We start from the raw sequence: 52,568 nt of genomic DNA on the forward strand, positions 1-52,568 counted from the left end.
ATGTCTCTGGACAGCTCGATGGTGAAACTGGCCGACCAAGCCCGGATCAACCGTCGGGAGTTCATTGACGCCTATCGCGGGCGTGAACTGGACCCGAACTGGCTGACCGATATGGCTGAAAAGCCAGGCCGGGGCTGGCAGATGTTCATTGAACGCTCGACCGACAAGGTTGAGGAACTGCGCAGTGATATGGCTCAGGTCGGTCAATATGTCGGTCTGGATATCAGCGAATTCCGTCGCATCGTGCAACAGGTTCAGAAGGGCGAGAAAGAAGCCCGTCAGGCCAAAAAGGAAATGGTCGAAGCCAACTTGCGTCTGGTAATCTCGATCGCCAAAAAGTACACGAACCGTGGCCTTCAATTCCTTGATCTTATTCAAGAAGGAAACATCGGTCTGATGAAGGCGGTGGACAAGTTCGAATACCGCCGCGGCTATAAGTTCTCGACCTATGCGACATGGTGGATCCGTCAGGCGATCACACGCTCGATCGCGGATCAGGCGCGGACGATCCGTATTCCGGTCCACATGATCGAAACGATCAACAAGCTTGTCCGGACCGGTCGTCAGATGCTGCACGAAATCGGTCGTGAACCGACGCCGGAAGAACTGGCCGAAAAACTGCAGATGCCGCTTGAGAAAGTGCGCAAGGTGATGAAGATCGCCAAGGAGCCGATCAGCCTTGAGACGCCAATCGGCGACGAGGAAGACAGCCAGCTGGGTGATTTCATTGAGGACAAGAATGCAGTGCTGCCGCTGGACAGCGCCATTCAGGAAAACCTCAAGGAAACTACGACCCGGGTTCTGGCCTCTCTTACCCCGCGTGAGGAGCGGGTTCTGCGGATGCGTTTCGGCATCGGCATGAACACCGACCACACTCTGGAAGAGGTTGGTCAGCAGTTCAGCGTGACCCGCGAACGTATCCGTCAGATCGAGGCGAAAGCCCTGCGGAAGCTGAAGCATCCAAGCAGATCGCGGAAACTGCGGTCCTTCCTGGATCAGTAAGATCAAAGGCGCCCCGAACAGAGGCGCCTTTTTTCGTTTCACCGTTCACATTGGCAGATTTGTCAAACACATTGGCGCGACTTCACATGTGTTGTGGCGTGTCCGTTTCTATATCCGTATGGTCCACTCATGGGGCGGGCCGGGGCGAGGCGGCTAAGCTGATGACCCCCGGCTTCCAAGCGTCAGTGGATGTTTGACCCGCGTTTTGAAGGCGCTCGGCGGTTGACCTGTCCAACGCTTGAACGCTGTGGAAAACGCGGATTGATCGGCGTATCCCAGAGAATAAGCGATCTCGGACAAGTTCATTCCATTTGTGATGAAGGTCTGGGCCAGATCGCAGCGCAAATCCTCGGTGATGTCGCGGTAGCTGGTGCCTTCGCTTTGCAACCGGCGGGCAAAGGTACGGGCGCTCATGCCGAGTTTTGCTGCGACTTCATCCGCGCCTAGGATTCTCCCAGGCAGTGAGCGGGTGATCAACCCTTCGACCTTGGCGCGGGTCAATTGCTTCGGCACGCGACGCTCGGCCAGAACGCGTTCCCCGTATTCTAGTAGATGGGCGCGCAGGCTGGGGTCGTAGGTCGGGACGGGCAGGTTCAGCGAGGACGGGGACAGGACGATCTCAAGGCTTTCAGACCCGAAGACAACCGGAAAACCCGCCAGTTGCTGGAAGGCATGGGTATGATCCCCAACCTCATGCTGAAAACGGATTTCAATAGGGTGGAAATCGGTTTGTGTCAGGTTGCGCATTCGGGCGACGGCGGCAAACATCAAGAACTCAGTTCGGCGGTGATAGCGAGCAAAGCTGGCGTCTTTCCAACGGGCCTCTAACGCGGCGAAATTCCCCGAAACCCGCAGGCTGAAGGCGATAGCAGGGTCGATCATGTCGTGAAAATGAGACGTGTTTTCAATCACCTGCTCCAGGTCTCGTGAGTATTTGCTGATGTAGGCCGTCAAGGTCGATGAGGACGTGACGCCAAGCCCGACACTTGCCGCAAAAGTGATATCGTTCAGAGCATCGCAGGCATAGCGGACAAACAGCGCTTCTTTGTGAGCGCAAAAAGAGGTCGCATCCTCCGGCAGATCCCGCGGGCCAAGTCCGCTACGATCCAGCACCTCCAAGGTGTTCCGTTTTTCCAATCGCGCGTCGAGCGCCTCGCGCAGAAAGTGAAGGCGGTCAATATCCACATTCATCGCAGCGAAGCCTTCCTTTCTCCGGACCGGGGCCGTTCCAGCATACTGCTTTTCTGTCAGAAATTCGAATGGATTTGGCAGCTGGCCACAAGCCTGGTCAATCTTTCCTGCCTATATCCTTTTCGTTGCCGGGTCAGTACCTTGTTGGGGATGAGGTCAGAGCCACCGCCGGTCCTACCAACCGGTCACCGGGTTCCCCGGCACACTTCTCCTTCTTGTCGCATTGTCCACCTGGTGGCCCTATGCCACGCTGTTTGTGCAAGCTTGGGTAGGTATCAGCGCCATGGCAGAGACTGACACAACCGATCTTTTCGACGGACTCAACCTGATCGTCTTTGACGGAGAATGCGTTCTGTGCTCAGGCTTTTTCCGGTTCATGCTGAAGCGCGACAAAACCCGCCGCTTTGAATTTGCAACAGCGCAGTCTCCGCTCGGTCAAAGGATGTACAAGGCGCTGAGTCTGCCCGTTACGGATTTTGAAACCAACCTCGTGATCGTAGATGGTAAGGTTTTTCAAAGGCTTGATGCCTTTGCGGCGGCTGTTCGCGCGCTGCCGGGAGTGTGGCCTTTTCTATCGCTGGTGCGGTTTCTGCCGAGCGGTGTGAAAGACCTGCTGTATTTCTCGATCGCTCGAAATCGGTATGCTCTGTTCGGTCGGTACGATACCTGTATGATGCCGGATGCTGCTCTCCTTGAGCGTTTTGCCGAGCAAGGGTTTGACGCGTGACGGATCCGTTTCTTCAGGCTTTGGCGGACCCAAGTGTTCTGCCCCAATCCGTGCGAGACCTGCATCACAGCCCGGGTGAATATGTCGGCGAATGCGATATCGAACGTGGTCGGGGCATTCTCGTTCAACTCGCGCTTAAATTGGGGCGGTTTCCACCTGCGGGCCGACATGTGCCCGTTCGGCTGGTGACCCAAAAAAAGGATGAAGACCACAATTGGCTGCGAGACTTTGGGGGGCACAAAACGACGTCAGAGCTGAGGTTTGACGCAAATACGGGCGATGTTCTTGAGCGTTTCGGGCCTCTTTCGGTCTGGCTAAGGCCGGTTGCGTCGAAACGAGGGCTGGTGGTTCATATCCATCGCCTGACGGTTTTCGGCGTGCCGCTCCCTCAGTTTTTGCTGCCGCAATCGTCAACGAGTGAATGGCAGGATGATTTGGGGCGCTTTCGATTTGACGTAGCGGCTTCGATGCCGGGATTGGGCCTGCTGATCCGCTACCACGGCTGGCTCACGCCGCTTCACGTTAAGGCGCAAGTTGGTTGAAATGATTGTGAGACCTGCTTTCCGCGGGCGCGATGACCTCTAAACTAAGGGGAGCAGCAAGTGAGGAAAGAGTATTATGAAACAGTTACAACATTGCGCCGCTTTAGCGGTGTTTGCCCTGAGTGTTCCGGTAACGGCGGAAGCGGCGCGTTTGGGTTTTCAAGCCAATGCAATCAATAGCACTGACTTCGAAGTCATTCCCCGCACAAGGGATGACACAGACGGGTATTGGTGCGAGGCGGCAGATTTCGCGCGCCGCAGTCTCGGGGCAGGTTGGCAGGACCCCATCTATGTGTTGCGCGGCTATGGACCTAGTGTAACAACTGGGCGTGTAACAGCGGTTCAGTTTTCGCTGAAACCGCCTCCGGCTGATGCTCCGGCACAAACCGGTGGCGTACAGGGCCCCTTCGTTGTCGGCTCCAGCATATCCGTGCAGGGCGCAAATGCGCGGTGTGGTCGCCGGCAGATTTTCTAACAACTAAAGCAAAGGCCAAAACGCAATGCAGACGGAATTCGCGCTCCAGACCATTGGACCCGGCTTGTACGAATTCACGTCCCAGATTGCAGAATGGCTTAGTTCCCTTGAACGGGATGGTGTCCTGACGTTGTTCGTCAGGCACACCTCCTGTTCTTTACTGGTGCAAGAGAACGCAGACCCCGAGGTGCAGACGGATTTGCATGCGTTTTTTGAGCGTCTTGTGCCTCCGTCTGATCATCCCTCGATGTCTTACCTGCGCCATACCTATGAAGGGCCGGATGACATGCCTGCCCATATCAAGGCGGCGATGATGCCGGTTTCCCTGTCCATTCCTGTCCGTCAGGGTCAGATGGTTTTGGGAACTTGGCAGGGGATTTACCTGTTTGAACACCGCCGCGTCCCGCATCGTCGGCTGGTCGTGGCACATCTGTCGTGACCCTTTATTTTGGGGTACAAAATTCCGACTACCCAAATCCTAGCGGCTGCCCTATAGTTGTGGATAAGTAAGCCAAAGTGCTTACAAAAGAGGCCAGCTAGGGACGAGGAGACGGCGGATGCGCTGCCCGTTTTGCGGAAATATCGACACTCAGGTGAAAGATTCACGCCCGGCAGAGGATCACGTTGCGATACGCCGACGTCGCTTTTGCCCGGCCTGCGGAGGGCGTTTTACGACCTATGAACGGGTCCAGCTGCGCGATCTGGTGGTGATCAAAACCAACGGAAAACGCGAAGATTTTGACCGCGACAAGCTGGAACGTTCGATCCGTATCTCGATGCAGAAACGCCCGGTTGATCCTGAACGGATTGATCAGATGATCTCGGGCATTGTGCGGCGTCTGGAAAGCATGGGCGACACCGATATTCCGTCCAACAGAATTGGTGAGATCGTCATGGAAGCTCTGGCGCGGATCGATACCGTCGCCTATGTTCGCTTTGCGAGTGTGTACAAGAATTTCCAGGCGGCCGATGATTTCGAGGAGTTTGTCCACGAACTGCGCCCGCCGCAGCCTTCGACGGACGAGTGAGCGAAACAGATAAGCGATTTATGGCGCTGGCTTTGTCTTTGGGTCGGCGCGGTCAAGGGGCGTGCTGGCCCAACCCGGCCGTTGGGTGCGTGATCGTGCGCGACGGCAGGATAGTTGGGCGAGGGTGGACTCAACCCGGCGGACGTCCCCACGCGGAGCCTGAGGCTTTGGCGCAAGCGGGTGCGCAGGCGAAAGGGGCCACGGCCTATGTTTCGCTGGAACCCTGCGCCCACTACGGCAAGACACCGCCCTGTGCCGAGGCGTTGATCTCGGCTGGTGTGGCCCGCGTTGTTGCAGCGATTGAAGATAGCGATCCTCGCGTTTCCGGGCAGGGCTTTGCCATGCTGCGCGAGGCCGGGATCGAGGTTGAAACTGGTGTGCTGGCGCAAGAGGCCGAGCGTGATCTGGCCGGGTTCTTTCTGAAAACCGAACAGGGCCGTCCGTTTGTGACATTGAAACTGGCCAATAGCTTTGACGGGCGGATTGCCACGTCCACCGGACATAGCCAGTGGATCACCGGACCAACCGCGCGACGCGAGGTGCACGCGATGCGCGCCCGTCACGATGCTGTCATGGTTGGCGCTGGCACGGCGCGCGCGGATGACCCCTCGCTTACGGTTCGAGATCTGGGGATCGAGCGTCAGCCCGTACGCGTTGTCGTCTCGCGTCATTTGGATTTACCCTTAATGGGTCAACTGGCGCGCACGGCCTCAAAAACGCCCGTCTGGCTCTGTCATGGCCCGCATCCCGACGCCGAGCGCGCCCGCACGTGGGAGGGGTTGGGCGCGCGGTTGTTGCCCTGTGCGTTGCACGACCATCAGGTTGATGCGCGCGACCTGCTGCAGCAGCTGGGCCAGGAAGGTCTGACAAGTGTCTTCTGCGAAGGCGGTTCGGCTTTGGCGGCGTCGTTGCTGGCGCAAGATCTGGTCGATGAGCTTGTGGGTTTCACTGCTGGTTTGACCATCGGCGCCGAGGGCCTTTCAGCGATTGGCGCACTAGGGTTGGAAAAACTGGACAGCGCCCCTCGGTTCGAGTTGATCGAGGCGCGCCCGGTCGGTGGTGACGTATTACACCGTTGGGCCCGAACGACGCACTAGCGTCGCCAGAGATGGGCGTGGGTTGAAAAAGCGCCCTGTAGCTTTGACAAGGCGCGGTTCAGCGCCCCGCGTTTGGGGGGCTCACCGTGGGCCAGCCGTTCAATGGCGACCTCGACAGGACAGGGCGCGCCGGTCACCGGGTCCAGATAGCGGGGATAGTCAATCAGGCTGGCATACACCAAACCCAGCAGGGATGGGCGTGCGCCGCGACGGGCCGGAACACTTCCAAGATCCGTGGTCAGGCCCCAACCGGCATAGAAGGGCGCGCCAAAACTGGTCACCGGAATGCCGCGCAATAGCGCCTCGAACCCCAGAAGCGAGGTCATGGTCCAGACCTCTTGCACCTCGGACAGCAAGGTTGACGGGTCGGTCTCAGTCGCGATCACATCCGCCAGCCCTTCAGAGTCGATCTGGCCCGAGCGCAGGCCAGCCTCGACATCCGGATGGGGTTTGTAGATCACAACGGCATCGGGATTAGCGGCCCGAACTTCGCGCAGAAGGTCCAGATTGGTGCGGATGGTGCTGGTGCCCAACAGGATAGACGCGTCATCCTCGACCTGCCCCGGCACCAGAATACGGTGACCTTTGGGTAGAGCTGGCGCAGCGCCGCCGGTGTTGTATTTGCTCAACCCCTCGGACACAAGGGCCGAGATCACCCGCTCGGCCCGGTATTCTTGATCCGGACGCAGGATCTCGCGCTTGGATATCCACTCTTCCAATCGGCTGGTTTGGGTCGGGTCATAGTAGATCCCCAGATCATCCGTGACCAGCGAAAGGGGCGGCACAAGATCGGCCCCCAATCCGCGTGATCGGAGAAAGCCGTCCTCGATACGGATGACACCCTCCGCCTCGCGGGATTGATTGGCCCAGACCATATGGGGGCGGTTGGATGGGGCTGGTGGCGACGGCAAAAACCGTATCTTCTGGTGCTGGCCAAACATGGCTTGCAGGTGCTTGCGCTTCCACATCCGCATTCCCGACGCTGTCCATCCCAAACGATCTTGCCGCCACGCACGGGTCTGTGCCTCAAGCGTATCCAGCACGACCTCTAGCTCACACAATTGGTCCCGATAGGGATCATACCAAACGGGGTAGAGCATCATGGCTGCAGCAAAGAGCTGCGCGCGCGTCAGATTGCGTTGTCTGCGTTGAACGGGGTTTTCATCCTGCGTCAAACCCCATCCGGCATAGAATGGCTGCCCGAAGACGCGGGGTTTGTGACCGGCGAGAATGGCCTCGAACCCCATTTGTGACGAGAGCGTATAGACACTGACCGCGCCGTCCAACAGCGGCCAAGGGCTGATGTTATCCGCAACGAAGGAAACGCGTTCCGAGAGGTTCTGTTCCGTGTAGTGCCCGGTGCGGTGACCAGCCAGTGTTTCGGGATGGGTCTTGATCAGAACCGGCATCCCGGGATTTTCTTCTTGTGCGATCACCAGCATCTCAAGAAACCGGGCACGGTCCCCTCGGCTGGCCGTGACCGAGGCATCGCCGACCGTCTGATCAATCACCAGCACGTAACCGGGGTCGGGGATCGGCGCGTCGGGGTCGAAGGCGGAATATTTGCTGAGGTTTAATTCCTTCAAGCGCTCAATCGCGCCACGCGCCCGGTTCAGAAGCACTGTGTCGTCCAGCGGATGTGTCGCCAGAAGCGTTTCCAGATCTGACGGTTGTGCCGGGTCAAAGTGCAGGCCCGAGCGATCCAGAAGCAGACCCAAAGGCGGCTCGCCCTCGCGGCCGGGCTTGAGGGATCGTAGAAAGGCATCCTCGACCCGCAGCAAAGGGGTACCCCGGTCCTGAGCGACGCGCCGCCCGCGATGGGCCGTGGGACTGTTGCCCCAGATGGCAACAGTGTCCTCGGGTCGGGGCAGACCCAGCCGGATGTCATATCCCGAAAGGGAGAGAATGCACCGGACGCGCCTGTTAGTCAGAAATCCGCCATTGTAGACAAATGCCCGGGACCGCGCCGCGCCAATTGCGGTGGGGTCTCCATGGGTCATGGTTTAGTTGCCGGTCAGGGTGGCTACGTTCGCGACCGGCGTCAGGCCCCCGGCGATCAGAGAAATCGACTTGGTCCACTGCGCGTACGGTGCCTCAGTCACGTAGATTGTGTCATCGTCGCGGATCACGAAATCACGCGCGATGAACAAGCCATTGGGCGCGGTCAGGTTCAGCAGATAGATCATTCGCTGATCGCCCTGCAGATCGGAACGGCGCATCACCTGACGCGCGATGTCCTGACGTTCCCGGCGCAGGATAAAAATACCAGTCGGATCGGATGAGATGGATACCAGGCCGCCAACCTGTGCCAGTGCCTCAAGCGCGGACAGGTCCTGACTGTCGAAGGCGACGCGCGATTGTCCTCCGGTTGCGCCGAGCGCAATATAGGAACGGCTGTCTCCCTCGACCAGAATGCGGTCACCGCCGCGCAGCGCGACATCCAGTTTGGGATTGCGGAACAGGTCATTGTACCAGACTGTCCCACGTTGGTCTCCACGGATCAGCGTGACCAGCGCAATATCGGACTCAACCGAAACCCCCCCGGCCTGCGACAGCATGCCGAGCAGGGTACGGGTGGGGCGTTCTATCGGGTAAATTCCCGGGGCGCCGATAGTACCGCTTAGCGAAACAGTAGAGCCGTCACCGGCCAAGCGTCGTACTTCGACCTGAGGGTCGGGGGTTTGTTCCTTCAACTCGTCCGTGATCAACCCGCGGAGCTCTTCCGGAGTGTTGCCAGCGGCGCGTAAACGACCTGCGTAGGGGACGAAAATGAAGCCCTCGCTGTCGACTTGAACCTCGTTCAACGCGGTCGAAGAACCTGCATCGCCCGCGAGCAGCCCATCATCGACGTTCTCCCAGATTGTTAGGCCCAAAACATCCCCTGGGCGCACGGTGTCTGCGGTTAGTGACGGGGCTGAGGTAAAGGCGGAAGAGAACCCAAACTGCGGCACGGATGACGTGGCCCGCGAAACGCGGTCATCGACTTCTACCACAAACGCATTGCCGCCGTTGTTGACGGAGCCTGCCAGAATCTCGTTCTTGTTTGGGCCCGCCTTGGGCAACTGGCATGCACTCAGCACGACGAGCGAGGTCACAAGGGCGACCCCCCGTACCCAACGGATTGGAAAGCGATGCACTGCCGATAACCTCAGTTCTACTTGTTTTTCGGCAAACTACTCTTTTACCGCTACAACTTCCAGAGAAGGATGGCCGGGTCTACTCAACGATTTTCAACTGTGGCTCTGGGGTCGCGTCGTCGGACAGCGTGACCTGATAGGGATCATCAGCCCTCAGCATCATGTCGACAGCGCGGCGCAGCAATTGCCGACGTCCGCGTCTGGAGTAGTAGCCGCCCGGAACCTGACTGGTTTCCAGCAGAAAGCGCCGATAGAGTTGGTAAGCTTCGATATCGCGTTTTTCTGGGTTGGCGAAGAAACGACTAACCTCCTGTTGCGACACAAGTTCCGGCTTGTCATAGACCGCACGACCAAAAATCCGCAGGGGGATGCCACGCCACAACACCTGCTGCCCGGCGGTCGAGTTAATGGTCACGGCCGAGTTGGCGTCGTCCAGCAGTTTCGCCAATTTGCCGCCGGGGACGTAATGCACCCGGCCCTTGATCCCGAAACTGATCGCAAGAGTCCGAACACGTCGGCGGAGGGGTTCACGGTGGTTCTCAAGCGGATGCTCCTTGATGACCAGATGATGATGTGCAGGGGCGCCTTTGGCGAAGCCCTCCATCATTTGTTCTAAAAAAGCGCACATTCCCGAATAGTCTGAATGGGATTGGACCGAGCTGTCATGACCCAATTGCAACAGCACAAGGTGATACGGAAAGGCCCCGCTACGTACCCGCGCCGTTGCCAGACTTCGTTGCAGCCGGTGGAAAGGCATTAGCATAAGGCGTTTGAAATACAGGCGAAACTCTTTCGAGACCGTCAGTGCGCGGTGCGGTCTGAAATTGCGATAGCGCCCGTTCAGAAACAGCACGAACCAGTGATAAAGCGCGCCGTAGAAAATGTGTTGACGCATGTCACCCCAGTGAGACGGCGGCGGTGGTGATTGCGCGCCCGAATGCGACAGTGCCTGCGCCATCTGGTCCAGATCCAGAGACATCAGCCGCGAGTTGCCGTTTGAGCCGCCCCGCTCATAGGTGACCCACCATGGGCGCAGGTAGCCTTCCTCGAACACGTGCACAGTTATGCCTCGTGACTTGGCGATCCTGACGGCGTTGGCGTGAATCGGGCGGGTGTCACCGTATAGAACGATGTCTGTCACCTGTTTCTCGGCAATCAGCGCCAGCAGCACCTCGGGCCAGTGTTCTGGCGCGCCGCGATAGGGGATGTAGCTTTTCCTGTCGAACCAGAACGCCTGATCGCCCGCGTTGAAGCCAACGCGCCATGTTTGCGCCCCCGAGGCCCGTAGCATCCGGCCCAACGCGTTGAAAAACGGGCCATGCGGGCCTTGCAGGAACAGAAAGACCCGAGGGTCAGCGTGTTGTTCTGGGTGGTGCATCTGCGCGATTTAGCCAATATTCTTGTCGAAACTATGCCCGCCTTAGGATTTCTCGGCAAGGTTGGGCTTGCCGGGCGGCGCGGATCAGCTTACCTCGGCTCTGATAGTCTGAGACAGGGTAGAACGCGAGGGTTGACGGAATGTTTACAGGGATCGTGACCGATATCGGAACAGTGACCGAGCTGGACCAGCAAGGCGACCTGCGTGCGCGTATCCAGACGAGCTATGACACGGCCTCGATTGACATTGGCGCATCGATTGCAAGCGATGGCGTTTGTCTGACCGTGATTGCGCTGGGCGATGATTGGTATGACGTTCAGATCAGCGCCGAGACCGTCTCGAAAACCAACCTGAACAGCTGGGCGTTGGGCAAGCGTGTCAACCTTGAGCGGGCGTTGAAAGTTGGTGACGAACTGGGCGGTCACATCGTATCGGGACATGTGGATGGCGTCGCCGAAGTTGTCGATGTGCGCGACGAAGGCGACAGCACCCGCGTGACCTTGCGCGCGCCCAAGGATTTGGCGCGTTTCATTGCGCCCAAGGGCTCGGTTGCTTTGAATGGGACGTCTCTGACGGTGAATGATGTAGAGGGCTGCGATTTCGGCATCAACTTCATCCCTCACACCAAAGAGGTCACCACATGGGGAGATGTCGCCGTCGGGGATCGGGTGAATCTGGAAATCGACACTCTGGCCCGTTACGTCGCCCGCCTGGCCGAGACCGTCTGAGCGTTAGAATACGTCGCGTCTGAGCCAGCTCAGGCCGTTTGTGCTCTGGCTTTTGGATGCGGGGTGGTCTATCCCGCCTTGCAGAAATGCTCTTGTGAAAGGCTGCCCCATGAGCTTTGAAACCCCCGGCCCGGTCGAGGCCCAGCTGCGCGATGCGATCAGCCCGATCGAGGACATCATCGAAGAGGCCCGCGCAGGCCGGATGTATATCCTCGTTGATCACGAGGATCGCGAAAACGAAGGCGATCTGGTCATTGCCGCAGAATTTGCCGATGCCGAGGCGATCAATTTCATGGCTACCCATGGGCGCGGCTTGATCTGCCTGCCGATGACGGCTGAACGGGTCGAAGCACTGGCCCTGCCGATGATGGCGGTGAACAACTCTTCCCGCCATGAGACGGCGTTCACGGTTTCGATCGAAGCGCGTGAGGGCGTGTCGACCGGTATTTCCGCCGCAGATCGCGCGCTGACCGTTGCAACTGCGATCAATGAACAGAACACGATGGCCCATATTGCAACACCGGGTCACATCTTCCCCTTGCGCGCCAAGCGGGGTGGGGTGCTGGTCCGCGCAGGCCACACTGAGGCTGCCGTGGATATCTCACGCCTGGCCGGGTTGAACCCCTCGGGCGTGATCTGTGAGATCATGAAGCCCGACGGCACCATGGCCCGTCTGCCCGATCTGGTCGAGTTCGCCAAAACCCATGACATGAAGATCGGTACGATCAGCGACCTGATCACCTATCGCTCGCGCAATGACAACCTCGTGGTCGAAACCTCGCGCGAGATGGTTTCGTCGGAATACGGCGGCGAATGGGAAATGCGCCTGTTCACCGATCAGCTTCACGGCATCGAACATGTCGTCATGATCAAAGGCGACATCACCACGCCCGAGCCTGTCCTGACCCGCACCCACGCGCTGCACGAAGCGCCGGATATCTTGGGCCTCGGTCCGAAGTCCTCTCGTGAATTGCCACGCGCAATGGAGAAGATCGCGGAAGAGGGCCGGGGGGTCGTCTGTCTGTTCCGCCAGCCGCGCAACTCTCTCTATGCAGCCGAAGATGAAGGCCCGCGGACCATCAAGCAAACCGGTCTGGGATCTCAGATCCTGTCCAAACTGGGCATTCAAGAGCTGGTCCTGCTGACCGACTCGCCCGAAACCGTATATCTGGGGTTGGACGCGTTTGGGCTTTCCATCGTTGGCACCCGTCCGATCCTGAAGGAAGACTAATCATGGCTGAGCAAGACAAACATGGCATTTTGCCGACACCCAGCTTCGACAAGCCGGTGAAGTTGCTGATCGTCGCGGCGCCTTTCTACCGCGCGATTGCCGACAACCTGATTGCAGGTGCGAAGGCCGAGATCGAAGCAGCTGGCGGCAACTGCGAAGTCGTCGAAGTTCCCGGCGCGTTGGAGATTCCGACCGCCATCGCTATGGCCGACCGTCAGTGCGACTTCGACGGCTATGTTGCGCTGGGCTGTGTCATTCGCGGCGAGACCACGCACTATGAAACCGTCTGCAACGACTCCAGCCGTGCGATCCAATTGATGGGGCTGCAGGGGCTTTGCATCGGCAACGGCATCCTGACCGTCGAGAATGACGATCAGGCCGAAGTCCGTGCCAACCCGGAAAAGATGAATAAAGGTGGCGGAGCAGCTGCTGCGGCCTTGCATCTGATCGCGCTCAGCCGTAAGTGGGGCTCTTCCAAAAAGGGCGTGGGCTTTAAGCCGCCGTCCGAGTCCATCCTTGTGGCGGGCGACAGCAACGGATCCACGACAGCATGACCCAGACAGACGCGCCGAAACCGGCCAACCAGAAACGCCTGATGAAATCCGCCGCTCGGCTTTATGCCGTTCAGGCGCTGTTCCAGATGGAGCAATCAGGGCAGACGACCGAATCGGTCGTGAATGAGTTTCTGGATCACCGGTTCGGCGCCGTCTATGAGGGCGAAGAAATGTTGGACGGCGACATCAGCGTCTTTCGGTCGCTGGTCGACAATGCGGTGAACTATCAGGCACCGATCGACCAGATGACCGACCGTGCTCTGGTCGCCAAATGGCCGATCTCACGCATCGACCCAACCCTGCGAGCGCTGTTCCGTGCCGCCGGGGCCGAGCTGACCCAAAGCGACACGCCGCCCAAAGTGGTCATCACCGAGTTCGTTGACGTTGCACGCGCCTTCTTCCCTGAAGGCAAAGAGCCGAAATTCGTCAACGCCGTGCTGGATCACATGGCCCGTGAGGCACAGCCCGAGGCATTCTGACGCCTTTACTCGAACCAAACATGCGCTAACCTGAATGTCATAGCGCAATGAGGTTCGCCATGCCCAAACTGATCCGCCTGTATATCACGCAAGTCGCCTGGGGTTTCGTTATCTCGGCCGTGTTTGTAGGGGTGCTTCTAGCATTTAACGTGGCAAACCTCCGTCATTTGATCACCAGTTCGGAAATCGGTCTGGTCGCGCTTGTGATGATCTGGTTCATGAACGGGATCGTATTTGCCGGTGTTCAGTTCGGCTACAAGATCATGAGCATGGCAGAAAAACCTGGCGGCCCACGTCGCGGCTCGCCTGTGGTCGACAGCTTCAAGCCGGCATTGGCCAAGCAGGAAGCGCGCGCAGAGCGCTGAATTTCATGGAAAATGTGGCGGGACCACCAGTCAACCGTGCGGTGTGATTCCCGAGGACCTGTATGTACAGGTGGGCGCCAGGTAATCAGGCCAGGACCTGAACAGAGCCAGCCCCCTCGGAATTGCTTAAGGCCACCAGAATGCTACCAGTCACAAGAAGGGCAGAACCCGCCAAGCGCCTACGTAGGGCGTCCGGCGGGTTTACACAAGGGGTCAGGCGTCAACAGTTTCGTGCAGCGCCGTGCGCATCTTGCCGAAATGCTCATCCCAGCCGTTGTCGAGCGCAAGGATCAGGCCGAACGCATCCGCACCCTGAGGCAAACCTTCATGTTGAAGGCTAAGCTTTGTACCGCCTGCGACAGGGGTCAGAGTCCATTTGACTAGACTGACCGCGTCTCCCATTGGCTTCACAGTGAATGTGTATTCAAGATATTCAGGTGCACGTGCTTCCCGTACCTCGCCCCAGATCAGCAGGTCGCTGCTGGTGGTCCCGAACATTTGCAGTTTGCTTCCTTTGGTCAACGTGCGATCCGGTTTGTGAAACCACTCTGCCAGCCGTTCGGGCTCAGTCAGATAGGCCCAGACGATATCTGGATCGGCCCGTAGAAAAATCGTCTTTTGCAATACGGCATTCGTCATTCTTTATTCCTTTCAATAGCTTCCTTAAGAGAGTTGAGGCGGTCGTCCCAGAACTGGTCAAAGTAGCTGAGCCAATCCAAGACAGGGGCCATGCCCTGTGGTTCAATTCGGTTGATGCGTTCTCTGCCGCGGGCTTCCACCGTAATCAGCCCACCATCAGACAAGACCGTCAGGTGCTTTTTGACGGCAGCCCTCGTCATGTCGAACCGGTTCGTCAACTGCCCGATCGTCATGTCCTGAGAGGCAAGCAGTTTGATGATGTCCCGACGGGTTGGGTCTGCCAGCGCACGAAACGCGTTTTGGGTAAGAGTTTGCATTTGTCGCCTCGGTAAAGATACCACTTGGTATCATATTAATGAGATACCATATGGTATCATGTCAAGTGTTGAGCGAAGACTTTACTTTTGTTCACTAATTGTTCACATTCTCAGCATGACACTGGATTTACAGCCTGGACAGAAACTTGCGCGCGGCGTCGCGCGCCATCTCACCGCCCACGGTTTTGTTTCCGTTGAAGAATTTGTGCCGACGCGCGGGCTGCGTGTTGATGTCATGGGGTTGGGTCCAAAGGGCGAGCTTTGGGTGATCGAGTGCAAATCCAGCCGTGCCGACTATCAGTCAGATGCGAAGTGGCAAGGCTATCTGGAGTGGTGCGATCGATTCTTTTGGGCCGTCGATACCGAGTTCCCAACGGACCTTTTACCTCAGGAAACCGGTCTGATTATCGCAGACGCCTACGATGCCGAGATCATTCGCATGGCACCCGAGGACAAGCTGCCTCCGGCCCGGCGTAAAAAGATGATCCAGAAATTCGCCACAGATGCTGCACGTCGATTGCAGGCGCTGCGCGACCCGCGGCTGTAACGCAGATCAGCCTTTGACGGCTAGGGCAGCTTGTGCGGCGGCACGCAGCTCATCTGCGATCTCTTCGGCTTCCTCGGGATCGAAATCCATCGGAATCTCGAGGCCGTCGGCCTCGATAAACAGACGCACCATACCCTGATCGGTAGGGCCGATCTGAAGGTTGGCCTGAATGTCGCGTTCGGTGTTGATACCCATACTCGCCTCCGGGATCTGAGCGTTCCTGCTAGCGCGCACGGGGTTGAGAATCAAGCCGCCTTTGCGCTCTGATAAGGTATGGAGACTGTAAGCGTTAGACCCTTTCAGCCCCAGGATGCGACTTGGTTGGTTGAGCGTCATGGAACCCTCTATGCCCGCGATGAGGGGTTTGATGACAGCTTCGCCCCGCTGGTCGCGCGCATTCTGGATGGATTTATTGCCGATCATGACCCCTCGTGCGAGAGGGGTTGGATCGCCGAGGCAGAGGGCCAAAGACTGGGGAGCATCTTCTGTGTCAAACTCGACGTGCAGACCGCAAAACTGCGCCTGTTCCTTCTGGTGCCTGAGGCGCGCGGTCTGGGGCTGGGAAAGCGGCTTCTTGGCACTTGTATGGGATTTGCCAAGGCAGCGGGATACCAGCAAATGCAGCTCTGGACCCATGAAAGCCACAAGGCCGCCTGCGCCTTGTACCGGTCCACGGGATGGCAGCTGGTGGAAAGCAAGCCGGTGTATTCTTTCGGCGTCGATCTCGTCGAACAAAGCTGGAAAATTCGGCTTTAATCCTCTTGCATTCCCGTGGCGTGTTCGGTACATCGCCCCTCACAAGTGCCGCCTTAGCTCAGTTGGTTAGAGCGCTGGATTGTGGATCCAGAGGTCCCCTGTTCAAGCCAGGGAGGCGGTACCATTTCCCAAATTTTCGAACAAAAAACCGCGCTGTAAGCGCGGCGTAGAGTGCTTGATTTTGATGCTCAGGCGCGCTGGAGATCAGCGCGCCAGGTTAACGCGCAACTTCATTTTGCTTTTCCGGGCGGCGGGCAGGTGCCTGTTCAGTCGCTTGTTGACCAGTCCAAAGCCCCAGATGATGACCAGCGTCAGCAGGATGAAATAGAAGGCCAGAATCGGATAGGGGATGAACGGGTTGAAGGTCTTGTCCGCGAAATAGCTGGCGTAATACAGGGCGTCTCCGCGCTGCTGCCAGGCCGGGAAAGCCGAGAAAAAGACCAGCGTTGTCGCGTGGAACAGAAAGATCGCCTCGTTAGTGTAGGCGGGCCAAGCCAGTCGCAGCATGGTCGGCCAGACAATCCGGCGGAAGCGGGCCCAGCCGGTCATGCCATAGGCATCTGCGGCCTCGATATCACCCTTGGGGATTGAGCGAAGGGCGCCATAGAAGATCTCACCCGTATACGCGGCTGTGTTGAGGAACAGTACGATCAGCGCCCCCAACCAGGCTGACGTCAGGGCGTCGAACATCGGATAGGGCTTCTTCAGCGACAGGAAGAAGAAATAGGCAAAGAAGAACTGGATGAACAGCGGAGAACCTCGGAACAGAAAGATGAACCATTCCGAAGGTTTGCGCAGCCATTTGTTCGGAGAGGCTTTGCCGACGGCCAGCGCAGTGGCCAGAAAGAAGCCAGTCGCAAGGGCCATGATGCCGAAATAGACATTCCAGATCATACCCGAGCCGATCAGCGTGAACTGTTCGCACAGGGTAAAGTCTGATTTGGGTAGCAGGCGTTCGCCAAGGCCGACAGAGCGCAGGGCGTAGTCCTGGATCGTCTGGATGCAGCTCATGCCGTCGTCTCCTTGCGCAGCAGCTCTCCGCCGGATGTGGCCTGACCGTGGGACAGGCGGCGCATCAGCTTTTCAAGCACAATTTCCGAGACGCGGGTCATGCCGAGGTAGAAGATCAGCAGGAACAGGAAATACCACATGCGCCAGTCGCCATGGGGGTAATCGGTGAAGCGCGAAGTTTTGGTGCCACCCAACTCACGCGCCCAATAGACAATGTCTTCGATGCCCAGCAGGAACAGAAGCGGGGTGGCCTTGATCAGCACCATCCACAGGTTGGACAGGCCGGGCAGAGCGTAGACCCACATTTGCGGTACAAGAATGCGCCAGAACGTTTGGCGGCGGGTCATGCCATAGGCCTCGGCCGTTTCAAGCTGAGCATGTGGCACGGCGCGCATACCGCCGAACAGAACGTTGGCCGCGAATGCGCCAAAGACGATGGAAAAGGTGACAACGGCCAGAAAGAACCCATAGGTCTCGTGAACCCATTCCGGGGCGCTGCCCAAAGGCAGTTTGGCGGCCTGACAGACGATGAAGTCATTGCCTTGACGGACCGGATCCGTCCATTCGGGACACATGACCTGGTGGCGCGTCCACTCAAAGGCCTGATCCAGAGCGATCACAAAAAACAGGAAAAATGCGATGTCCGGAACGCCGCGCACGATGGCGATGTAACCTTTGCCCAGCCAGCTGAGCGGCGCGACATGTGACCTGGCTGCCATCGCGCCCGCAAAGCCAAAGCTCAGCGCGACCGGAGCGGTCACGGCCAGCAGGCCAAGTACCTTGAGGAAGGACAGGTAGAACGACCAATGCACGCCGTTGGTCAAATAGCAGGAAAACCAGCGGAATGTGCCCAGCGTGTCGGGATCAGCGCAATAGGAAAACATGTGGCGTCTTTCGAACGTCAACTCCGGCGCGAGGCCGGGGCAGGTTCGGCACCTTCAAGACGCCGAACCTTTTAGTGCAGATCAGTTGGAAACGACAGAACCGTCGGCGTTGTAGGTCGGAACGCCTTCGCCGAACCATTTGACGATCAGTTCGTTCAGCGAACCATCCGCTTTCATCGAAGTGATCGCTTCGTCGAACTTGCCGCGCAGTTCGCCGTCGGATTCACGGATACCCAGGCCGATACCGCCGCCCAACGGAACGTCATCGCCTACGAAGACCAGCTCACCAGCCGATTCTTCGACGATCGGCACAAGGAAGTCCTTGTCGGCAAACACGGCGTCTGCTTCACCGTTGCGCACGGCTGCGATGGTTTCTTCGGGGGTCGCGAACTCGACCAGAGTCGCGCCGGACTCAGCTACGTGACCCGCTTGAATGGTTGCAGTCTGAGCCGCAACGATGCCGCCGCCTACGTCAACTCCGTCCGATGCGCCAACATAGGCCGACGCCGCAGGAGGGAAGTAGTTTTGAGTGAAATCAATCACTTCATCGCGCTCATCGGTGATCGACATACCTGCGATGATGGTGTCGTAGTTACCCGAGACCAGGTTCGGAATGATCGAGTCCCAGTCGTTCTTGACCCACTCGCATTCCAGGTTTGCGCGCTTGCACAGCTCGTCGCCCACTTCACGCTCGAACCCGTCGATTTCGCCGGCATCATTGATGAAGTTGTACGGAGGATAGGCGCCCTCGGTGCCCATGCGGACGGTGTCGGCCATGGCGATACCGGTGGTCAGCGCCAGTGCTGCGGTGGACAGAATCAGGTTTTTCATTGGTTACTCCCCAGTTTGGTTCTGTTTCTGAAACTTATGCCGCCTGAGTGGCGGAAAGAAAGCCCCGAAGCCGTTCGGATTCAGGCGCGGTAAAGATATCCTCGGCGCTGCCTTCCTCTTCGATCCGGCCTTGATGCAGGAACACCACGTGGCTTGAGATATCGGCGGCCATCTTCATGTCATGGGTCACGATGATCATCGTCCGGCCTTCGGCGGCGAGATCCTTGATCACCTTGATCACTTCCTGCTCCAGCTCGGGGTCGAGTGCCGAGGTGGGTTCGTCGAACAGCAGCGCTTCGGGTTCCATGCACAGGCCGCGCGCGATGGCCGCGCGCTGTTGCTGACCACCGGACAGTTGCGCAGGGAAGACATCGCATTTGTCGCCGATGCCGACCTTTTCCAGATATTTGCGCGCGCTGTCTTCCACTTCGGCCTTGTCACGGCCCAAAACGGTCACCGGGGCCTCCATGACATTTTGCAAAATGGTCATATGTGCCCACAGATTGAATTGCTGGAACACCATGGAAAGATTGGTACGAATGCGCAGAACCTGTTTGGGATCGGCAGGTCGGCGGGCGCTGCCCGAGCCGCTCCATTTGACAGGTTCACCCTTGAACGTGATCTCCCCCTGCTGGCTGTCTTCCAGAAGGTTGCAGCACCGAAGCAAGGTGGATTTGCCCGAGCCAGAGGACCCGATGAGCGAGACCACATCGCCACGTCTCGCAGTGATATCCACGCCCTTGAGCACCTCGAGATTACCGAAGCTTTTGTGAAGGTCCTTGATCTCGATTACGGCAGAGGCGTCTGTCACGGAAGCTCCAGTCATGAGTGGTGTTGGTGCGGTAATAGGGCGGAAAATCCGGCGCAATGCAATGCGCAAAACACAGATTCGAGCGGGGAATCAATCAAAATGACCAAAGGTCGTGATCAAATTGGTTAGCTGCTGCGCAACTGTGCTTCGGGCGAAGGCGCAGTTGGAATGGCGAGGTACGCGCTTGCGGGAATTTTGATCAACCCACGGATGCGCAGATTGCCTCGATCCTCATCCGTCAGTTCATCAATGGCGGCCTGAACCGCGGCTGCGATCCGAGGCGCATCCTGCGATTTCGACGTGATATAGGGCAGTCCGGGGGTCGGTTCGGTTTTGGCAACGTCGCGCAATGCGTCTCCCAGATCGGTATTCGCCTTCAGAAGCTCCCAGGTCAGCGCATCGAGCGCGGCGAAATCGCTCATGCCCTCGGCCACGGCTTGGGCCGAATTGGCATGCGCTCCGGTTTGCTGCAGGTGTTTCTGTGCAAGCCCCATTCGGGACAAATGGGTGATCGGCGCGGACCAGCCGGATTGAGAGAGGGGTTCGTTATAGGCAAAGACTCCGTCCGTCAGCTCCGCCAGACTGCGCGGATCATCGGCGCGGGCGACAAAGACGGATCTGTAGTAACCTGCGGGGCAGCCGGGCAGACCATAGTCCGGCGTGCCGATCAGTTGCACCGCGTCATGAAGCTGCGTTCGGTAGGGCATGCCGCAGGTTTGGGCAAAGATCAGATCGGGATCGCGCCAAATTGCCCAGAAATCGCGCGACCGCTCCAGACTGGCGGGACCGAACCCCAAATGCGTCCTGATCAGATCCCAGAAGCGATTATTGGAGGCGCGCAGGGCGGGCATGTCATACATGCCCAGCATCGCTGTCACGCTTTGGCTGCCTTCTGACGGGCGAGGGCTGAATCCACATCGCTGACACCCAATAGGCTGACGACAAGGCGCAGCAGCGAATCCTCCTCGCCAGTCCTTTGCCCATCTGCGAGGGCGACCGACCACATGGCCTGCACAACGGCTAGGCGGTCATCGTAGGCGACGGCCTCTTTGATGGCGCGGGTGAAGCGGACGGTGTCGGGGGCCTCGGCCTCAAGGTCTTCGGCGCGGGCGCGCAGGCCAGCGGCCTCAAAAGGCGACAGTCCATAGCGTTCTACCGAGACCTTGTCGATTCGGGCCATTTCCGAGTCGGCGTAGTCATTGTCGGACCGGGCGATGCGTACCAAAAGCGCCGTCAGCGCTAGGCGGGCGTCATCTTCGGCCAGAGGGTCGGGGTCAGGCTGTGTCAGCCGGGACAGAAAATCACGAAACATGAGACAGATATAGAGGCAGGTTAGTGAGCTTCCAAGCGGCTTTGCACGCGTTCACGGGCGGATTTGCTGTCGTTGAAGCTGAGTCCCATCGCCATGCGGGCCTCTTCAACGATCTTGATCTCACCCTCATCCGTGTCACCATCGGCCAACACAACCTCCCACAGCGCGTCCAGCGCGGCGAGGCGTTCGTTCAGGTCGGTGGTTTCGCGGATCAACTTGCCAAACGTGTCGGTTTCCGGTGCAGCTGCGTGCAGTTTCTCGCAGGTGGCGCGGACTTTGGCGGCCTCGATCGCGTTGTGCTGATAGAGGCGGGCCAGAATGCGATCAATCAGGCTGATCTCTTCCAGTTTGTAGTCCCGGTCCGCTTGCGCAACACGCACCATCAACGCACCCAGCGCCAGTTCAGCGTCGGGGTCGGGCAGGTGTTCTGTCTGTGGCGGTCGAAACGCTTGGAAGAATTTTTTCAACATGAGGCCAATCTAATCCATATTTTGTGGCGCGCCAAGTTGAGACTACCCGTCATAGCCCTCAATGATCACAAGATCGCCGAGAGAGACAGGATCGCGCAGTGCTTTGGCCTTTTGGTAGCCTTCGCTTTCGTAACAGGCGAGAGCCTGTTCGTAGCTGGGAAACTCGATCACGACCGTTCGTGCCCGTGCTGCGCCCTCTCTGACCTCGCGTGAGCCGCCGCGCACCAGAAAGCGGGCGCCATAGGTGGAGAAAGGTTCTGCATTCGCTGCGATATAGTTCTTGTATGTCTCCATATCGTCGACATCGACATGGGCCACCCAGTAGCCTTTGCTCATGCAGCTCTCCCGTATCGGTTTAGCGCAAGGTGCGAAGTTTGCGTAAAAATTGCAAGCTGCGCTTATCCGGCGTAGCCGATGGCCCCACGCGCCTGTTCGGTTAGCCATGCGATCATCTGGCGATAGGGCACCGGGCCGTAGCTTATCCGGGCCACGCCGATCTTGGCGAGTGTAGCTGAGTCTGGTGTTCCCGGCAGAGCGATGATGTTGACCGGTAACTCGGTGGCCTGACACAGCTGTCGGATCATGGCCTCGTCCTTCAGGCCGGGGGCAAAGAACCCGCTGGCCCCTGCAGATTGGAAGGCCGAAGCGCGGGCTATGGCATCTTCAAGCATCGCAGAATCATGCGTGTCGGCCGGTGCTTTCAGGAAAATGTCCGTGCGGGCATTGATATAGGCGGGAATACCGGCCGCGTCGCAGGCCTTGCGCATCGCCTCGATTCGCGCGGCTTGATCGGGAATGGTGTGAAGGCCGTCCCCCCCAACGATCTGATCCTCAAAATTGAAGCCAACAACACCGCAATCCAACGCCCGTGCCGTATTGTCGGCGATGCCTGCAGGATCGACGGCATAAGCCCCTTCAAAGTCCAGGGTTACGGGAAGATCAACAGCGCTGACGATGCGCTTTGCGTTGTCCAGCGCGGCTTCCAGCGGGATGTGCTGACCGTCCGCATAGCCTTGCGCCATCGCGACCGGAGCGCTGCCTGTTGCGATCGCCTGCGCGCTTGCATCGCGCACCGCGGCGGCGCTGCCCGCGTCCCAGATGTTGAACAGGATGACCGGGTCGCCTTTGATATGCAGGCGCGTGAAGGTTTCAGCACGTTGGGCTTGGGTCGTCATGGGGTATCTCCTGTCGAAACTCGATCAACAGTTAATCCCATGACGCCAGAATCCTAAGCGCTTAATTGTGTCGGTACATCACGTTGCAGCGACCGGATCAGACCAGTCGAGAACTGTCCTTGGCCGCGCGCACGAAGTCGCGGAACAGGGGATGCGGGTCAAACGGCTTGGATTTCAGCTCGGGGTGATACTGAACGCCGATGAACCACGGGTGATCCGACCATTCGACAATCTCGGGCAAGCGGCCATCGGGGGACATGCCCGAGAAGTTAAGGCCCGCTTTTTCAAGCTGCTCGCGATATTTAATGTCGACCTCATAGCGATGGCGGTGGCGTTCCTCGATCTGAGTGCCGCCATAGACATTCGCAACTTTCGACCCTTCGGCGAGAACCGCGTTGTAGGCGCCAAGGCGCATGGTGCCGCCCTTGTCGTCGCCCACTTTGCGTTCGACCTTGTGGTTGCCCTGCACCCATTCCTTGAGATGATAGACCACCGGTTCAAACCGTTTCTTACCTGCCTCGTGGTCGAACTCTTCCGAGCCCGCCTCGGTGATACCAGCCGCATTGCGCGCGGCTTCGATCACAGCCATCTGCATGCCGAGACAGATGCCCAGATACGGAACCTTGTGCTCGCGCGCGTATTGCGCGGCTTTGATCTTGCCTTCAGTGCCGCGTTCGCCAAAGCCGCCGGGGACGAGGATGGCGTGGTAGCCTTCCAGATAGGGGGCGGCATCTTCGTGGTCGAACACCTCGGCATCGACCCATTCGATCTTGACCCTGACGCGGTTCGCCATGCCGCCATGGGTCAGCGCCTCGGCAATCGACTTATAGGCGTCTTCCAGCTGGGTATATTTCCCCACGATGGCAACCTTCACCTCGCCTTCGGCGTTATGGATGCGGTCGCTGACGTCCTCCCATTTGGCCAGATCGGGCTTGGGGGCAGGGCTGATCTGGAACGCGTCCAGAACCGCCTGATCCAAACCTTCCTTATGATAGGCCAGAGGCGCGTCGTAGATGGTGGACAGGTCCTGCGCAGCGATCACACTATCGGGTCGCACATTGCAGAACAGGGCCAGTTTCTCACGCTCTTTCGTGGGGATCGGCCCCTCGGACCGGCAAACCAGAATATCGGGGGCCAGGCCAATCGAGCGCAGCTCTTTCACCGAGTGCTGGGTCGGTTTGGTTTTCAGCTCACCCGAGGCCTTGATGTAAGGCAGCAGGGTAAGGTGCATAAAGATACACTGACCGCGCGGCTTGTCCTGGCTGAACTGACGGATGGCTTCGAAGAAGGGCAGACCTTCGATATCGCCCACTGTGCCGCCGATCTCACACAGCATGAAATCGACCTCATCCTCGCCAATGGCGATGAAGTCCTTGATCTCATTGGTGACGTGCGGGATCACCTGAATGGTCTTGCCGAGGTAATCTCCGCGGCGCTCTTTCTCCAACACGTTGGAATAGATCCGCCCCGAGCTGACCGAGTCGGTCTTGCGCGCGGCCACACCGGTGAAGCGCTCATAGTGACCAAGGTCCAGGTCGGTTTCAGCGCCATCATCGGTGACGAAAACCTCGCCATGCTCGAAAGGCGACATGGTGCCAGGATCGACGTTCAGATAGGGGTCTAGCTTGCGCAGACGCACCGAGTATCCCCGGGCCTGCAACAGCGATCCCAGGGCCGCCGAGGCCAGTCCTTTACCCAAGGACGAAACCACACCACCAGTGATGAAAATAAAACGCGCCATGTTTTTTCGGCTGCTCCCGTGAGACGTCAATATCAGCTGCCCGACGGTTCCGAAAAACCGCTGCATCACGGGACTTCACGTATAAAGGATTCGCGCCAATAGCGCAAGAGAACCGCAAGATGCTGTTGCAGTTCTCTTTCAGGTTTCTAGGTTTTGTGGCTTAGTCGGCCTGCGGGATCAGCGGAGCGTTGTCGCCCTGTGCCGGAGGCAGCAGGTCATCTGCAGACGGAACTGCAGGTGCGCTTTCTTCAGTCGCGGCCGGAGCCGGAACGCCCAAACGGTCGATGACCGAGCTGCCCGAGGACTTCTGCGCTGCCAGAATCGTTAAGGTGATCGAGGTGACGATAAAGCAGGCAGCCAGGATCCATGTCACTTTGCCCAGGGCCGTTGCAGCTGCGCGGCCTGTCATGGCGCCGCCGCCACCGCCACCCATGCCAAGACCGCCACCCTCGGACCGCTGCATCAGAACGACGGCGATCAGGCCCAAAGCCAGAAGAAGATGGATGATGAGAACGACGTTTTCCATGGTGGTCCTGTACAGCGTGGCGTGTATCGCGTGGTACTTATGCAAGTTTGGTTCTGGGGGCAAGTCACGAGTTGGCATCACAGGTGATGATGTTGCACATCACGCCAAAGGGACTGGACAGATCGGTCAGGCTTGGCGCACCCTGCGGTCATGCCTCATGATCATTCTGACCACCCGCAAGCCTTGCTGCCCCCCGAACCCGCGCTGCGCGTCAAAGCGCTCGAAACGATTCTGACCCGGAAGGGGTTGATCGACCCGGCGGCGCTGGATGAAATCATCGACACCTACCAGAACAAGATTGGCCCGCAAAACGGCGCGCGCGTTGTCGCCAGGGCCTGGAGCGATCCTGCGTTCAAAGCCGCATTGCTTGAAGATGCAACGCCGGTTGTCGCCGAGCTTGGTTACTATGGTCGTCAAGGCGAACATATGGTGGTGGTCGAAAACACACCGGAGCAGCACAACATGGTCGTTTGTACGCTTTGCAGTTGCTATCCGTGGCCGCTGCTTGGTATCCCGCCCGGCTGGTATAAATCCGACGCCTACCGTGCCCGCGCCGTGCGCGAACCGCGCAAGGTTCTGGCTGAGTTTGGTGTGACGCTCGCCGAGGACACAGCGGTACGCGTCTGGGACTCCACGGCCGAGATTCGCTATCTTGTGTTGCCCATGCGTCCCGAGGGGACTGAAGGGTTGGGCGAAGAGGAACTCGCGGCTTTGGTCACGCGCGACAGCATGATCGGCACGGGCCTGCCCAAGGAGGCATCATGACGCGCGTTCACGATATGGGAGGGCGGTTTGGAGACGGCCCGATCAACCCGGAAGCTGAAGACGCTCCCATCTTTGCCGAAGACTGGCACGCGCGGGCCTTGGCCGTAACGCTGGCCTCGGGCTTTTTGGGGCAATGGAACATTGACACATCGCGCCACGCGCGTGAGCAGCTGTCGCCGAAGGACTACACCCGGTTTTCCTACTATGAGAAATGGATCTCTGGGCTGGCTGATCTGCTGGTCGCCAAAGGGGTGCTGACCCTCGAAGACCTGCGTGGAGAAGCCTCGGTCGAGGATCATCCACTGGCGGACCGCATGTTGAAAGCGCAAGCCGTCGCAGCTGCATTGGCCAAAGGCGGCCCTGCGGACCGCAACTCGAACATCGCGACGCAGTTCGAGGTCGGACAGATGGTGAAAACAGTGCGACCCGCCGCGAACCGTTTGGTGGATGGTGGACACACACGTTTGCCGAACTACGCCGCTGGTGCTCAAGGGCGGATCCTTCACATGCACGGCACGCACGTTCTGCCTGATTCTAACGCCCACGGGCTGGGAGAGGCCCCAGAGCCTCTCTATGCCGTATCTTTCCTGGCGTCCGAGCTATGGGCCGATCCGGAACACCCCAAGGACGAAGTGGTGCTGGACCTTTGGCAATCCTATCTGGAGCCTGCATGAGCAGCTGCATCACAGCCTCCGCGCCGGAGCCTGTGTTCTCAGAACCCTGGCATGCGCAGGTCTTTGCGGTCACCGTCGCGCTGAACGAGGCGGGGCGTTTTGACTGGCCCAACTGGGCAGACCGGTTTTCGCACACATTGAAACGGAACGGTCTGAACAAAGAGCTGGATGGCGGGGATGACTACTTCCAAGCATGGCTTGAAACCCTTGAAGCCCTGTTGGCTGAACAAGGGGATGCACGCTCGGATGAGGTCACCTTGCTGCAGGGAGCTTGGGAAGAAGCTTATCTGACCACGCCTCATGGTAAACCGGTCCGTTTGCCGTAAAGCGAGTTGGGGGCGCTGCCCCCGCCGCCTTTGGCGACTCCCCCGAGATATTTTCGGCCAGATGAAGCAGGGGATCCGTACTTCATCTGGCTAAAAATATCCCCGCCGGAGGCATTGCGCGCAGCGCGATTTGCAGATGCGGCGAAATATCGGTTTCCCTACCGTCTGAGCCTCGTTATATCAGCCGAGTTTGATATCTTTTCGCGAAAAGGACCGGATATGGCCAACGTGGTTGTTGTCGGCGCCCAATGGGGTGACGAAGGAAAAGGCAAGATCGTCGACTGGCTCAGCGAGCGGGCAGACGTGATCGCGCGTTTTCAGGGCGGGCACAATGCCGGCCACACTCTGGTTATTGATGGCGAGGTTTACAAACTGCATGCGTTGCCCTCGGGCGTAGTACGCGGCGGTAAGCTCAGCGTGATCGGCAATGGCGTGGTGCTGGACCCGTGGCATCTGGTCAAAGAAATCGCGACTGTCCGCGCTCAGGGCGTTGAGATCACGCCCGAGACGCTGATGATTGCCGAGAACACCCCTCTGATTCTGCCGATCCACGGTGAGTTGGACCGCGCGCGCGAGGAAGCAGCGAGCAAAGGGACAAAGATTGGTACCACGGGGCGCGGGATTGGCCCCGCATACGAAGACAAGGTCGGACGCCGTTCGGTGCGTGTTGCCGATCTTGCCGACGAGGCGACGCTGGAAGCCCGTGTTGATCGTGCGTTGCAGCACCACGATCCTTTGCGCAAAGGTCTTGGGATTGAACCTGTTGACCGCGATGCTCTCCTGGCGCAGCTCAAAGAAATTGCAGCGGAAATTCTGCCTTTTGCGGCGCCGGTTTGGAAGGTTCTCAACGAAAAACGCAAGGCGGGCAAACGTATCCTTTTCGAAGGCGCGCAAGGTGCGCTGCTGGATATCGACTTTGGCACCTATCCTTTTGTGACGTCCTCGAATGTGATCGCTGGTCAAGCGGCGACAGGTGTGGGGATCGGGCCGGGCTCGATCGACTTCGTGCTTGGGATCGTCAAAGCCTACACAACCCGCGTGGGTGAGGGGCCGTTCCCAACCGAGCTTGAGGATGCCGATGGTCAGCGACTGGGCGAGCGTGGGCATGAGTTCGGCACGACTACTGGCCGTCAGCGCCGCTGCGGATGGTTCGATGCCTGTCTGGTGCGTCAGACCTGTGCAACGAGCGGGGTGAACGGGATCTCTCTCACCAAGCTCGATGTGTTGGATGGTTTCGAAACACTCAAGATCTGCACAGGCTATGAGTTGGATGGTGAGCGTCTGGACTATCTGCCGACCGCCGCCGATCAGCAGGCGCGCTGCACGCCCATCTACGAAGAGATGCCCGGATGGAGCGAATCCACCGAAGGCGCGCGCAGTTGGGCGGATCTGCCCGCAAACGCGATCAAATACGTGCGCCGGGTCGAAGAGTTGATCGAATGCCCAGTGGCGCTGCTGTCCACCAGCCCGGAGCGGGACGACACCATTCTGGTGACCGACCCGTTTGCAGACTGATGTCTGACGACAAGACACCCGGGCTCAGCTACAAGGCGCGCAGGCGTTGGTCTCTGTTCATTCTAGTGATCGGCCTGCCTGTCTATATTGTCGCCGTGGTCACGGTGGTGAATTGGTTGGATCGTCCTCCGATCTGGCTTGAGCTGCTGGTTTACGTGGCGTTGGGCATCCTGTGGGCTTTGCCCTTCAAGTTCGTGTTCAAGGGCGTCGGGAAAGAAGACCCGGACCAAAAGTCCGATTGATCAGTATCTCTGCTTGGGTCACAGGCTCGTGTCATTTCCCTGCGCGACACCGAGACAGTGAGATGAGGGCAAGTCCGAAGTTTCAGCTTCGGGCTGTCGGGTTCAAAGAACGCATTTGGTCGTCGAAGGCGCTACGCGTCTTTGTCTGACCCTAGCCGGTTCGCCGATCGTTTCCCGGCCAGCTTAGAATAGCTCGGGCCATGGCATGATACTCGCCCGAGATTTCTTCGGCGACACTGAAGGGGGTGGGCCAGGGCGCTGTCAGGGTCGCCTCAATCTGTCCTGTCGTCAGTTTCAGCTCGGCCTCGTGTTTTGCAGCCAGACGGCGCATTTTTTGATTGGTGGCAAGGCACAACATATGGACTTCGCGAAATCCACGATTGCGGGCAGCAGTGACTATCCGCGACAGCAGAGCATCGCCGATCCCTAGGTCCTGCCAGACGGTTTCAACGGTGAAGGCAAGTTCAGCCACGTGGTTGTGGCTGTCCGGAACAGCCCGCAATTCTCCGACGCCGCGCAGGCAGGAATCGGGGAACGCGCCAAATACCAGCGCAGAATTTTTGAATATGCCTGAGAGATAATTCTCAACAAAGGCCGGGCTGACCGGTACGCCAAATCGAGATGTCAGTGCTTCTGCATCGAGGCTCTTGAAATGGCTTTCTATTTTGGGCTTGTCGAATGCTCTGAGGCGTCGAATTGGTAGTTCATACATGGCGGAGCCTTGATTTGAACACGAACTTAAAGATCTGTTACCTTTACTCAGAAGATATCATTTTTCTGCAATGCAGCATAGCGGCATCATGTCCGCATCGGGATTTCATAGCGAAAGTGCAAGAAAAATGGGTCGAAGAAATCTCCGACCCACTCTCGATAGCGGCAAAAAGGATATCAGCCTACGGCGCGTTCACCTTCCGGGCGAAATCCGATGTCACTTGAGGCCGCAAAGCGCCCTCCGCCGGCTTTTTCGATTTTGCCGTCGCGTAGAAGCTGTCCGAAAGACTTCAGGCTTTCTTCGCGATTGAACTCATCCTGTTTCAGCGAGCGGACCTTGTTCATCAATTGCGGGCGCGAGAACTGTTCCTGCCCTTCGATGAAGGACAAGTACGCCGCAGCCGCTTCGAGAAGGTCGGACAGAGACTGCGCGCCCTGATCCTGTGCAAATTGTGCAAAGCCGCTTTCTTCTGACGCGTCCTCGGACTGATCCGAGGTGACACGGCGGGGGGTCACCGGGCCAGTATCCGCGTTGGGCGCGTCAATACGCTGCTCGGCGACCAGCTTCAGAGGGGCCGCCATGTCTGCATCAGGGCGTTTGCTGGTGACCTGAACATCGTCTGGGCGGCGAGGGCTGACGACCGAGGCCAAATCGCCACGATACTCTTCATCAGTCGCGGCCTGCTTGGCCACATCTTCCGCCGAGGTTGCAGCAACGGCCGTACGCAGATGGGAATAGGCCTCACGTGTGCCGCTAGCGGCCGGGTCGTCCATCTGCTCATCTGCTTTTGCCATCAGGCGCGAGACATCCTGATCCAGATCCGAGGACGCCACGGTCGCTTGCGCATCCATTTCCTCTTCGATCTCGTCAATCTCGAGGAACAGGCTTTCTTCATCCTCAGCGGTCAGAACACCTTGCTGATCGTCTTCCGTTTCGTCTGCCGGGCTGAGGACATTCTCAATCTCATCGCTGTTATCGGTTGCCGTCTCGACGTCTTCGTCGAAGATCACCTCGGGGGCCTCTTCTTCCTCTGAGTCTTTAAACTCGATTTGCATTGGGGTCTCATCTTGCAAATCAAGCGGCGCCGATTCCATGGCTGGCGCATCCGGCAGTTCCGGCGCGTGTGCCTCTTCAACGGCTTCGACGGCAGGTGCCTCGGTAGGGGCCGGGGCCTGAGGGGCCAGATCTTCGGGGCTCAGCGAACCTGCTGCAAAGGCGGCTGAGACAGCGTCCATCGGCGCCGGGGTGTCGGCCGTTAGGGGGGCGACCTCTTCCTCGGCATAGTTGTCCGTATCCACGTCCGAATGGGAAACAACCGCGCGGATACGTTGCAGCTTGGCGGCCAGGCTATCGGGCGCCGGGTCCGCGTCGGCATCGACCGGCGCAGCTTCGGAAAAGAAAGATGCGGCAGTGTCTGTTTCAGGTGTCGCAGAGGGGGTCGGCTGGACAACATTCAGATCGGGCGATTGGGGCATGGCGTTATCCTGTGGCAGGGTCGCTTCAGGGGCGGGGGGCGTTTCAATACGGGGGGGTGTTTCCGTGGCGCGCAGAAGCAGGCCGGTATCGCTTGGGCGCGCTTCAACCTGTTGCACGTTGTCGCGCTGTGCAATCCGCGTCAGCATTTCGGCGTCAGGTTGCGGGGGTTCAGATCCAAAGTATCTGTCTTCCGCCGCAAGATCGCGGAAGTATTCTGCTATGGCTTTCATAGTCTCGAAAGAGTCATCGAACCCTTCCAAAGTGCACGAGAAAGTCCCATAGGAAACGGTCAATACCTTGTTGTTCTGTACCATCAGACATGCGTCCTTTACAAACTAACTGAGCCGATCCGCCCGGACAGGGGCAACCCGATCGACTCGGAACTAACTGCATGAACCTATCATTTTGTGGTCTCAATGTGTCCAAATCCGGGAAAAATGATCAATCTTAGAAAAAATGGGGCAATTGTACGTTCAAGTGGCCCAATCGGGCTGTTTGGAGGGGGGCAGATCGGCCCTGAAGACCTGAATTTGGTGCTGAATAGCGTCACAATTGCGGTTGCGGCGGATGGTGGAGCCTCGGTTCTGGTCGATTCGGGGCGGATTCCGGATGCCGTGATTGGTGATTTCGATTCGTTGTCCCCTGAAATCAGAACTCGTATTCCTCAGGATCGCCTTTTTCCGATTGCGGAACAGGACAGCACGGATTTCGACAAGGCACTGCGGAACGTGCACGCCCCTTTGGTGTTAGGGGCTGGATTTTTGGGAGGGCGGCTGGACCATCAATTGGCGGTCTTGAACACTCTGGTCCGGTATCCGGACAAGGCGTGTGTTCTGATCGGCGCGCATGAGGTCGTGTTCCATGCGCCGCCCAGCATCGTGTTGGATCTGACGCCGGGCGCAGTTGTTTCTCTCTTTCCTCTGAAAAATGTCACCGGGCGCAGCCGCGGGTTGGAGTGGCCGATCGAGGGGCTTCACTTCGATCCGAGCGGGCAGGTGGGCACCTCGAACCGTGTCATTTCAAAGGTTGAGCTTCAGATGGACGGCCCGGGAATGTTGGTGATGGTACCTCGTAGCGCTCTGGATCAAGTCATGCAGGCGTTTCAGTCGGGGCTGAGCGCGCCGTGGCCCTCTCGCGCAGAATAACATAGAGCCCTGCGGCGATCGTGATCAGGATGCCAAGCGCAGCCAGACCGTTCGGCAGGTCGTGAAAGATCAGCCAGCCGATCAGGGTGGCGACGGGGATCTCAAGATACTGCATCGGTGCCAGCGTTGCCGAAGGCGCATAGCGCAGCGACCATGTCATAAACAGATGGGCGAAAGTACCCAGTATCCCGATAGACAGAAGCAGCCAGTGTTCGTTGCCCGAGGGGAGGGTGAACGAGAGCTCCCAGATCTCAGACTGCGTTCCCCAGATCAGAAGCGGCAGTAGCAGGATCGTGGCAAACACGCCCGAGACGGCCTGCAGCGACATCGGGTCGGTCTCTTTGGCGATCTGGCGCGTGACCAGCATGAACAAGGCAAAAACAACTGCAACGATCAGCGGCAAAAGCGCGGGTACACCGACTTCGGCGAAGCTGGGTTGAATGACCAGAAGGGTTCCGGCGAACCCGACGATACAGGCCGCAAGGCGGCGGTGCCCGACCTCTTCGTTCAGTATGTATTTTCCGAGCAGCAGCATGATGAAGGGCATCACGAAGGCGATGGCGACCGCATCAGCCAGGGGCAGGAATTGCAACGCCGAGAACATCGCGGTGATGCCAGCGATGTGCAAAAGCGTGCGGATCACGGTCAGCCGCAGAATACGGCCCCGCATGCGCCATGGCCTGCCGGTCATCGCGACCAAGGGCACAAGGATCGCCGCCTGAATGGCAAAACGCACGAAGACCAACAGCGCCAGCGGGGTTGTTTCCCCCAACAGCTTTGCCAGCGCATCCCCCATCGGGGCAAGCACGCAGAAACCAAGCATCAGTACGATGCCGAATACGGGACGATCCTGAGTCATGGCCGCGACGCTAGCTGTTTCCCGGGGCCGAGAAAAGCTCTGTTCTCAAGCCTCCGGCAGGGGTTGAACCTTGGTGTAGTCCGGGCCGATGCAGGTGGGCAAATCATCGCCCAGTTTCAGCCAACTCAGCTTCTCTTCATGTGACACATGAAGAGTTGGCTCTAGGGCTTCGGGGCTCTCTAGCGTCGCGACATAGAGGTGAAGAACGTCCGACATCTTGGTCGACCGAAATGAGATCGGAGTTCCACAATGCGGACAGAAGCTCCGCTCGACCCCAAGCGAAGAGTTGAAGCGCTTCGGTTCTTCTCCGGTCCAGCGCCATTGGCCGTCGCGCACCCCGAAATAAGTCGTCATCGGAGCGGCACACTGGCGGCGGCAACTGTCGCAATGGCAGGAGACGCAGGACAAGACCGGAGGATCAACTTCGTACGCGACCTTGCCACACAAACAATGTCCTCGCATTTCGCCACCTCCTGTCTCACCTCAGCAGTTCGGGACGTTTACGGCCAAACCACCCAACGAGGTTTCTTTGTACTTCTCATGCATATCATGCCCGGTCTGACGCATGGTCTCGATCACCGCATCTAGGGGCACAAAATGCTGCCCATCCCCGCGCAATGCAAGCGACGCGGCCGAAACGGCCTTTATCGCGCCAAGGCCGTTTCGCTCGATGCACGGCACCTGAACCAACCCTGCAACCGGATCGCAGGTCATACCCAGATGGTGTTCAAGCGCGATTTCAGCGGCGTTTTCCACCTGCTCGGGCGTGCCACCCATGACGGCGCAAAGACCAGCCGCCGCCATCGCCGAGGCACTGCCTACCTCGGCCTGACATCCAGCCTCAGCCCCTGAGATCGAGGCGTTGAATTTCACCAACCCCCCAATGGCACCTGCGGTCAGAAGGAAATCCTCAATATGGCTTTCGGATGCGCCGGGCACGTGGTCGAGGTAGTAGCGCAGTACCGCAGGCAGAACCCCCGCCGCGCCGTTGGTTGGCGCGGTGACCACCTGACCTCCGGCCGCGTTTTCCTCGTTCACGGCCATGGCATAGACGCTCATCCAATCGTTGATTGTGTGCGGCGCGGTCAGGTTCATACCGCGCTCGGCCATCAGCGCATCATAGATACCCTTGGCACGGCGACGCACGCTGAGGCCGCCGGGCAGGATGCCATCGGTGGTCAGGCCACGCTCGATACAGTCGTCCATCACCTGCCACAGCCGGGCAGAGCCTTTGGCAAAGCTATCCGCGCAGCCACGTGCGATTTCGTTGGCGCGTTTCATTTCGGCAATGGACTTGCCGCTGGACTTTGCCATCTCCAACATCTCGACGGCGGATTTGAAGGGGAAGGGCACCGGGGCGCCTTCGTCGGTGGCCTTGCCAGCGGTCAGTTCCTCTTCGGTCAGAACAAAGCCGCCGCCGATCGAGTAGAAGACCTGCCGCAATATCACATCGCCCTGCGCGTCGGTCGCCATCAGGATCATACCGTTGGCGTGGCCGGGCAGATTGTGATCGTAGTCAAAGACCAGATCGGTCTTGGGGTTGAAGGTCAGCGTCGGTAGTCCTTCAGGCGTTACCGTGTGCGTTTCCGCAATCGCTGCCAGCGCGGCCTCGGCCTTGTCGTTGTCATATGTGTCCGGCACGAAACCGGCGAGGCCAAGGATGGTGGCGCGGTCGGTGGCATGACCCACTCCGGTAAAGGCCAGCGAGCCGTGTAGTGAGCCGCGCAGCCCGGCAAATTCAAACGGCGATGCACGCATCATGTCCAGAAAACGCCCGGCGGCCACCATGGGGCCCATGGTGTGGGATGAGGACGGGCCGATGCCCACTTTGAACATATCGAAGACAGAGAGAAACATGTCAGATAGCTGAGCCTTCTGGAGGGTTGGCATAGATAGGTGAGGTGAACGGCGTGGCCCCAAGACCTTCGGCGGCTGTTGCCGTTCGCGTTGCGGGACGCATCTCTAGCTTTGCCAGGATGCGCTGAAGATAGGGCGTATCGGCGAGTTGGTACCAGCTGCGGTCCGCATTGGATGGGTAGAGCGCCATCCACCGCATCATGCAGCCGATATAGTATGTCAGAACTGACGGCTGATCAGCGCTGAGCCAGTCCGGAGCCTGTGCGGCGACCGCGTCCAGAATTTTCAGATGAGTGCGCAGCCTTGGGCGTATTCCGGCCCGCAGGGTCTCGGCCTGTCCTGGGTCTATGTATTTCTCGGCATAGAACAGGATGCGCAGATCGGCATGGAGCGTGTTTGACGCGAAAAACAGCCATTTCAGAAAGGCGGCCCGGTCAGGGCTGGAAGACGCGGGCGCAAGTTGCCCATGGCTGTCGGACAGCCACAGCAGAATGGCAGCCGTTTCGAATATCGGCCCCTGAGGGGTTTCGAGAACCGGGATCAGCCCGTTCGGGTTCAACGCTCGGTAGGCTGCGCTGTCTTGCGCGTTCTGACGACGATCAACCAGCACCGTCTCATAGGGCTGATTCATTTCATCCAGCACCAGCCGGATCACCAGCGAGGCGTTGTCAGGGGCATAGTGCAGGCGATAGGGCGTCATCATAGGGACTAGATATACAGCAACCGAAACCTGAAAAGCCTTGTTTGCGACGTTTCCGATAGGAAACGCGCAATTGAGCGACATCTTTCGCATCCGGGCGACGTGAATTGGGTCTCGAAGTTGGGTGGAGCATTGCATATAAGTCTTGCAGACTATTTGGGGAAGACTGCCAATGACCGCGGATTTGTCGCCAATCGACACAGCCAAATACGTTGCGGCGTACCGCGCGGCCGACATGGTCGAAGACGGAATGCGGGTGGGGCTGGGCACCGGCTCGACTGCCGCCTGGCTTGTTCGCCGTCTGGGCGAGCGTGTCCAGCAAGAAGGCCTGCGCATCAAGGGAGTACCCACCTCAACCCGAACCGCGCAACTGGCGCGTGAGGTCGGGATCGAGGTCGTGTCACTGGATCAAGCCGGATGGCTGGACCTGACGATTGACGGCGCGGATGAGTTCGACGGTGATCTGAACCTGATCAAGGGCGGAGGCGGTGCGCATCTGCAGGAAAAGATCGTGGCGACGGCCAGCGACCAGATGGTGGTGATCGCCGATGCCGGGAAAGAGGTCGAAACGCTCGGCGCATTCCCGCTGCCGGTCGAGGTGATCCCCTTTGGCTGGCAGACCACTCGAACGTTGATCGAAGAAGTTCTGGACACGATGGATGTGCTTGGCACCAACTCTGCCCTTCGCATGAATGGTGAGGCCCCGTTTGTGACCGATGAGGGCAACCATATCCTCGACCTGCATCTGCAAAGGATTGGCAATGCGCGGCAGATGGCGCTGGTTTTGAACCAGGTGCCGGGTGTCGTCGAGAACGGGCTGTTCATAGACATCTGCGACAAGGTCGTTGTGGGCTACGGCGATGGCCGGGTCGAGCTGCGCGACATCAATGCCGGAACCGTTGAACTGGACCAGCTCCTCGGGGGCGCCAAGGACAACCTGTTTTCGGATTTTTCGGACTGAGTGGAAGGCGCCATCCCGAGGACGTGTTGGAATATACTGGAAATTTACGCCTTTGGGGGTTGGCAGGGCGGTTTTCGCGCCCAGATATCCAAAGAATTTTGCAAGCTGAATGAAGGAACCCAGCATGAGCTTTGACTATGACCTCTTCGTAATCGGCGGAGGCTCGGGCGGGGTCCGCGCGGCGCGCGTAGCGGCGGGCGAAAACGGTGCCAAAGTGGCGCTGGCCGAGGAGGATCGGTACGGCGGCACTTGCGTTATCCGCGGCTGCGTTCCCAAGAAGCTGATGGTCTTCGCTAGCGAATATTCGGGAATGGTTGGCGACGCGCAGGCCTATGGCTGGGACATTCAGCCCGGAGCGTTCAACTGGAACACCTTCCACGGAAAGCTGGTGACGGAACTGGATCGTTTGGAAGGTATCTACCGCAACATACTGAAAAACAACGGTGTCGAAAGCTTTGATCAGCGCGCCCATGTGGTCGATCCGCATACGGTTGAACTGGCCGATGGTACGCGTAAAACCGCCAAGCATATCCTGATTGCGACGGGTGGCCGTCCGGTTGTGCCGGACTTCCCCGGCTCGGATCTTGCCATCACCTCAAATGAAATCTTCCACCTTGAGAAACTGCCCGAAAGCATCCTGATCGTCGGTGGCGGCTATATCGCCAGTGAATTCGCCGGGATCATGAACGGGCTGGGCGTCAAGACCACTCAGTTCTACCGCGGGGCGCAGATCCTGCGTGGCTTTGATGAAGAAGCGCGGGGCCTGATCTGTGAAGAGATGCGCCAGAACGGCATCGACGTACGTCTGGGCACCAATGTGCTTGAGATGACGAAAGAGGGTGACAAGATCCGCGTGAAAGCCACAGACGGGACCGAGGATCATTTCGACGTGGTCATGTATGCCACCGGGCGCACTCCGAATGCGGATAACTTGGGGCTTGAGGACGTGGGCGTCTCGCGTGGCCGCAAGGGTGAGATCGTTGTGGATGAGTACAGTCAGACTGGCGTGCCCTCGATCTACGCGATTGGTGATGTGACCGACCGCGTGAACCTGACCCCGGTTGCGATCCGCGAAGGCATGGCCTTTGTTGAGACCGTCTTCAAAGGCAACCCGACGCCAGTGGATCATGAACTGATCCCGACCGCGATTTTCACCCAGCCCGAATTCGGCACCGTGGGCCTCAGCGAGGAAGAGGCAGCAGCGCAGGAACAGATTGAAGTCTATGCGACTTCGTTCAAGCCGATGCAGAAATCCTTTGCCGGTGGCACTCAGCGGGTTCTGATGAAGCTGATCGTGTCTCAAGCGACGCGCAAGGTGTTGGGTTGCCACATCGTGGCACCTGGCGCGGGTGAGATGATCCAGTTGGCGGGCATTGCCGTCAAAATGGGCGCGACCAAGGAAGATTTCGACCGCACGGTTGCAGTTCACCCGGTCATGGCCGAAGAACTGGTGACAATGCGTCAACCTGTACGCACGGCTTGATTTGCAACTGCGCGCAACCAAGTTACAAGGAACACCGTGATCACGCGGTCAAACATAAGGGAATAGACACATATGGCGGGCAACAGCGGTGGCCCCTGGGGGGGCGGAGGCTCCTCTGGTGGTGGAGGAAATCGGGGTAACAACGGTGACGGGCGTAAGCCTCCCGAAGGGGAGAGCCCGCAGATCCCCGAGATCGATGAGCTGATGAAAAAAGGGCAAGAGCAGCTGCGTGTCCTCATGGGCGGTCGCGGCGGCGGTGGCCGTGGCAGCAACGGTTCAGGCGGTGGCGGCGGTGGTCCGATCTTTACCAAAGGCACCGTGGCGATTGGCGCATTGGTTGTGATCGGCCTCTGGGCTGCGGCCAGCTTTTACACCGTTAAGCCCGAAGAACAGTCGGTTGAACTGTTCCTTGGCGAATTCTCGGCTGTTGGAAATCCCGGTCTGAACTTTGCGCCTTGGCCCTTTGTGACCGCCGAGGTCATCCCTGTTACACGGGAACAGAACGAAGACATGGGCGGCGCTCGTGGAAGCGACGATGGTCTGATGCTGACCGGTGACGAAAACGTGGTCGATATCGACTATCAGGTCGTTTGGAACATCAACGACCCCGCCAAGTTCCTCTTTAACCTGCGCGACCCGCGTCAAACGATTCAGGCGGTGTCGGAATCGGCGATGCGTGAGATTATCGCGCAAAGCGAACTTGCTCCGATCCTGAACAGAGACCGCGGCATTATCGCAGAACGTCTGCAAGAACTGATTCAGGCGACAATGGACAGCTACGATTCGGGTGTGAACATAGTCCGCGTGAACTTCGACAAGGCTGACCCGCCGCAGGACGTGATTGCCGCGTTCCGTGACGTTCAGGCCGCTGCGCAGGAACGGGATCGTCTGCAGAACGTCGCGGATGCCTATGCGAACCGTGTTCTCGCGGAAGCGCGCGGTGAAGCTGCTCAGGTTCTGGAAGAGGCCGAAGCCTATCGCGCCCAGCAGATCAACAGTGCACAGGGTGAGGCAAGCCGCTTCAGCGCGGTTCTGGAGGAATACTCCAAAGCACCAGATGTGACCCGCAAGCGTTTGTACCTGGAGCGTATGGAGCAGGTTCTGGGTGACGTGGACAAGATCATCCTTGACGAAAACACCGGCGGCTCGGGGCAGGGCGTTGTGCCGTACCTGCCGTTGAATGAACTGCGTCGTACCCCTGCAGCGGAGAGCAACTGATGCGTAAAACGACATTTATCCTACCGGTCGTCTTCCTCGCGATTGTCGGTGTTCTGTCCTCGATCTTTATCGTGGATGAGCGTGAACGCGCTCTGGTTCTGCAGTTTGGTCGCGTTGTTGCGGTCAAGGAAGAGCCCGGATTGGCGTTTAAAATTCCTCTGATTCAAGAGGTTGTGCGCTATGATGACCGCATCCTGTCGATCGACGTGCAGCCGCTTGAGGTGACACCCCTTGATGACCGCCGTCTGGTGGTCGATGCCTTCGCGCGTTACCGGATTTCGGATCTAGAGCAGTTCCGTCAGGCCGTTGGTGTTGGCGGTATTCCGGTGGCCGAGGACCGTCTGGACCGTATCCTTCGTGCGGAAACTCGGGAAGTTCTGGGTTCGGTCTCCTCGCGGGATATCCTCAGTTCTGACCGTGCGGCCCTCATGCTGCGGATCCGCAATAGCGCAATTGCCGAAGCGCGGGCGCTGGGCGTCAATGTCATCGACGTGCGTCTGAAAGCAACCGATCTGCCGCAGGCGAACTTGGAGGCGACCTTTGACCGGATGAAGGCCGAACGGGAACGTGAAGCAACCGACGAACGCGCCCGTGGTAATGAAGCCGCGCAGCGTGTCCGCGCGCAGGCTGACCGGACCGTGGTTGAATTGGTGTCAGACGCTAACCGCGAGGCCGAGATCATCCGCGGTGAGGCAGACGCCGAACGCAACGCGATCTTTGCTGAGGCCTTTGGCAAAGACCCAGAGTTCTTTGAGTTCTACCGCTCGCTGTCAGCTTATGAGCGCGCGTTGCAGGGCGGGAACAGCTCGATGGTTCTCAGCCCGGATTCGGAGTTCTTCAATTACCTTAAATCGCCCACCGGACAGGCGACCCAATAATGGGTATGATCCTTCTGGCCTTTGGGCTGGTGCTGATTGTCGAGGGGCTGGCCTATGCGCTGGCCCCTTCGCTTATTGAACGTATGTTAGAAGCGATGCGCGCGCTGCCAGAACAAGCGCGGCGTTTGGCAGGGCTGCTCTGTGTTGTCAGCGGTCTTGTGCTGCTTTGGGGCGCCTATCAGCTGGGGTTTTGACCTGCTGACCTCACTTGCCGGTGATTTCCCCGCGATCCTCAGTTGCGAGCGTGATCAAACCGACTACATTGGGTGGAAAGATAGTCTGCCTTAGGGCGGTCTGTATGAAATTGACGACAAGGAGTTCCCAAGTGCAGGCACAAGCGCGCAGTATTTCCGTCCGGCGGGACGATGGTGTTGGTTTCATGCGACTGATGTGGCTGGCCTTCGGAGCGATGGTTCTGATCGCAGCACAAACTGTTGCGGCGTATGCGCGTGGGGAAAGCCTTGCGCCGCTGGCGGAACAGATCAGCCCGGCGGTGGTCAATATCACCACATCGACCCTGATCGAAGGCCAGACCGGGCCGCAGGGGATCGTGCCCGAGGGCTCTCCGTTCGAAGATTTCTTCCGCGAGTTTCAGGATCGCAACGGCGACAATGGCGACCGCCCGCGCCGCAGCAACGCGTTGGGGTCGGGTTTCGTGATCTCGGAAGACGGCTTTATCGTCACCAATAACCACGTGATCGCCGAGGCCGATGAGATCCTGATTGAATTCTTCCCTGGCGATGGTCAGCCCGTGAAGGAATTGCCTGCCAAGGTCATCGGCACGGATGAAAAAACTGATATCGCGCTGTTGAAAGTCGAGGCGTCGGGGCCTCTGCAATATGTACAGTTCGGCGACAGCGACACGGCGCGTGTTGGCGACTGGGTGATTGCCATGGGAAACCCGCTTGGGCAGGGGTTCTCGGTTTCGGCGGGGATCGTCTCGGCCCGTAACCGCGCACTGAGCGGGTCCTATGACGACTACATCCAGACCGATGCGGCGATCAATCGGGGCAACTCGGGTGGTCCTCTGTTTAACATGGATGGTCAGGTCATCGGCGTGAACACTGCGATTCTGTCTCCCAACGGCGGCTCGATCGGTATTGGGTTTTCGATGGCCTCCAATGTCGTGACCAAGGTCGTCGACCAGCTGCGTGAGTTCGGCGAAACCCGCCGTGGTTGGCTGGGCGTGCGCATTCAGGACGTAACTGAGGATATGGCCGAGGCAATGGGTCTGGATAAACCCGGTGGCGCATTGATCAGCGATGTACCGGAGGGTCCCGCGAAAGAGGCCGGTCTGAAAGCAGGGGACGTGATCCTCAGCTTTGACGGGGTCGAGGTTGAAGATACGCGCGGTCTGGTGCGTCAGGTCGGCGAGACAACCGTAGGCAAATCGGTTCGTGTGGTCGTACATCGCGATGGTGGCACTCAGACTATTCTGGTCACTCTCGGGCGCCGTGAGGATGCAGAGCGTGCCGAAACGAGTGAAGAAGATACTCCGGACGCGCCAACCGACGAAAACGCTGACATTCTGGGCCTGACCATTTCACCGCTGACAGATACGCTGCGTGAAGATCTGGGCCTCGATGCCGAGGCGGACGGTCTGGTCGTGACCGAGGTTGACGAAGCCTCGGAGGCATTTGCCAAAGGTCTGCGCGCAGGTGATCTGATCACCGAAGCCGGGCAGCAGAAGGTCGAATCCATCAGTGACCTTGAGGCGCGTATTGAAGAAGCTACTGAAGCCGGGCGCAAATCGCTGCTGCTGTTGGTACGCCGCGGCGGCGACCCGCGCTTTGTCGCGTTGAGCCTTGAAAACTAAGCTCATCACATAGCTACCGAAAAGGGCCGGGGGTTTCTCCGGCCTTTTTTCATGTTCTTTTAGGCCCGGCAGAAAGAAAATAAGCCATATGCCTTTTGGGCATATGGCTTAGGTACAGGGAGAGATCAGTGGACAGATATCGGGGATGATTACTGACCTCCTACGGTAACAGATTTACCCTAGGGCACTGACTTCTGAGTCGTCTGTGAACAAGATCACAAAAGGTCAGATCAGGTCCGATTCAGCCAAAGCGCGCAAAGCTTCAATGTCGTGGATCAGCAATCCGCCCCGCGATGCCTCGACCACATTGTCGCGTTTCCAGATCGAAATGGTTTTCGAGACGGCTTCACGCGTGGCCCCAACGAATTCGGCTAATTCACTTTGCGACAGGGTAATGCGTTCCGTGGGATCGTCCTGCAGAGACGACAGATGCAGCAGTTTGCGCGCCAGTCGAATCGGCATCGGCAAGAAGACCTGCTCGTTTAGTTGCGAGCTCATCGACCGCATCCGCAATCCGGCCAGACGGACCATATCAACCGCAAGATCGGGGTGTTGGCGGATTTGCTCCATCACGTCCCTGCGACGCACGCGCAGAACCCGAGAAGGTTCAGCAGCTGCAACAGTGGCAGTGCGAGGGCCGCTGTCGAACAGAGCGATCTCACCGAAAACCTCGCCCGGACGCATGAGCGTCAGAGCCAGCTTTCGGCCGCTCATGGCCAGGAAGGACACTTCGAGCGTCCCTTCGACGATGGCATAAAGCGCATCGCCTTCGTCATCCTGATCGAACAGGGTTTCGTTTTTATCCAAAGAGATTTCCGTCGCCAGCGCCGAGAGCATCTCGCGCAGGCCTTCGGATGCATCGGACAGGAAGCCGCTATTTGGGAATACCGCCATTCGGGTACTAATCTCCGGAGTAGGATGGTGAGTGGTTACTCAATTATTCACAGCAAGGTCAACAAGCCAAGTGGTTTCCTTGGATGAGTGTCAAACTGATACCAAAGGGCTTTGGGTCCACTACTGGCAATCGGGGTCTTCCAGATAGCTCTGCAGGCGGTGGAACTGGTACATCAGGAAGGCCATTAGCGCGATGGGAAAGGCGAAGGTTTCGATCTTCACCCAAAGATCGGTGGACATGGTGCGCCAGACGATCTCATTGGCGACGGCCAGAACGGCAAAGCAAGCACAGAGGCGACGTGTCAGGATCATCCAGCCTTCGTGCTTCATCGGCAGCATCTCGTCCAAAACGTAGGCGAGGTAGGACTTTCCCTGCAGCAACCCGATCCCAAGAATGACCGAGAAGAACCCGTAGACCAGCGTGGTTTTCATCTTGAAGAACCGCTCATCATTGAACCAGGCGGTCAAGCCACCGAAGAAGATCACCATGAAAGCGGTGAAAATCTGCATCCGGCTGAGTTTGCCTGTCAGGAACCACAAGATGCCCATTGCCGCCAGAATCAGCGGGACAAAGAGGATAGTAGCGATGATGAAGCCTGAATACTCGATACCGCCGATCAGAAAGCTGTCATCACGCAGCCGCAGGTAGATGAAGAAGAAGGCCAGCGGGGGGCCCAGTTCCAGCACCTGTTTCAGAAACGGGTTGATCTCTTTTTTGCCTGTCATCGTGGTGTCCTGCTGTTCATCCGCCCATTTCAACGATTACAGCGCCCAATGCAATCAGTGCCATCAGGGCGATGCGTCTTGGGCCAACGGTTTCTTTCAAAACCAGCCACCCGATCAAGGCTGCAAATACAGTTGATGTTTCCCGCAGTACAGCCGCTTCTCCGACTTTGTCCAATCGGGTGGCCAGCATAATGGCTCCGAATGACAGTGGTGCGATCAAGCCGCCTGCGAGCCCGCGCAGCATCAGCGGACCGGGGGAGGGGCGGTTGATCATAGCACGCCATCTGAGGAACGCGTAGATCGGCATCGCGAAGCCGTCGATCATGAAGAACCAGGCCAGAAAGGTGAACGGATCAGCGGTGGCGCGGATGCCATAAGCGTCATAGGTCGTGTAGAGCGCTACGAAGAGACCGGTGGCAATCGCCAGGGCAAGAGCGATGCCTAGAGTCTCACGATTGGTTTCCAGAAACCGGAAATTATAGGCAGCCAGCCCGAAGATACCGGCCAGAAGGACGGCCACACCGAACCATTGCGTGCCTGTGAAGGTTTCTCCGAACAGAAGGTAGGCTCCGATCACAGTGAAAAGTGGGCCGGTACCGCGAACGACCGGGTAAACCACCGTGTAGGAGCCTTTGGTATAGGCCAAGGCCTGAAGGATCTTGTAGGTGATGTGGATCAGCCAGACGATGCCGAAAATGGGCCACATATAGGGTTCGGGCCATGGCACGACGAATAGGGCAAAGGGGATGGCCATCAGGCAATAGCAGGCGTCGATGGCCCCACGAGACAGCCACGGATCGTGGCGGCCCTTTTGCAATGCTCCGAAGACCGCGTGCAGAAAAGCTGCCATCAACGCCAGGCCAAGGGCGAGATTGTGGCCCGCTTCGGTGCCTTCGAGTGAGATCAGCCAGTCGCTCAATTGTCAGGTCTTGTTTGGTGTGGCGAGGCTGGGGGCTGTCTGCCCCCAGACCCCCGAGGATATTTTCAGCCAGATGAAGAGGCGGATCAGTTTTGGTCGAGGCCGGTCAGGGCCGCTGCGAATTCTTCGGGGTCGAACGGGGCGAGGTCATCTATTTGCTCTCCGACGCCGATGGCATGGATGGGCAGGCCGAACTTGTCGGCCAGCGCGACCAGCACGCCGCCTTTGGCTGTGCCGTCCAGCTTGGTCATCACAAGGCCCGACACATCGGCGAGTTTGCGGAAGGTTTCGACCTGGCTGAGGGCGTTCTGGCCCGTAGTCGCATCCAGCACAAGCAGCGTGTTGTGCGGCGCGGTCTCATCGACCTTGCTGATCACGCGGACGATCTTGGCCAGTTCCTCCATTAGGTCGGCACGATTTTGCAGGCGGCCTGCGGTGTCGATCATCAGAAGGTCGGCACTGTCCTGTTGCGCTTTGGTCAGGGCATCAAAGGCAAGGCTGGCGGGGTCCGAGCCTTCGGGCGCGGTCAGAACAGGGACGCCAGCGCGATCACCCCAGACCTGCAGTTGCTCGACGGCGGCGGCGCGAAAGGTGTCTCCGGCGGCGATCACGACCTTCTTGCCAGCGGATTTGAACTGGCTGGCCAGTTTGCCGATGGTTGTGGTCTTGCCCGAGCCGTTGACGCCGACCACCAGAACCACTTGCGGGCGTTTGGGATAGATTGGCAGGGGGCGGGCCACCGGCTCCATCACGCGGGCAACTTCCTGCGCCAGCAGTTGCTTGATCTCGCGGGACGAGAGTTTGCGGCCAAAACGCCCCTCGGCCATGTTCGAGGTAACGCGCAGGGCGGTGTCGACGCCCATGTCCGAGGCGATCAGCAGCTCTTCGAGCTGTTCCAGCATATCGTCATCCAGGGTCCGGCGGATTTCGGCCTTGGTTTCCGTACGGCTGAACAGGCGACCCAGCAATCCGCTGGATGCGGGCTGATCGTCTTGCGCCGTCTCGGGTTGCGGCGCAGCTTCCTGCGGTTGCGGTTGCGGTTGCGGTTGCGGTTGCGGTTGCAGTTGCGCGGCGGGTTCAGGCGTCTGCGCCACCGGCTCTGGTGCGGTGGTTTCTTCACCTCCGTCTTCGACAATGGCGTCCAGCCCTTCCTCAAGACGGGATGAGGATTTGAACAGCTTGTCCTTCAGCTTTGAAAAAAACGCCATTTTCGGTCTCCGCAGGTGTTCCCCTCCACCTAATGTGGATTTGCCGGAGTTGCAAAGGGTCAGGTGAACGCGATCAGTAGTCCAGCCTGCGCGGCCCAATAGAGCGGCCAGACCAGATAGGGCGTCAGCTTCAGGGCTGCATGTCCTTGGGGCAGCAGAAACTTCTCGGTTGCCAGCACGAGGTCTGAGGCGATGAATGCCAGTGCCGCAGGCAACGCCCAACGAAGCATTCCGGTCTCGGGCAAAGACAGAACTGCGACGCCCATGCCTAGGATGATCGGGATGTAGATCAGAACCGGGAGTTTCAGCTCTCCGGCCCGTGGGGTGAGCAAAGTGGCGGCAACGATCCCCAGAATGAGGAGCGACCAGAAGTATCCCGGCCGTTCCAGAATGAGGTCAAAGTTGCTGTTGGGATGCGTCAGGAACAGCGCGATATAAACGATATGGCCAGCGGCAAACGCGCCGATCCCTGCCATGAAGGTGGTGTCGGACTCTCGCGACAGCAGAGCATCCCCAACCGCGCAGAGGCCCAAGGCGACAACCAGCAAGGTCGCGCCTCCGCTGAGGAGGGCGACGAGGGCCAGCACCGCAACCGACGCGGTTTTCAGAAAGGTGCGGAGCACGCTTGCTGGGCGCGGCGACAGCGGCAAATAGGCCAAGGCGCAAGCGGCGGCGAGCCAGAATAGCAGGTGTGTCACGTTGCTCCCCTCTGTCTTGTTCGGGGCCAATGTTCTTTGCGGAGGCACGCGGCACAATAATGACGTGGGGGCAAGCGAATACCGGCGTGGTGATTGGCCTTGCTCGCCCGCATCTGACACTATGGCCTCATGTTGAGGCATCTTGTGATTCTATTGGCGCTGTCGGCGCAGACAGCGGGCGCGCAGACGGCGCTGTCCGGGGCCGAGTTCGATGAGTACACGCAGGGCAAAACCTTGTTTTATGGTTTTGAGGGGCAGGTTTATGGGGTTGAGCGATACTTGCCCAACCGCCGCGTGATCTGGTCGTTTTTGGACGGGCAGTGCAAAGAAGGCGTCTGGTATCAGCGCGAGGATCAGATCTGTTTCGTCTACGAGGACCGGCTGGATCCGCAATGCTGGGTATTCACTCGCTCGGGCGGTGGGCTGATCGCGCAGTTCGAAGGCGACCCCCAAGCAACCGAACTCTATGAGGCCGAAGACCTCGGGGAGGAGATGGTGTGCCTGGGGCCTGAAGTCGGGGTTTAACCGCTAGAACAACGATCCCTGATCCGGCGCGTCGGGTTTGGATTTTTTCGCGGCAGGGCGGCCGGCGGAACCGGTCGTCAGGCGACCGTCCGAGAATTCGATCTCAAGCGCCGCGTGTTTGCCAGCCTGAGCCTTGGTAGTCACAACGTCACCCTCGGCGCGCACAACCGCATAGCCACGCGCCAGCGTTGCCTTGTAGCTGAGCGTTTCGCGTAGGCGGTCGGTTGCTGTCAGTTGTTGGCGCAGGCGCTCCAGTCTGACGGTTTGGGCGGCGTCCAGCCGCTCATCCAGTCGAGCGATAGCCTGGCGCTGTTGCTCAATCTCGCGCTGGATCGGGCGGAGGGAGAGGCGCGACGAAAGGTTGCGTAGGTGTTCCTGACGGGAGGAGACGACGCTTCGCAAAGTCGACGGGCGCAGATGTGCCGACATCTCGACCAGTTGCAGGCGACGGTTTTGCACCCCGCGATTTAGTGCGGGTGTCAGGCGTTCTGCAATCAGATCAAGGCGTTGCCGTGGAGAGTTCAACAAACTGTCCGGGCGTGGCAGCGCACGTGCCACATCACGCAGACGCTGCGCACGGCGCTGAACCGCATCGCTCGCAGCCCGCGACAGGCGCGCGCCTTGTTCGTTGGTCCAGGCCATCAACTCCATCCGCACGGGTACGGCCAATTCGGCTGCGGCCGTTGGCGTAGGTGCGCGGCGGTCGGACACAAAGTCGATCAGCGTCGTGTCCGTCTCGTGCCCCACGGCTGAGATCAGCGGGATCTCTGATGCGGCAGCCGCCCGGGCCACGTTTTCTTCGTTGAACCCCCACAAATCTTCGATTGAGCCGCCTCCGCGTGCAACGATGATCAGATCGGGGCGCGGCAGTGCTCCACCTGGCGTCAGAGCGTTGAAACCTTCGATGGCGCGGGTCACCTCGGGCGCGCAGTTTGCACCCTGTACAGCGACGGGCCAGATCAGAACCTTGCGGGGAAACCGGTCGCGCAAGCGATGCAAAATATCGCGGATCACCGCCCCGGACGGAGAGGTCACGACACCGATGATCTGAGGCAGGTAAGGTAGCGGTTTCTTACGCTCAGGCGCGAATAGTCCTTCGGCCTCTAGCTGTTTTTTACGCTTTTCCAACAGCGCCATCAGCGCGCCTTGACCGGCGACTGCGACTTCATCGACATTCATGTTGTATTTGGATTGCGCGCCGAATGCTGTGAGGCGACCGGTGACGACGACCTCCAAGCCTTCTTCGGGGACAACGGACAGGCCGGAAATCTGCCCCTTCCACGTGGTGCAGGCCAGAACGTTCCGGTCGTCCTTGATGTCATAATACAGATGACCCGAGCGCGCCTTGAACACGCGCCCGACCTCGCCGCGTACACGGATTCGCCCGAACGAGCCCTCTAGCGTGCGCTTCACCTCGCCAGAAATCTCGGAAACTGAGTATTCGGGAGTGTTTTGGCCGGGAATTGGGTCGTCAAGCAGGTCGGACATTTCAGCGCCTTGTGTCAAATGCCGTGCCAGCTTAGAACGCCGCGCAGGCGAGGCCAAGCAGATCGGAGACGACCTTATGAACATTCTTATTCTCGGCAGCGGTGGGCGTGAACACAGCCTCGCTTGGGCGGTGATGCAGAACCCCAAATGCGACCGTCTGATCGTTGCGCCAGGCAATGCCGGGATCGCCCAGATCGCCGAATGCGCGTCGCTGGATATCGAGAATGGCGGTGCGGTTGTCAATTTCGCCGAGGCCAACGCGATTGACTTCGTGATTGTTGGCCCCGAGGCGCCTTTGGCCGCTGGCGTGGCCGACCGCTTGCGTGAAGCCGGTGTGCTGGTGTTTGGCCCCTCTGCCGAAGCGGCCCGGTTGGAAGCTTCGAAGAGTTTTACCAAGGAGGTTTGCGATGCATCCGGTGCGCCTACCGCCGCCTATGCACGGTTCACCGAAGCCGCGCCCGCCAAGGCCTACATCCAAGAGCAGGGCGCCCCGATCGTGGTCAAGGCTGATGGTCTGGCGGCAGGCAAGGGCGTGATAGTAGCGATGGACGAGCAGACCGCTCTGGACGCAATTGACGACATGTTTGGCGGGGCCTTCGGTGGGGCGGGTGCCGAGGTTGTCATCGAAGAGTTCATGGATGGCGAAGAGGCCTCGTTGTTTGTGCTGTGCGATGGAGAGAACATCGTGTCGATCGGCACCGCGCAGGATCACAAGCGCGTGGGCGAGGGGGATACAGGTCTGAACACCGGTGGGATGGGGGCCTATTCCCCGGCTCCGGTTCTGAGCGCCGAGATTGAGGCGCGCGCGATGGATGAAATCATCCGCCCAACCATGGCCGAGATGAAGCGCCGGGGCGCGCCGTTCCAAGGGGTTCTCTACGCTGGTCTGATGATCAAGGACGGGCAGCCGCGTTTGGTGGAATACAACGTCCGGTTTGGTGATCCCGAATGTCAGGTTTTGATGATGCGTCTTGGGGCGCAGGCGATGGATCTGATGCATGCCGCAGCCGAAGGGCGTTTGGACGAAACGCGCGTGAACTGGGCCGATGATCACGCGATGACCATCGTTATGGCAGCCAGCGGGTATCCGGGTGCTTATGAGAAAGGCTCGGTTATCAAGGGCTTGGACGGCCTTCCTGAAGACAGCAGCAACATGGTGTTCCACGCGGGGACAAAGGCTGTTGATGGGAAGATTCAATCGGTTGGCGGTCGTGTTCTGAATGTCACCGCCCGAGGTGCGACGCTGCAAGAGGCGCGGGATCGGGCCTATGAAATGGTTGATGGGGTGGATTGGCCTGAGGGCTTTTATCGCCGAGATATTGGCTGGCGGGCGCTTTGACTTTGATGTGGGTCAGGGGGCTTTTTCCCCTCGGCCTGCGGCCTCTCCTCCGGGATATTTTTAGCCAGATGAAGAGCGGATCAGCACGCTAAGGCTTGGTTCAGGCTTTGGCGGTCTGTGAAGGGGCCGACGTCTGACGTGGTCCATCCATTGTTGTAGGTGACGCTGATGATGCGCGTCCAGTCGGCGCTGGCCGTGATCAGTTCTGGCGTCTCGCCGCAGTCACGCAGGCCGCCAGAGATATAGTCTTCGCCGATTCGATGGTTGGTCAAGCTGGGCAAAGAGGCGATCTCGGCCAACGCGCCATCTTTGTAGCGCCAGATTCGAAGGGTTTTGGCGAGGTGAGGGCGGTCGATATAAGCGATCTCGGTATAGCCATCGCCATCCAGATCGGCGGCTCCGATCGGGGCGAGCCAGCGGAAGCGCGTTCCGATATACGGGGTGGCAGCGATCTTTGTGCCGCTTTCGTCGTAGATTGCAAGTTGTGCGCCAAATTGGGCGTGCGACTCGACCACAACAAGTTCGGGCGTTCCGTCGGAGTCCATGTCCACCAGTCGAGGAGAAAGGTCTTCGAAAACCCGATCTTGGGGCAGGCGTATCGTCCGCAACGTTTGCGCACTGTCTGAACCGCGCGTTTCGACCCGGAGCTCTAAGGCGCCGTATTCCACGTCGTCACCCAATACGCCATGGGCATAGCGTGTTGTGGGTTCGGTAAATCGGGCGTCGATGATTTCCTCTGATGCCGCGGCAGAGCCCCCGCCGGCCAGCCACAGGCACAAAATCAGTGTCGCGCCGCGTGCCCGACGGTGCCAAGGGCAGACGGGGGGACGCGGCGCTTTGGAGGGCATCAGATCTGTTTTTCTGGCATTTGCACGACCAGACCGTCCAGTGCTTCCGTGACCTTGATCTGGCAGGTCAGGCGCGAGCGGGCGGGGTCGGGCTCATAGGCAAAGTCCAGCATGTCCTCTTCCATGTCGTCCTTGGCGGGGATTTTCTCAACCCAGTCGGGGTGGATGTAGACGTGGCAGGTCGAGCAGGCGCAGGCTCCGCCGCAATCGGCCTCGATGCCGGGAATGTTGTTGTCTCGGGCCCCTTCCATAACGGTCAGCCCATTGGCGACGTCGACTGTATGTTCAGTACCGCTATGCTCGACATAGGTGATCTTTGCCATGGCTTGCGTCTTCCTTTTGCGATGTTCGAATTCTTCCTTAATCAAGGCATTTAGGTCTTTCTAGCCTCATTTGCGACTCTGTGCGCCGCGTCTGGACTTTCTGTGCAATTGTTCTATTTTTGTTCTCATGCTTGTTGCCGCGACTTACCCTGATGTTTCAAACCGAGCCTGGCCCCGACCGCCGGCCTGTTTGCCTGCCAACCGGTTGGATCAGCCGCCCGAAGGCGCGCGGGTGGCGGTGGCGGGTCTGGTGATCCTGCGGCAGCGACCCGGAACCGCCAAAGGGGTGATCTTTCTGACGCTTGAGGACGAGACGGGGATCGTGAACATCGTGGTCTGGCGCAAGATCTACGAACAATTCCGCCGCGCGGTAATCTCGGGGCGTTTGCTGAGGGTCACGGGCCGAATGCAGAAGGCCGACGCCGTGATCCATGTAATTGCGGAAGAGATCGAGGATATCTCGGGAATGCTGGATGTTCTGGTGCGAGGAGAGGGAGCTTTGGCCTGAAAATTCCAATTCTTATGTGCTTGCCATTCGACCGCCACTAGTCGCGCTCAAACAGACCGCAATGTCTTAGTTTTGACCAATTCCCTGACTACCCGGCAGCTATGAGTACATTTATTTTCCACACGCATCATTTGTTGTTGAGATTTGCCGTATTGATCACTCTGATTGTGATCGCCCTGTCCATTTCGTTTTTCATACAGCAGCTTGATAGAAACATCAGAACCGACTTGGACGTTCAGGCCTATATTCCCGTTGCGGGTCTGACATTCATTCTGGCTTTTTTAGCCGTGCCGAGACTGATGGAACACGTGGTTGCGCCTGGAACAGTTGGATATGTTCTGTTTCACGCCGTGATATGCCTGTGCGGCGCCGCTCTGGTCATATTGAGCGGATTTATCGTCCTTGATGCCCCGTTGATCTCTTGGGTCGCGCCCAACGATATCGCGCCGTTTTTCATTTTGGGGTGTGCCGCTTCGTATTGTTGCCTTGCTGTATTGGGGGCCTTTCGTCTCACTTGGCTAAAAGGTGATGAAGATCCCTCGGATCAGTTCAGAATGCTGCGCAAAGTGCACTATTCCGCCCGGCAGATTGCGTGTGTATTTGCCTTTGTCATCGCGGGCACAATTCTGGGGTCGGTCATATTCTTGAATAGTCCGACGACGACCATCACGGTCGGAGTTTGTATCGCAATGTGGATATTCGCGACTCTGCTTGGCACATCGAAACTCAGCGTTAGGAATTTTGAAAAGCTGATCAGTCTTTGGAATATCGCATTGCAATTCTGCGTCGCTATGTCCGCGCTTTTTGCCACCAAGCTCACAACTCGGGCCTTTTTGTTTCACACTCGACTGTTCGAGGACTTGTCAGAGCGGGATACAGTTTACCCGTGGGTTGAAAACGTGTTGATGGCGCCGTTCATTGTGTTTGGGCTTACAAGTATCGCTCTTGTCGTGGCGCGTCAGAAACCGGTTGTTCGCAACATGGCCGACGTTTTCGCGTAGACTTCTAAAGCTGGCGAACGGGCCTCAGCTAGCGCTTGAACAAAACACTCTGCGCTTGCTTGCTACTGTGATCCCCGCGCAGCTCTGCATACAAGGCGCGTCCGGCTTGCACGCCCGGGCGGGCGCTCACAGCCTCTAGCCAGCGGGCGAAGTGAGGCTTGTCGTCCAGAACCTGCTGTTGACCCTCCCAAAGGCTCGCCCAACCCCAGATCGACATATCCGCGATCGAGTAAAAATCACCCGCGACATACTCGTTCTCGGCCAGACGCCGATCCAGCACGCCGTAAAGCCGGGCAACTTCGGCTCGGTAGCGGTCTTTGGCATAGGGCAGGTCCTGCGGAGGTTCCAAGTTAGGGGCATATTTCAGGAAGTGGTGCGCCTGACCCGCCATCGGGCCAACGCCGCCCATCTGCCACATCAGCCACTCCTCTACCGCAACCCTGTCCCGTTCGGTCGCGCCATAAAACCGGCCTGTCTTGCGCGCCAGATACATCAGGATCGCGCCGCTTT

63 protein-coding genes and 1 tRNA gene (2 of these 64 only partly in view) are annotated in these 52,568 nt (G+C 58.7%); 31 read left to right on the plus strand and 33 right to left on the minus strand.

What is annotated here, in order from left to right; genetic code table 11:
- Positions 1 to 1,002: the 3' portion of an RNA polymerase sigma factor RpoD gene (rpoD, locus tag ACR0KL_RS04435; RefSeq protein ID WP_170470263.1), read on the plus strand. Its footprint begins 987 nt before the window's first position; 1,002 of the gene's 1,989 nt are visible here — the last part of the coding sequence; the start codon falls outside the window, past its left edge; it ends in the stop codon at positions 1,000 to 1,002.
- A 153-nt stretch (positions 1,003 to 1,155) separates the two neighbouring features.
- Here the strand turns inward: rpoD and ACR0KL_RS04440 are convergent, their stop codons facing one another.
- Positions 1,156 to 2,193 (minus strand): AraC family transcriptional regulator, encoded by a 1,038-nt coding sequence (locus ACR0KL_RS04440; protein ID WP_170677508.1) that lies wholly within the window; start codon positions 2,191 to 2,193, stop codon positions 1,156 to 1,158.
- A gap of 283 nt (positions 2,194 to 2,476) precedes the next feature.
- Between ACR0KL_RS04440 and ACR0KL_RS04445 the strand changes: the two genes are divergently transcribed.
- From ACR0KL_RS04445 to ribD, 6 genes are all read left to right on the plus strand, one after another.
- Entirely contained in the window at positions 2,477 to 2,920 is a 444-nt protein-coding gene (locus ACR0KL_RS04445; RefSeq protein WP_170677510.1) for a DCC1-like thiol-disulfide oxidoreductase family protein, read from the plus strand.
- A complete protein-coding gene (locus ACR0KL_RS04450) occupies positions 2,917 to 3,462 on the plus strand; it encodes a DUF4166 domain-containing protein (RefSeq protein WP_170677512.1) in 546 nt (181 codons plus the stop codon). The genes ACR0KL_RS04445 and ACR0KL_RS04450 overlap by 4 nt, the downstream gene beginning before the upstream one ends.
- 76 nt (positions 3,463 to 3,538) lie before the next feature.
- The gene (locus ACR0KL_RS04455) at positions 3,539 to 3,937 is read left to right on the plus strand and encodes a hypothetical protein (RefSeq protein WP_170677514.1); all 399 of its coding nucleotides are present in this window, start codon (positions 3,539 to 3,541) and stop codon (positions 3,935 to 3,937) included.
- 25 nt (positions 3,938 to 3,962) lie between these two features.
- Positions 3,963 to 4,376 (plus strand): secondary thiamine-phosphate synthase enzyme YjbQ, encoded by a 414-nt coding sequence (locus ACR0KL_RS04460; RefSeq protein WP_170677516.1) that lies wholly within the window; start codon positions 3,963 to 3,965, stop codon positions 4,374 to 4,376.
- Positions 4,377 to 4,494: 118 nt separating this feature from the next.
- Entirely contained in the window at positions 4,495 to 4,965 is a 471-nt protein-coding gene (nrdR, locus tag ACR0KL_RS04465; protein WP_170376254.1) for a transcriptional regulator NrdR, read from the plus strand.
- Complete coding sequence (gene ribD, locus ACR0KL_RS04470) at positions 4,962 to 6,062, plus strand: bifunctional diaminohydroxyphosphoribosylaminopyrimidine deaminase/5-amino-6-(5-phosphoribosylamino)uracil reductase RibD (RefSeq protein ID WP_170677518.1); 1,101 nt, start codon at positions 4,962 to 4,964, stop codon at positions 6,060 to 6,062. The genes nrdR and ribD overlap by 4 nt, the downstream gene beginning before the upstream one ends.
- Here the strand turns inward: ribD and ACR0KL_RS04475 are convergent.
- From ACR0KL_RS04475 to ACR0KL_RS04485, 3 genes are all read right to left on the minus strand, one after another.
- Positions 6,059 to 8,062: a capsular polysaccharide biosynthesis protein gene (locus tag ACR0KL_RS04475; protein ID WP_480776672.1), complete on the minus strand. Its 2,004-nt coding sequence runs from the start codon at positions 8,060 to 8,062 to the stop codon at positions 6,059 to 6,061. The genes ribD and ACR0KL_RS04475 overlap by 4 nt on opposite strands.
- A gap of 3 nt (positions 8,063 to 8,065) precedes the next feature.
- Entirely contained in the window at positions 8,066 to 9,199 is a 1,134-nt protein-coding gene (locus ACR0KL_RS04480; RefSeq protein WP_170677522.1) for a polysaccharide biosynthesis/export family protein, read from the minus strand.
- Between the two features lie 79 nt (positions 9,200 to 9,278).
- Positions 9,279 to 10,577 carry a capsular biosynthesis protein gene (locus ACR0KL_RS04485; RefSeq protein WP_170677524.1) on the minus strand — a complete coding sequence of 433 codons (1,299 nt, stop codon included), beginning with the start codon at positions 10,575 to 10,577 and terminating at the stop codon, positions 9,279 to 9,281.
- 140 nt (positions 10,578 to 10,717) lie between these two features.
- Between ACR0KL_RS04485 and ACR0KL_RS04490 the strand changes: the two genes are divergently transcribed.
- The 5 genes from ACR0KL_RS04490 (at position 10,718) to ACR0KL_RS04510 (ending at position 13,934) form a co-directional block, all read left to right on the plus strand.
- Positions 10,718 to 11,305, plus strand: coding sequence for a riboflavin synthase (locus ACR0KL_RS04490; protein WP_170551668.1), 588 nt, complete (start codon positions 10,718 to 10,720; stop codon positions 11,303 to 11,305).
- A gap of 109 nt (positions 11,306 to 11,414) precedes the next feature.
- Positions 11,415 to 12,536, plus strand: coding sequence for a 3,4-dihydroxy-2-butanone-4-phosphate synthase (gene ribB / locus ACR0KL_RS04495; protein ID WP_170665386.1), 1,122 nt, complete (start codon positions 11,415 to 11,417; stop codon positions 12,534 to 12,536).
- 2 nt (positions 12,537 to 12,538) lie between these two features.
- Positions 12,539 to 13,090 carry a 6,7-dimethyl-8-ribityllumazine synthase gene (locus ACR0KL_RS04500; protein ID WP_170376267.1) on the plus strand — a complete coding sequence of 184 codons (552 nt, stop codon included), beginning with the start codon at positions 12,539 to 12,541 and terminating at the stop codon, positions 13,088 to 13,090.
- Positions 13,087 to 13,569, plus strand: a complete 483-nt coding sequence (gene nusB / locus ACR0KL_RS04505) for a transcription antitermination factor NusB (RefSeq protein ID WP_170677528.1) — start codon at positions 13,087 to 13,089, stop codon at positions 13,567 to 13,569. The genes ACR0KL_RS04500 and nusB overlap by 4 nt, the downstream gene beginning before the upstream one ends.
- Positions 13,570 to 13,628: 59 nt before the next feature.
- The gene (locus tag ACR0KL_RS04510) at positions 13,629 to 13,934 is read left to right on the plus strand and encodes a hypothetical protein (protein ID WP_170470220.1); all 306 of its coding nucleotides are present in this window, start codon (positions 13,629 to 13,631) and stop codon (positions 13,932 to 13,934) included.
- A gap of 213 nt (positions 13,935 to 14,147) precedes the next feature.
- Here the strand turns inward: ACR0KL_RS04510 and ACR0KL_RS04515 are convergent, their stop codons facing one another.
- Positions 14,148 to 14,573, minus strand: a complete 426-nt coding sequence (locus ACR0KL_RS04515) for an SRPBCC family protein (RefSeq protein WP_170677530.1) — start codon at positions 14,571 to 14,573, stop codon at positions 14,148 to 14,150.
- On the minus strand, positions 14,570 to 14,890 hold the full coding sequence (locus tag ACR0KL_RS04520) for an ArsR/SmtB family transcription factor (protein ID WP_170677532.1): 321 nt from the start codon (positions 14,888 to 14,890) through the stop codon (positions 14,570 to 14,572). Before ACR0KL_RS04520 ends, ACR0KL_RS04515 begins: the two co-directional genes overlap by 4 nt.
- A 115-nt stretch (positions 14,891 to 15,005) precedes the next feature.
- Here ACR0KL_RS04520 and ACR0KL_RS04525 point away from each other — a divergent pair, with 115 nt between their 5' ends.
- Entirely contained in the window at positions 15,006 to 15,437 is a 432-nt protein-coding gene (locus ACR0KL_RS04525) for an MmcB family DNA repair protein (RefSeq protein ID WP_480539517.1), read from the plus strand.
- A gap of 6 nt (positions 15,438 to 15,443) precedes the next feature.
- On the opposite strand, the gene ACR0KL_RS04530 is transcribed toward ACR0KL_RS04525, so the two are convergent.
- Positions 15,444 to 15,632, minus strand: a complete 189-nt coding sequence (locus ACR0KL_RS04530) for a DUF6324 family protein (protein ID WP_170376278.1) — start codon at positions 15,630 to 15,632, stop codon at positions 15,444 to 15,446.
- Positions 15,633 to 15,710: 78 nt separating this feature from the next.
- Here ACR0KL_RS04530 and ACR0KL_RS04535 point away from each other — a divergent pair, with 78 nt between their 5' ends.
- Positions 15,711 to 16,193: a GNAT family N-acetyltransferase gene (locus ACR0KL_RS04535; RefSeq protein ID WP_480776673.1), complete on the plus strand. Its 483-nt coding sequence runs from the start codon at positions 15,711 to 15,713 to the stop codon at positions 16,191 to 16,193.
- 47 nt (positions 16,194 to 16,240) lie between these two features.
- Positions 16,241 to 16,317: transfer RNA gene (locus tag ACR0KL_RS04540), tRNA-His, on the plus strand.
- An 80-nt stretch (positions 16,318 to 16,397) separates the two neighbouring features.
- On the opposite strand, the gene ACR0KL_RS04545 is transcribed toward ACR0KL_RS04540, so the two are convergent.
- The 11 genes from ACR0KL_RS04545 to secG all read right to left on the minus strand — a co-directional run bounded on the left by ACR0KL_RS04545 (position 16,398) and on the right by secG (position 24,954).
- Complete coding sequence (locus tag ACR0KL_RS04545; RefSeq protein ID WP_480776674.1) at positions 16,398 to 17,204, minus strand: ABC transporter permease; 807 nt, start codon at positions 17,202 to 17,204, stop codon at positions 16,398 to 16,400.
- Positions 17,201 to 18,088, minus strand: a complete 888-nt coding sequence (locus ACR0KL_RS04550) for an ABC transporter permease (RefSeq protein ID WP_170376284.1) — start codon at positions 18,086 to 18,088, stop codon at positions 17,201 to 17,203. Before ACR0KL_RS04550 ends, ACR0KL_RS04545 begins: the two co-directional genes overlap by 4 nt.
- Before the next feature lie 81 nt (positions 18,089 to 18,169).
- The gene (locus tag ACR0KL_RS04555; protein WP_170677538.1) at positions 18,170 to 18,919 is read right to left on the minus strand and encodes a transporter substrate-binding domain-containing protein; all 750 of its coding nucleotides are present in this window, start codon (positions 18,917 to 18,919) and stop codon (positions 18,170 to 18,172) included.
- 34 nt (positions 18,920 to 18,953) lie between these two features.
- Positions 18,954 to 19,730, minus strand: coding sequence for an ABC transporter ATP-binding protein (locus ACR0KL_RS04560; protein ID WP_480554594.1), 777 nt, complete (start codon positions 19,728 to 19,730; stop codon positions 18,954 to 18,956).
- Between the two features lie 125 nt (positions 19,731 to 19,855).
- Positions 19,856 to 20,599, minus strand: a complete 744-nt coding sequence (locus ACR0KL_RS04565) for a PhnD/SsuA/transferrin family substrate-binding protein (protein WP_170677849.1) — start codon at positions 20,597 to 20,599, stop codon at positions 19,856 to 19,858.
- A 5-nt stretch (positions 20,600 to 20,604) separates the two neighbouring features.
- A complete protein-coding gene (locus tag ACR0KL_RS04570; protein ID WP_170487737.1) occupies positions 20,605 to 21,042 on the minus strand; it encodes a tellurite resistance TerB family protein in 438 nt (145 codons plus the stop codon).
- A gap of 20 nt (positions 21,043 to 21,062) precedes the next feature.
- Positions 21,063 to 21,512, minus strand: coding sequence for a tellurite resistance TerB family protein (locus ACR0KL_RS04575; RefSeq protein WP_170470193.1), 450 nt, complete (start codon positions 21,510 to 21,512; stop codon positions 21,063 to 21,065).
- A 42-nt stretch (positions 21,513 to 21,554) separates the two neighbouring features.
- Entirely contained in the window at positions 21,555 to 21,848 is a 294-nt protein-coding gene (locus ACR0KL_RS04580; protein WP_170677542.1) for a DUF1330 domain-containing protein, read from the minus strand.
- 62 nt (positions 21,849 to 21,910) lie between these two features.
- Positions 21,911 to 22,687 (minus strand): isocitrate lyase/PEP mutase family protein, encoded by a 777-nt coding sequence (locus tag ACR0KL_RS04585; protein WP_170677544.1) that lies wholly within the window; start codon positions 22,685 to 22,687, stop codon positions 21,911 to 21,913.
- Between the two features lie 97 nt (positions 22,688 to 22,784).
- Positions 22,785 to 24,428, minus strand: a complete 1,644-nt coding sequence (locus tag ACR0KL_RS04590; RefSeq protein ID WP_170487733.1) for a CTP synthase — start codon at positions 24,426 to 24,428, stop codon at positions 22,785 to 22,787.
- 160 nt (positions 24,429 to 24,588) lie between these two features.
- On the minus strand, positions 24,589 to 24,954 hold the full coding sequence (secG, locus tag ACR0KL_RS04595) for a preprotein translocase subunit SecG (RefSeq protein ID WP_170376300.1): 366 nt from the start codon (positions 24,952 to 24,954) through the stop codon (positions 24,589 to 24,591).
- A gap of 150 nt (positions 24,955 to 25,104) precedes the next feature.
- Between secG and nthA the strand changes: the two genes are divergently transcribed.
- From nthA to ACR0KL_RS04620, 5 genes are all read left to right on the plus strand, one after another.
- Positions 25,105 to 25,719 carry a nitrile hydratase subunit alpha gene (gene nthA, locus ACR0KL_RS04600; RefSeq protein ID WP_480776675.1) on the plus strand — a complete coding sequence of 205 codons (615 nt, stop codon included), beginning with the start codon at positions 25,105 to 25,107 and terminating at the stop codon, positions 25,717 to 25,719.
- Positions 25,716 to 26,393, plus strand: a complete 678-nt coding sequence (gene nthB / locus ACR0KL_RS04605; RefSeq protein WP_170677548.1) for a nitrile hydratase subunit beta — start codon at positions 25,716 to 25,718, stop codon at positions 26,391 to 26,393. Before nthA ends, nthB begins: the two co-directional genes overlap by 4 nt.
- Positions 26,390 to 26,719 (plus strand): nitrile hydratase accessory protein, encoded by a 330-nt coding sequence (locus ACR0KL_RS04610; RefSeq protein WP_170677550.1) that lies wholly within the window; start codon positions 26,390 to 26,392, stop codon positions 26,717 to 26,719. Before nthB ends, ACR0KL_RS04610 begins: the two co-directional genes overlap by 4 nt.
- A 219-nt stretch (positions 26,720 to 26,938) precedes the next feature.
- Entirely contained in the window at positions 26,939 to 28,234 is a 1,296-nt protein-coding gene (locus tag ACR0KL_RS04615) for an adenylosuccinate synthase (protein WP_170487726.1), read from the plus strand.
- Positions 28,234 to 28,476, plus strand: coding sequence for a DUF2842 domain-containing protein (locus ACR0KL_RS04620; protein WP_170470166.1), 243 nt, complete (start codon positions 28,234 to 28,236; stop codon positions 28,474 to 28,476). The genes ACR0KL_RS04615 and ACR0KL_RS04620 overlap by 1 nt, the downstream gene beginning before the upstream one ends.
- A gap of 151 nt (positions 28,477 to 28,627) precedes the next feature.
- On the opposite strand, the gene ACR0KL_RS04625 is transcribed toward ACR0KL_RS04620, so the two are convergent.
- Positions 28,628 to 29,188 carry a GNAT family N-acetyltransferase gene (locus ACR0KL_RS04625; RefSeq protein ID WP_170376311.1) on the minus strand — a complete coding sequence of 187 codons (561 nt, stop codon included), beginning with the start codon at positions 29,186 to 29,188 and terminating at the stop codon, positions 28,628 to 28,630.
- A 176-nt stretch (positions 29,189 to 29,364) separates the two neighbouring features.
- Positions 29,365 to 30,978, minus strand: coding sequence for a hypothetical protein (locus ACR0KL_RS04630; RefSeq protein ID WP_170677551.1), 1,614 nt, complete (start codon positions 30,976 to 30,978; stop codon positions 29,365 to 29,367).
- Positions 30,979 to 31,101: 123 nt separating this feature from the next.
- On the opposite strand from ACR0KL_RS04630, the gene ACR0KL_RS04635 reads away from it, so the two are divergent.
- A complete protein-coding gene (locus tag ACR0KL_RS04635; protein ID WP_170677553.1) occupies positions 31,102 to 31,809 on the plus strand; it encodes a thiamine diphosphokinase in 708 nt (235 codons plus the stop codon).
- Here ACR0KL_RS04635 and ACR0KL_RS04640 read toward each other — a convergent pair.
- The 4 genes from ACR0KL_RS04640 to ACR0KL_RS04655 are packed head-to-tail and all read right to left on the minus strand — an operon-like array spanning position 31,754 to position 35,228.
- A complete protein-coding gene (locus ACR0KL_RS04640) occupies positions 31,754 to 32,668 on the minus strand; it encodes a DMT family transporter (protein ID WP_170677555.1) in 915 nt (304 codons plus the stop codon). The genes ACR0KL_RS04635 and ACR0KL_RS04640 overlap by 56 nt on opposite strands.
- A gap of 45 nt (positions 32,669 to 32,713) precedes the next feature.
- The gene (locus ACR0KL_RS04645) at positions 32,714 to 33,130 is read right to left on the minus strand and encodes a GFA family protein (protein WP_170677557.1); all 417 of its coding nucleotides are present in this window, start codon (positions 33,128 to 33,130) and stop codon (positions 32,714 to 32,716) included.
- Positions 33,131 to 33,151: 21 nt separating this feature from the next.
- Positions 33,152 to 34,525, minus strand: a complete 1,374-nt coding sequence (locus tag ACR0KL_RS04650; protein ID WP_170677559.1) for an L-serine ammonia-lyase — start codon at positions 34,523 to 34,525, stop codon at positions 33,152 to 33,154.
- Position 34,526: 1 nt separating this feature from the next.
- Positions 34,527 to 35,228, minus strand: a complete 702-nt coding sequence (locus tag ACR0KL_RS04655) for a glutathione S-transferase family protein (protein ID WP_170677851.1) — start codon at positions 35,226 to 35,228, stop codon at positions 34,527 to 34,529.
- Between the two features lie 169 nt (positions 35,229 to 35,397).
- Between ACR0KL_RS04655 and rpiA the strand changes: the two genes are divergently transcribed.
- The 6 genes from rpiA (at position 35,398) to ACR0KL_RS04685 (ending at position 41,581) form a co-directional block, all read left to right on the plus strand.
- Entirely contained in the window at positions 35,398 to 36,186 is a 789-nt protein-coding gene (gene rpiA, locus ACR0KL_RS04660) for a ribose-5-phosphate isomerase RpiA (protein WP_170376321.1), read from the plus strand.
- A gap of 124 nt (positions 36,187 to 36,310) precedes the next feature.
- Entirely contained in the window at positions 36,311 to 37,669 is a 1,359-nt protein-coding gene (gene gor / locus ACR0KL_RS04665) for a glutathione-disulfide reductase (protein ID WP_480776676.1), read from the plus strand.
- A 72-nt stretch (positions 37,670 to 37,741) separates the two neighbouring features.
- Positions 37,742 to 38,887, plus strand: a complete 1,146-nt coding sequence (gene hflK / locus ACR0KL_RS04670; protein ID WP_480776677.1) for an FtsH protease activity modulator HflK — start codon at positions 37,742 to 37,744, stop codon at positions 38,885 to 38,887.
- Positions 38,887 to 39,765, plus strand: coding sequence for a protease modulator HflC (gene hflC / locus ACR0KL_RS04675; protein ID WP_170689879.1), 879 nt, complete (start codon positions 38,887 to 38,889; stop codon positions 39,763 to 39,765). The genes hflK and hflC overlap by 1 nt, the downstream gene beginning before the upstream one ends.
- Positions 39,765 to 39,959 carry a DUF2065 domain-containing protein gene (locus ACR0KL_RS04680; protein WP_475217849.1) on the plus strand — a complete coding sequence of 65 codons (195 nt, stop codon included), beginning with the start codon at positions 39,765 to 39,767 and terminating at the stop codon, positions 39,957 to 39,959. The genes hflC and ACR0KL_RS04680 overlap by 1 nt, the downstream gene beginning before the upstream one ends.
- Positions 39,960 to 40,144: 185 nt before the next feature.
- A complete protein-coding gene (locus ACR0KL_RS04685) occupies positions 40,145 to 41,581 on the plus strand; it encodes a Do family serine endopeptidase (RefSeq protein WP_170642501.1) in 1,437 nt (478 codons plus the stop codon).
- Between the two features lie 225 nt (positions 41,582 to 41,806).
- On the opposite strand, the gene ACR0KL_RS04690 is transcribed toward ACR0KL_RS04685, so the two are convergent.
- The 5 genes from ACR0KL_RS04690 to ACR0KL_RS04710 form a co-directional block, all read right to left on the minus strand.
- The gene (locus ACR0KL_RS04690) at positions 41,807 to 42,475 is read right to left on the minus strand and encodes a Crp/Fnr family transcriptional regulator (RefSeq protein WP_170376330.1); all 669 of its coding nucleotides are present in this window, start codon (positions 42,473 to 42,475) and stop codon (positions 41,807 to 41,809) included.
- 120 nt (positions 42,476 to 42,595) lie between these two features.
- A complete protein-coding gene (locus tag ACR0KL_RS04695) occupies positions 42,596 to 43,201 on the minus strand; it encodes an inner membrane-spanning protein YciB (RefSeq protein WP_170677563.1) in 606 nt (201 codons plus the stop codon).
- A 16-nt stretch (positions 43,202 to 43,217) separates the two neighbouring features.
- Positions 43,218 to 44,120, minus strand: coding sequence for a DMT family transporter (locus ACR0KL_RS04700; protein WP_170677565.1), 903 nt, complete (start codon positions 44,118 to 44,120; stop codon positions 43,218 to 43,220).
- Between the two features lie 86 nt (positions 44,121 to 44,206).
- Entirely contained in the window at positions 44,207 to 45,328 is a 1,122-nt protein-coding gene (gene ftsY / locus ACR0KL_RS04705) for a signal recognition particle-docking protein FtsY (RefSeq protein WP_480554589.1), read from the minus strand.
- Between the two features lie 59 nt (positions 45,329 to 45,387).
- Complete coding sequence (locus tag ACR0KL_RS04710; protein WP_170677569.1) at positions 45,388 to 46,026, minus strand: lysoplasmalogenase; 639 nt, start codon at positions 46,024 to 46,026, stop codon at positions 45,388 to 45,390.
- Between the two features lie 129 nt (positions 46,027 to 46,155).
- On the opposite strand from ACR0KL_RS04710, the gene ACR0KL_RS04715 reads away from it, so the two are divergent.
- Positions 46,156 to 46,551, plus strand: a complete 396-nt coding sequence (locus ACR0KL_RS04715; RefSeq protein ID WP_480554587.1) for a hypothetical protein — start codon at positions 46,156 to 46,158, stop codon at positions 46,549 to 46,551.
- Between the two features lie 3 nt (positions 46,552 to 46,554).
- Here the strand turns inward: ACR0KL_RS04715 and xseA are convergent, their stop codons facing one another.
- Entirely contained in the window at positions 46,555 to 48,039 is a 1,485-nt protein-coding gene (gene xseA, locus ACR0KL_RS04720) for an exodeoxyribonuclease VII large subunit (protein ID WP_170677571.1), read from the minus strand.
- A gap of 76 nt (positions 48,040 to 48,115) precedes the next feature.
- Here xseA and purD point away from each other — a divergent pair, with 76 nt between their 5' ends.
- On the plus strand, positions 48,116 to 49,378 hold the full coding sequence (gene purD / locus ACR0KL_RS04725) for a phosphoribosylamine--glycine ligase (RefSeq protein WP_480776678.1): 1,263 nt from the start codon (positions 48,116 to 48,118) through the stop codon (positions 49,376 to 49,378).
- A gap of 80 nt (positions 49,379 to 49,458) precedes the next feature.
- Here purD and ACR0KL_RS04730 read toward each other — a convergent pair whose 3' ends face one another.
- Both ACR0KL_RS04730 and ACR0KL_RS04735 read right to left on the minus strand, forming a co-directional pair.
- The gene (locus tag ACR0KL_RS04730) at positions 49,459 to 50,226 is read right to left on the minus strand and encodes an FG-GAP repeat domain-containing protein (RefSeq protein WP_170677575.1); all 768 of its coding nucleotides are present in this window, start codon (positions 50,224 to 50,226) and stop codon (positions 49,459 to 49,461) included.
- Positions 50,226 to 50,549 carry a 2Fe-2S iron-sulfur cluster-binding protein gene (locus ACR0KL_RS04735; protein ID WP_170677577.1) on the minus strand — a complete coding sequence of 108 codons (324 nt, stop codon included), beginning with the start codon at positions 50,547 to 50,549 and terminating at the stop codon, positions 50,226 to 50,228. The genes ACR0KL_RS04730 and ACR0KL_RS04735 overlap by 1 nt, the downstream gene beginning before the upstream one ends.
- A 127-nt stretch (positions 50,550 to 50,676) precedes the next feature.
- On the opposite strand from ACR0KL_RS04735, the gene ACR0KL_RS04740 reads away from it, so the two are divergent.
- Both ACR0KL_RS04740 and ACR0KL_RS04745 read left to right on the plus strand, forming a co-directional pair.
- A complete protein-coding gene (locus tag ACR0KL_RS04740) occupies positions 50,677 to 51,057 on the plus strand; it encodes an OB-fold nucleic acid binding domain-containing protein (protein ID WP_170677579.1) in 381 nt (126 codons plus the stop codon).
- A 152-nt stretch (positions 51,058 to 51,209) separates the two neighbouring features.
- Complete coding sequence (locus tag ACR0KL_RS04745) at positions 51,210 to 52,058, plus strand: hypothetical protein (RefSeq protein ID WP_480776679.1); 849 nt, start codon at positions 51,210 to 51,212, stop codon at positions 52,056 to 52,058.
- 28 nt (positions 52,059 to 52,086) lie between these two features.
- Here ACR0KL_RS04745 and ACR0KL_RS04750 read toward each other — a convergent pair whose 3' ends face one another.
- Positions 52,087 to 52,568: the 3' portion of a glutathione S-transferase N-terminal domain-containing protein gene (locus tag ACR0KL_RS04750; protein WP_170677583.1), read on the minus strand. It continues 208 nt past the right edge of the window; the window shows 482 of its 690 coding nt (coding positions 209-690); its start codon lies off the right edge, out of view; the stop codon is at positions 52,087 to 52,089.

The organism is Ruegeria sp. C8, assembly GCF_056537565.1.

What these genes read in the sequence shown, in the direction of transcription:
- ACR0KL_RS04690 (WP_170376330.1), bottom strand. Translation starts at nt 42,475, where the DNA reads ATGGCGGTATTCCCAAATAGCGGCTTCCTGTCCGATGCATCCGAAGGC.
- ACR0KL_RS04590 (WP_170487733.1), bottom strand. Translation starts at nt 24,428, where the DNA reads ATGGCGCGTTTTATTTTCATCACTGGTGGTGTGGTTTCGTCCTTGGGT.
- ACR0KL_RS04625 (WP_170376311.1), bottom strand. Translation starts at nt 29,188, where the DNA reads ATGTATGAACTACCAATTCGACGCCTCAGAGCATTCGACAAGCCCAAA.
- ACR0KL_RS04730 (WP_170677575.1), bottom strand. Translation starts at nt 50,226, where the DNA reads ATGCCCTCCAAAGCGCCGCGTCCCCCCGTCTGCCCTTGGCACCGTCGG.
- ACR0KL_RS04715 (WP_480554587.1), top strand. Translation starts at nt 46,156, where the DNA reads ATGTTGAGGCATCTTGTGATTCTATTGGCGCTGTCGGCGCAGACAGCG.
- ACR0KL_RS04455 (WP_170677514.1), top strand. Translation starts at nt 3,539, where the DNA reads ATGAAACAGTTACAACATTGCGCCGCTTTAGCGGTGTTTGCCCTGAGT.
- hflK (WP_480776677.1), top strand. Translation starts at nt 37,742, where the DNA reads ATGGCGGGCAACAGCGGTGGCCCCTGGGGGGGCGGAGGCTCCTCTGGT.
- ACR0KL_RS04525 (WP_480539517.1), top strand. Translation starts at nt 15,006, where the DNA reads ATGACACTGGATTTACAGCCTGGACAGAAACTTGCGCGCGGCGTCGCG.
- ACR0KL_RS04615 (WP_170487726.1), top strand. Translation starts at nt 26,939, where the DNA reads ATGGCCAACGTGGTTGTTGTCGGCGCCCAATGGGGTGACGAAGGAAAA.
- rpiA (WP_170376321.1), top strand. Translation starts at nt 35,398, where the DNA reads ATGACCGCGGATTTGTCGCCAATCGACACAGCCAAATACGTTGCGGCG.
- ACR0KL_RS04640 (WP_170677555.1), bottom strand. Translation starts at nt 32,668, where the DNA reads ATGACTCAGGATCGTCCCGTATTCGGCATCGTACTGATGCTTGGTTTC.
- ACR0KL_RS04485 (WP_170677524.1), bottom strand. Translation starts at nt 10,577, where the DNA reads ATGCACCACCCAGAACAACACGCTGACCCTCGGGTCTTTCTGTTCCTG.
- ACR0KL_RS04530 (WP_170376278.1), bottom strand. Translation starts at nt 15,632, where the DNA reads ATGGGTATCAACACCGAACGCGACATTCAGGCCAACCTTCAGATCGGC.
- ACR0KL_RS04545 (WP_480776674.1), bottom strand. Translation starts at nt 17,204, where the DNA reads ATGAGCTGCATCCAGACGATCCAGGACTACGCCCTGCGCTCTGTCGGC.
- ACR0KL_RS04740 (WP_170677579.1), top strand. Translation starts at nt 50,677, where the DNA reads ATGCTTGTTGCCGCGACTTACCCTGATGTTTCAAACCGAGCCTGGCCC.
- ACR0KL_RS04655 (WP_170677851.1), bottom strand. Translation starts at nt 35,228, where the DNA reads ATGATGACGCCCTATCGCCTGCACTATGCCCCTGACAACGCCTCGCTG.
- ACR0KL_RS04585 (WP_170677544.1), bottom strand. Translation starts at nt 22,687, where the DNA reads ATGACGACCCAAGCCCAACGTGCTGAAACCTTCACGCGCCTGCATATC.
- ACR0KL_RS04680 (WP_475217849.1), top strand. Translation starts at nt 39,765, where the DNA reads ATGGGTATGATCCTTCTGGCCTTTGGGCTGGTGCTGATTGTCGAGGGG.
- ACR0KL_RS04570 (WP_170487737.1), bottom strand. Translation starts at nt 21,042, where the DNA reads ATGTTTCGTGATTTTCTGTCCCGGCTGACACAGCCTGACCCCGACCCT.
- ACR0KL_RS04580 (WP_170677542.1), bottom strand. Translation starts at nt 21,848, where the DNA reads ATGAGCAAAGGCTACTGGGTGGCCCATGTCGATGTCGACGATATGGAG.
- ACR0KL_RS04735 (WP_170677577.1), bottom strand. Translation starts at nt 50,549, where the DNA reads ATGGCAAAGATCACCTATGTCGAGCATAGCGGTACTGAACATACAGTC.
- ACR0KL_RS04550 (WP_170376284.1), bottom strand. Translation starts at nt 18,088, where the DNA reads ATGTTTTCCTATTGCGCTGATCCCGACACGCTGGGCACATTCCGCTGG.
- ACR0KL_RS04610 (WP_170677550.1), top strand. Translation starts at nt 26,390, where the DNA reads ATGAGCAGCTGCATCACAGCCTCCGCGCCGGAGCCTGTGTTCTCAGAA.
- secG (WP_170376300.1), bottom strand. Translation starts at nt 24,954, where the DNA reads ATGGAAAACGTCGTTCTCATCATCCATCTTCTTCTGGCTTTGGGCCTG.
- nthA (WP_480776675.1), top strand. Translation starts at nt 25,105, where the DNA reads ATGCCTCATGATCATTCTGACCACCCGCAAGCCTTGCTGCCCCCCGAA.
- ACR0KL_RS04685 (WP_170642501.1), top strand. Translation starts at nt 40,145, where the DNA reads ATGCGACTGATGTGGCTGGCCTTCGGAGCGATGGTTCTGATCGCAGCA.
- ACR0KL_RS04620 (WP_170470166.1), top strand. Translation starts at nt 28,234, where the DNA reads ATGTCTGACGACAAGACACCCGGGCTCAGCTACAAGGCGCGCAGGCGT.
- gor (WP_480776676.1), top strand. Translation starts at nt 36,311, where the DNA reads ATGAGCTTTGACTATGACCTCTTCGTAATCGGCGGAGGCTCGGGCGGG.
- hflC (WP_170689879.1), top strand. Translation starts at nt 38,887, where the DNA reads ATGCGTAAAACGACATTTATCCTACCGGTCGTCTTCCTCGCGATTGTC.
- ACR0KL_RS04650 (WP_170677559.1), bottom strand. Translation starts at nt 34,525, where the DNA reads ATGTTTCTCTCTGTCTTCGATATGTTCAAAGTGGGCATCGGCCCGTCC.
- ACR0KL_RS04490 (WP_170551668.1), top strand. Translation starts at nt 10,718, where the DNA reads ATGTTTACAGGGATCGTGACCGATATCGGAACAGTGACCGAGCTGGAC.
- ACR0KL_RS04565 (WP_170677849.1), bottom strand. Translation starts at nt 20,599, where the DNA reads ATGCTGGGCATGTATGACATGCCCGCCCTGCGCGCCTCCAATAATCGC.
- ACR0KL_RS04515 (WP_170677530.1), bottom strand. Translation starts at nt 14,573, where the DNA reads ATGACGAATGCCGTATTGCAAAAGACGATTTTTCTACGGGCCGATCCA.
- xseA (WP_170677571.1), bottom strand. Translation starts at nt 48,039, where the DNA reads ATGTCCGACCTGCTTGACGACCCAATTCCCGGCCAAAACACTCCCGAA.
- nusB (WP_170677528.1), top strand. Translation starts at nt 13,087, where the DNA reads ATGACCCAGACAGACGCGCCGAAACCGGCCAACCAGAAACGCCTGATG.
- ACR0KL_RS04645 (WP_170677557.1), bottom strand. Translation starts at nt 33,130, where the DNA reads ATGCGAGGACATTGTTTGTGTGGCAAGGTCGCGTACGAAGTTGATCCT.
- ACR0KL_RS04635 (WP_170677553.1), top strand. Translation starts at nt 31,102, where the DNA reads ATGATCAATCTTAGAAAAAATGGGGCAATTGTACGTTCAAGTGGCCCA.
- ACR0KL_RS04630 (WP_170677551.1), bottom strand. Translation starts at nt 30,978, where the DNA reads ATGGTACAGAACAACAAGGTATTGACCGTTTCCTATGGGACTTTCTCG.
- ACR0KL_RS04445 (WP_170677510.1), top strand. Translation starts at nt 2,477, where the DNA reads ATGGCAGAGACTGACACAACCGATCTTTTCGACGGACTCAACCTGATC.
- ACR0KL_RS04440 (WP_170677508.1), bottom strand. Translation starts at nt 2,193, where the DNA reads ATGAATGTGGATATTGACCGCCTTCACTTTCTGCGCGAGGCGCTCGAC.
- ACR0KL_RS04460 (WP_170677516.1), top strand. Translation starts at nt 3,963, where the DNA reads ATGCAGACGGAATTCGCGCTCCAGACCATTGGACCCGGCTTGTACGAA.
- ribB (WP_170665386.1), top strand. Translation starts at nt 11,415, where the DNA reads ATGAGCTTTGAAACCCCCGGCCCGGTCGAGGCCCAGCTGCGCGATGCG.
- ACR0KL_RS04475 (WP_480776672.1), bottom strand. Translation starts at nt 8,062, where the DNA reads ATGACCCATGGAGACCCCACCGCAATTGGCGCGGCGCGGTCCCGGGCA.
- ACR0KL_RS04520 (WP_170677532.1), bottom strand. Translation starts at nt 14,890, where the DNA reads ATGCAAACTCTTACCCAAAACGCGTTTCGTGCGCTGGCAGACCCAACC.
- ACR0KL_RS04535 (WP_480776673.1), top strand. Translation starts at nt 15,711, where the DNA reads ATGGAGACTGTAAGCGTTAGACCCTTTCAGCCCCAGGATGCGACTTGG.
- ACR0KL_RS04510 (WP_170470220.1), top strand. Translation starts at nt 13,629, where the DNA reads ATGCCCAAACTGATCCGCCTGTATATCACGCAAGTCGCCTGGGGTTTC.
- ACR0KL_RS04575 (WP_170470193.1), bottom strand. Translation starts at nt 21,512, where the DNA reads ATGTTGAAAAAATTCTTCCAAGCGTTTCGACCGCCACAGACAGAACAC.
- nthB (WP_170677548.1), top strand. Translation starts at nt 25,716, where the DNA reads ATGACGCGCGTTCACGATATGGGAGGGCGGTTTGGAGACGGCCCGATC.
- ftsY (WP_480554589.1), bottom strand. Translation starts at nt 45,328, where the DNA reads ATGGCGTTTTTTTCAAAGCTGAAGGACAAGCTGTTCAAATCCTCATCC.
- nrdR (WP_170376254.1), top strand. Translation starts at nt 4,495, where the DNA reads ATGCGCTGCCCGTTTTGCGGAAATATCGACACTCAGGTGAAAGATTCA.
- ACR0KL_RS04695 (WP_170677563.1), bottom strand. Translation starts at nt 43,201, where the DNA reads ATGACAGGCAAAAAAGAGATCAACCCGTTTCTGAAACAGGTGCTGGAA.
- purD (WP_480776678.1), top strand. Translation starts at nt 48,116, where the DNA reads ATGAACATTCTTATTCTCGGCAGCGGTGGGCGTGAACACAGCCTCGCT.
- ACR0KL_RS04500 (WP_170376267.1), top strand. Translation starts at nt 12,539, where the DNA reads ATGGCTGAGCAAGACAAACATGGCATTTTGCCGACACCCAGCTTCGAC.
- ACR0KL_RS04555 (WP_170677538.1), bottom strand. Translation starts at nt 18,919, where the DNA reads ATGAAAAACCTGATTCTGTCCACCGCAGCACTGGCGCTGACCACCGGT.